44 protein-coding genes are annotated in these 46935 nt (G+C 70.8%); 11 read left to right on the top strand and 33 right to left on the bottom strand.

The annotated features are described in order from the left end of the window. The 4 genes from ACWEVN_RS13855 to ACWEVN_RS13840 form a co-directional block, all read right to left on the bottom strand. Positions 1 to 1246, bottom strand: a 1246-nt coding sequence (locus ACWEVN_RS13855; protein ID WP_452051452.1) for a hypothetical protein, incomplete at its 3' end; no start/stop codon positions are given. Positions 1247 to 1255: 9 nt separating this feature from the next. Then, entirely contained in the window at positions 1256 to 1825 is a 570-nt protein-coding gene (locus tag ACWEVN_RS13850) for a DUF3558 domain-containing protein (protein WP_452051451.1), read from the bottom strand. A 6-nt stretch (positions 1826 to 1831) separates the two neighbouring features. Next, entirely contained in the window at positions 1832 to 2278 is a 447-nt protein-coding gene (locus ACWEVN_RS13845; RefSeq protein ID WP_452051450.1) for a hypothetical protein, read from the bottom strand. 129 nt (positions 2279 to 2407) lie between these two features. Further along, on the bottom strand, positions 2408 to 3169 hold the full coding sequence (locus ACWEVN_RS13840) for an ESX secretion-associated protein EspG (protein WP_452051449.1): 762 nt from the start codon (positions 3167 to 3169) through the stop codon (positions 2408 to 2410). 105 nt (positions 3170 to 3274) lie between these two features. Between ACWEVN_RS13840 and ACWEVN_RS13835 the strand changes: the two genes are divergently transcribed. Next, complete coding sequence (locus ACWEVN_RS13835) at positions 3275 to 3520, top strand: hypothetical protein (protein ID WP_310968146.1); 246 nt, start codon at positions 3275 to 3277, stop codon at positions 3518 to 3520. A gap of 50 nt (positions 3521 to 3570) precedes the next feature. Here the strand turns inward: ACWEVN_RS13835 and ACWEVN_RS13830 are convergent, their stop codons facing one another. Together ACWEVN_RS13830 and ACWEVN_RS13825 are read right to left on the bottom strand one after the other, a co-directional pair. Then, positions 3571 to 5484 (bottom strand): glycosyltransferase, encoded by a 1914-nt coding sequence (locus ACWEVN_RS13830; protein ID WP_449685645.1) that lies wholly within the window; start codon positions 5482 to 5484, stop codon positions 3571 to 3573. A gap of 6 nt (positions 5485 to 5490) precedes the next feature. Further along, positions 5491 to 5958, bottom strand: a complete 468-nt coding sequence (locus ACWEVN_RS13825; RefSeq protein WP_452051448.1) for a GtrA family protein — start codon at positions 5956 to 5958, stop codon at positions 5491 to 5493. Positions 5959 to 6119: 161 nt separating this feature from the next. Between ACWEVN_RS13825 and ACWEVN_RS13820 the strand changes: the two genes are divergently transcribed. Together ACWEVN_RS13820 and ACWEVN_RS13815 are read left to right on the top strand one after the other, a co-directional pair. Then, positions 6120 to 7454 carry an FAD-binding protein gene (locus ACWEVN_RS13820; RefSeq protein WP_452051453.1) on the top strand — a complete coding sequence of 445 codons (1335 nt, stop codon included), beginning with the start codon at positions 6120 to 6122 and terminating at the stop codon, positions 7452 to 7454. After that, positions 7451 to 8206, top strand: a complete 756-nt coding sequence (locus tag ACWEVN_RS13815) for a decaprenylphospho-beta-D-erythro-pentofuranosid-2-ulose 2-reductase (protein WP_449685643.1) — start codon at positions 7451 to 7453, stop codon at positions 8204 to 8206. The genes ACWEVN_RS13820 and ACWEVN_RS13815 overlap by 4 nt, the downstream gene beginning before the upstream one ends. Before the next feature lie 11 nt (positions 8207 to 8217). On the opposite strand, the gene ACWEVN_RS13810 is transcribed toward ACWEVN_RS13815, so the two are convergent. The 5 genes from ACWEVN_RS13810 to glf form a co-directional block, all read right to left on the bottom strand. After that, on the bottom strand, positions 8218 to 9732 hold the full coding sequence (locus tag ACWEVN_RS13810) for a hypothetical protein (RefSeq protein WP_452051447.1): 1515 nt from the start codon (positions 9730 to 9732) through the stop codon (positions 8218 to 8220). A gap of 75 nt (positions 9733 to 9807) precedes the next feature. Further along, positions 9808 to 10551, bottom strand: a complete 744-nt coding sequence (locus tag ACWEVN_RS13805; RefSeq protein ID WP_452051446.1) for a hypothetical protein — start codon at positions 10549 to 10551, stop codon at positions 9808 to 9810. A gap of 107 nt (positions 10552 to 10658) precedes the next feature. Next, the gene (locus ACWEVN_RS13800) at positions 10659 to 11609 is read right to left on the bottom strand and encodes a decaprenyl-phosphate phosphoribosyltransferase (protein WP_310968151.1); all 951 of its coding nucleotides are present in this window, start codon (positions 11607 to 11609) and stop codon (positions 10659 to 10661) included. Next, entirely contained in the window at positions 11606 to 12124 is a 519-nt protein-coding gene (locus tag ACWEVN_RS13795) for a phosphatase PAP2 family protein (protein ID WP_449674048.1), read from the bottom strand. The genes ACWEVN_RS13800 and ACWEVN_RS13795 overlap by 4 nt, the downstream gene beginning before the upstream one ends. Further along, positions 12117 to 13340 carry a UDP-galactopyranose mutase gene (gene glf, locus ACWEVN_RS13790; RefSeq protein WP_449685640.1) on the bottom strand — a complete coding sequence of 408 codons (1224 nt, stop codon included), beginning with the start codon at positions 13338 to 13340 and terminating at the stop codon, positions 12117 to 12119. Before glf ends, ACWEVN_RS13795 begins: the two co-directional genes overlap by 8 nt. A 79-nt stretch (positions 13341 to 13419) precedes the next feature. Here glf and ACWEVN_RS13785 point away from each other — a divergent pair, with 79 nt between their 5' ends. After that, positions 13420 to 15429, top strand: coding sequence for a DUF6541 family protein (locus tag ACWEVN_RS13785; protein ID WP_452051445.1), 2010 nt, complete (start codon positions 13420 to 13422; stop codon positions 15427 to 15429). A 138-nt stretch (positions 15430 to 15567) separates the two neighbouring features. Here ACWEVN_RS13785 and ACWEVN_RS13780 read toward each other — a convergent pair whose 3' ends face one another. Next, a complete protein-coding gene (locus tag ACWEVN_RS13780; protein ID WP_452051444.1) occupies positions 15568 to 16449 on the bottom strand; it encodes an LLM class flavin-dependent oxidoreductase in 882 nt (293 codons plus the stop codon). 151 nt (positions 16450 to 16600) lie between these two features. Between ACWEVN_RS13780 and ACWEVN_RS13775 the strand changes: the two genes are divergently transcribed. After that, positions 16601 to 17398 (top strand): HAD family hydrolase, encoded by a 798-nt coding sequence (locus ACWEVN_RS13775; RefSeq protein WP_310968503.1) that lies wholly within the window; start codon positions 16601 to 16603, stop codon positions 17396 to 17398. Positions 17399 to 17465: 67 nt separating this feature from the next. Here the strand turns inward: ACWEVN_RS13775 and ACWEVN_RS13770 are convergent, their stop codons facing one another. The 3 genes from ACWEVN_RS13770 to ACWEVN_RS13760 are packed head-to-tail and all read right to left on the bottom strand — an operon-like array spanning position 17466 to position 21280. Beyond that, on the bottom strand, positions 17466 to 18194 hold the full coding sequence (locus tag ACWEVN_RS13770) for a lysophospholipid acyltransferase family protein (protein ID WP_449685637.1): 729 nt from the start codon (positions 18192 to 18194) through the stop codon (positions 17466 to 17468). Positions 18195 to 18203: 9 nt separating this feature from the next. Then, the gene (wsfD, locus tag ACWEVN_RS13765) at positions 18204 to 19640 is read right to left on the bottom strand and encodes a glycan biosynthesis hexose transferase WsfD (protein WP_452051443.1); all 1437 of its coding nucleotides are present in this window, start codon (positions 19638 to 19640) and stop codon (positions 18204 to 18206) included. Further along, the gene (locus ACWEVN_RS13760) at positions 19637 to 21280 is read right to left on the bottom strand and encodes a hypothetical protein (protein ID WP_449685635.1); all 1644 of its coding nucleotides are present in this window, start codon (positions 21278 to 21280) and stop codon (positions 19637 to 19639) included. Before ACWEVN_RS13760 ends, wsfD begins: the two co-directional genes overlap by 4 nt. 258 nt (positions 21281 to 21538) lie before the next feature. Between ACWEVN_RS13760 and ACWEVN_RS13755 the strand changes: the two genes are divergently transcribed. Next, positions 21539 to 23404 (top strand): DUF6541 family protein, encoded by a 1866-nt coding sequence (locus ACWEVN_RS13755; RefSeq protein WP_452051442.1) that lies wholly within the window; start codon positions 21539 to 21541, stop codon positions 23402 to 23404. Between the two features lie 82 nt (positions 23405 to 23486). Here the strand turns inward: ACWEVN_RS13755 and ACWEVN_RS13750 are convergent, their stop codons facing one another. Genes ACWEVN_RS13750 through ACWEVN_RS13720 form a run of 7 tightly spaced genes read right to left on the bottom strand, consistent with a single transcriptional unit; the run spans position 23487 to position 29846 of the window. After that, positions 23487 to 24455, bottom strand: coding sequence for a lysylphosphatidylglycerol synthase transmembrane domain-containing protein (locus tag ACWEVN_RS13750; protein WP_452051441.1), 969 nt, complete (start codon positions 24453 to 24455; stop codon positions 23487 to 23489). Positions 24456 to 24467: 12 nt separating this feature from the next. Continuing rightward, positions 24468 to 25712 (bottom strand): acyl-CoA reductase, encoded by a 1245-nt coding sequence (locus ACWEVN_RS13745; protein WP_452051440.1) that lies wholly within the window; start codon positions 25710 to 25712, stop codon positions 24468 to 24470. Then, positions 25709 to 26761, bottom strand: coding sequence for a LuxE/PaaK family acyltransferase (locus ACWEVN_RS13740; protein ID WP_449685631.1), 1053 nt, complete (start codon positions 26759 to 26761; stop codon positions 25709 to 25711). The genes ACWEVN_RS13745 and ACWEVN_RS13740 overlap by 4 nt, the downstream gene beginning before the upstream one ends. Further along, on the bottom strand, positions 26758 to 28152 hold the full coding sequence (locus ACWEVN_RS13735) for an AMP-binding protein (RefSeq protein WP_449685630.1): 1395 nt from the start codon (positions 28150 to 28152) through the stop codon (positions 26758 to 26760). Before ACWEVN_RS13735 ends, ACWEVN_RS13740 begins: the two co-directional genes overlap by 4 nt. Further along, positions 28149 to 28877 (bottom strand): SDR family NAD(P)-dependent oxidoreductase, encoded by a 729-nt coding sequence (locus tag ACWEVN_RS13730; RefSeq protein ID WP_310968164.1) that lies wholly within the window; start codon positions 28875 to 28877, stop codon positions 28149 to 28151. Before ACWEVN_RS13730 ends, ACWEVN_RS13735 begins: the two co-directional genes overlap by 4 nt. After that, positions 28870 to 29115, bottom strand: coding sequence for an acyl carrier protein (locus ACWEVN_RS13725; RefSeq protein ID WP_003096467.1), 246 nt, complete (start codon positions 29113 to 29115; stop codon positions 28870 to 28872). The genes ACWEVN_RS13730 and ACWEVN_RS13725 overlap by 8 nt, the downstream gene beginning before the upstream one ends. An 11-nt stretch (positions 29116 to 29126) precedes the next feature. Further along, the gene (locus tag ACWEVN_RS13720) at positions 29127 to 29846 is read right to left on the bottom strand and encodes a UDP-N-acetylglucosamine acyltransferase (RefSeq protein WP_449685629.1); all 720 of its coding nucleotides are present in this window, start codon (positions 29844 to 29846) and stop codon (positions 29127 to 29129) included. Between the two features lie 149 nt (positions 29847 to 29995). Between ACWEVN_RS13720 and ACWEVN_RS13715 the strand changes: the two genes are divergently transcribed. Both ACWEVN_RS13715 and ACWEVN_RS13710 read left to right on the top strand, forming a co-directional pair. Then, complete coding sequence (locus tag ACWEVN_RS13715; RefSeq protein ID WP_449685628.1) at positions 29996 to 31102, top strand: DegT/DnrJ/EryC1/StrS family aminotransferase; 1107 nt, start codon at positions 29996 to 29998, stop codon at positions 31100 to 31102. Beyond that, entirely contained in the window at positions 31099 to 32055 is a 957-nt protein-coding gene (locus ACWEVN_RS13710; RefSeq protein WP_449685627.1) for a Gfo/Idh/MocA family protein, read from the top strand. The genes ACWEVN_RS13715 and ACWEVN_RS13710 overlap by 4 nt, the downstream gene beginning before the upstream one ends. On the opposite strand, the gene ACWEVN_RS13705 is transcribed toward ACWEVN_RS13710, so the two are convergent. The 9 genes from ACWEVN_RS13705 to ACWEVN_RS13665 form a co-directional block, all read right to left on the bottom strand. Next, the gene (locus tag ACWEVN_RS13705) at positions 32052 to 32204 is read right to left on the bottom strand and encodes a hypothetical protein (protein WP_452051439.1); all 153 of its coding nucleotides are present in this window, start codon (positions 32202 to 32204) and stop codon (positions 32052 to 32054) included. The two genes, ACWEVN_RS13710 and ACWEVN_RS13705, sit on opposite strands and share 4 nt — an antisense overlap. Further along, complete coding sequence (locus tag ACWEVN_RS13700) at positions 32201 to 32605, bottom strand: M20/M25/M40 family metallo-hydrolase (RefSeq protein ID WP_452051438.1); 405 nt, start codon at positions 32603 to 32605, stop codon at positions 32201 to 32203. Before ACWEVN_RS13700 ends, ACWEVN_RS13705 begins: the two co-directional genes overlap by 4 nt. Positions 32606 to 32670: 65 nt before the next feature. Continuing rightward, positions 32671 to 33378 (bottom strand): hypothetical protein, encoded by a 708-nt coding sequence (locus ACWEVN_RS13695; RefSeq protein WP_449685624.1) that lies wholly within the window; start codon positions 33376 to 33378, stop codon positions 32671 to 32673. Further along, the gene (locus ACWEVN_RS13690; RefSeq protein WP_452051437.1) at positions 33375 to 33884 is read right to left on the bottom strand and encodes a SigE family RNA polymerase sigma factor; all 510 of its coding nucleotides are present in this window, start codon (positions 33882 to 33884) and stop codon (positions 33375 to 33377) included. Before ACWEVN_RS13690 ends, ACWEVN_RS13695 begins: the two co-directional genes overlap by 4 nt. A gap of 119 nt (positions 33885 to 34003) precedes the next feature. Then, positions 34004 to 34597: a Uma2 family endonuclease gene (locus ACWEVN_RS13685; protein ID WP_452051436.1), complete on the bottom strand. Its 594-nt coding sequence runs from the start codon at positions 34595 to 34597 to the stop codon at positions 34004 to 34006. A gap of 22 nt (positions 34598 to 34619) precedes the next feature. Then, positions 34620 to 35249, bottom strand: a complete 630-nt coding sequence (locus tag ACWEVN_RS13680; protein ID WP_449685621.1) for an acyltransferase — start codon at positions 35247 to 35249, stop codon at positions 34620 to 34622. Next, positions 35236 to 36432 (bottom strand): glycosyltransferase family 4 protein, encoded by a 1197-nt coding sequence (locus tag ACWEVN_RS13675; protein ID WP_452051435.1) that lies wholly within the window; start codon positions 36430 to 36432, stop codon positions 35236 to 35238. The genes ACWEVN_RS13680 and ACWEVN_RS13675 overlap by 14 nt, the downstream gene beginning before the upstream one ends. Before the next feature lie 32 nt (positions 36433 to 36464). Beyond that, positions 36465 to 37394 (bottom strand): NAD-dependent epimerase/dehydratase family protein, encoded by a 930-nt coding sequence (locus tag ACWEVN_RS13670; protein ID WP_310968172.1) that lies wholly within the window; start codon positions 37392 to 37394, stop codon positions 36465 to 36467. A gap of 23 nt (positions 37395 to 37417) precedes the next feature. Continuing rightward, on the bottom strand, positions 37418 to 38551 hold the full coding sequence (locus ACWEVN_RS13665; protein ID WP_452051434.1) for a DegT/DnrJ/EryC1/StrS family aminotransferase: 1134 nt from the start codon (positions 38549 to 38551) through the stop codon (positions 37418 to 37420). A 126-nt stretch (positions 38552 to 38677) separates the two neighbouring features. On the opposite strand from ACWEVN_RS13665, the gene ACWEVN_RS13660 reads away from it, so the two are divergent. Next, entirely contained in the window at positions 38678 to 41791 is a 3114-nt protein-coding gene (locus ACWEVN_RS13660; RefSeq protein ID WP_452051433.1) for a BTAD domain-containing putative transcriptional regulator, read from the top strand. An 11-nt stretch (positions 41792 to 41802) separates the two neighbouring features. Beyond that, entirely contained in the window at positions 41803 to 42993 is a 1191-nt protein-coding gene (gene lhgO / locus ACWEVN_RS13655) for an L-2-hydroxyglutarate oxidase (RefSeq protein ID WP_452051432.1), read from the top strand. Here lhgO and ACWEVN_RS13650 read toward each other — a convergent pair. Together ACWEVN_RS13650 and serS are read right to left on the bottom strand one after the other, a co-directional pair. Beyond that, positions 42990 to 43991, bottom strand: coding sequence for a DUF3558 family protein (locus tag ACWEVN_RS13650; RefSeq protein WP_449685616.1), 1002 nt, complete (start codon positions 43989 to 43991; stop codon positions 42990 to 42992). The two genes, lhgO and ACWEVN_RS13650, sit on opposite strands and share 4 nt — an antisense overlap. A gap of 64 nt (positions 43992 to 44055) precedes the next feature. After that, positions 44056 to 45315, bottom strand: a complete 1260-nt coding sequence (serS, locus tag ACWEVN_RS13645; RefSeq protein WP_449685615.1) for a serine--tRNA ligase — start codon at positions 45313 to 45315, stop codon at positions 44056 to 44058. Between the two features lie 118 nt (positions 45316 to 45433). Here serS and ACWEVN_RS13640 point away from each other — a divergent pair, with 118 nt between their 5' ends. Next, entirely contained in the window at positions 45434 to 46729 is a 1296-nt protein-coding gene (locus ACWEVN_RS13640; RefSeq protein ID WP_449685614.1) for an aspartate aminotransferase family protein, read from the top strand. The last annotated feature ends 206 nt before the right edge of the window (positions 46730 to 46935 follow it).

The raw sequence follows: 46935 nt of genomic DNA, 5'->3' as shown, positions 1-46935 counted from the left end.
CGGGCGCGGGTGCCGCGTCCGTCGCGTTGCCGCCGGCCGCGCCCGAGCCGCCGGGGCCGAACCCGCCGCTCCCGCGGCCGCCGCCCCCGCCGACCTTGGAGTTGTAGGCCTCGTCGCCGCCGAAGTTCATCCCGCCCATCGGCATCGGGCTCATCGGCGGCATCCCCCCGAACTGCTGGTTCGGGTTCTGCGTCGAGGCCGCCGGGGCCAAGCCGGGCGTGAAGCCGGACGGCGTGGTGGTGCCCGCGGGCAGCAGCCCCGCGCCGGTGGTCGAGCCCGGCCCGGAGATGTGCCCGGCGGGCCCGCCGGTGCCGGGAACGGGCCCGGAGGAGAAGCCCTGGGCGTGACCGCCGGGCGTGGTGCCCGAGTTGCTGCCGGGCATGTTCACGCTGGAGGGGTTGTCGATGCCGTTCTTGTCGCCGGTCCCGTTGGGATCATCGCTGCCCCCACCGGTGCTGAAGCTGGGCGGCGGCGCGAAGGCGGGCTGCTTGGAGGCGGCTTCGTAGAGGTTCTTGTCGTACGTCGCCATCACGCCGGCGGCCTCGTCGTGCGCCGCCTGGCTGTCCTTCTGCTTCTGGATCGACTTGTCGACGTTGTCGGCCAGGTTGAAGGGGTTCGAGGTGGCCCAGCCCTTGAACTCGTCCTTCCAGCTGAACGGAATGGGGGCGGGCATGGAGTTCTTCGCCGTGGCGGCGGCCTGGCCCTGGTCGTAGATGGTTTCCGAGGCCAGCTTCGCGTTTTGGGAGTTGGCATCGGACCACTTGCCGAGGCTGGTGAAGTACTGCTGCGCGTTCTCGGCGGCGCTGCCTTCCCAGGTGCCCTTGGAGGCGTTGACGGCGGTGTTCATCGACTGCGCGAACTTGTCGAAGAGCTTGTGCACGTCGTGGTACGCGGTCGAGACGCTGGAAACCTGCTCGACATCGAGATTGCTCTGAAGGAAAGCCTGCAGCTGAGCGTGGTCGTTGCCCTTGTAATCGGCATTCGGCGCGTTCAGCCCCTGGACGTACTCGACGTCGCGCCCCTGGGTGGCGTCCTTGACGTTCTTGTCGCCCATTTGCTGGGACTGGTTCTTGGCCTGCGCCTGGGCGATCCACTGCTGGACGGGCCCGAACAGCCAGCTACCGGGGTCGACGCCCTCCTCGGCCTTCTGCTGGAGGTAGGCGTCCCGATCGGCGGGCGCCATGTCCTGAACTTCCTGGGGCGTCTTGTCCGGAGTCTTCGGCGGTGGCGCCTGTCGCGTCGTCATTTGGTCCCCTTACCCCTTGGGCAGCTTCGGCTCGACGATCTTCGTGGCCACGTCTTCGGCGATCTGGCAGGCCTTCTCGACCGTGGCGACCGCGGTGACGTTCACGTCGACACGCGCTGTGTCCCCCACGCCGAGAGCGACCGTGCAGCCCAGCGGTGCGTTGCCGGACGCCTCCTTGGCCTTGCGGCCGTTGATCCCCAGGTCCTTGACGCCGTTCCCGGTGTCGTTGACCGAATCGAGCGGGGCGTCGTCGCGGATGGCGACGTTGATGCCGATGCTCTCCTCGCTGGCAGTTGCGGTCCTGTGCAGGTAGCTGCAGACCCGTGCCTTGCCGAGCTTCTGCTCCTTGGCCTCGCCGAATGTGTTGTACGTGCTCACGTCGGCAGCGGTAAGCAAGGTGCACGGTTCGAGCGACGTGGTCGTCGCGCCGCCAGGGCCGGCCGAACTCGGATTGCCGGAAGCGGGCGCGGACGACTCCGAGTTCGCCGGCGAAGCGGTCCCGGGCTGCGTGGTCGTACATCCGGCCAGCAGAACGGCGCCCGCGGCGACGGGAAGGGCAGCGCGTGCGAGGAGTTTCATCATTCCCTAGGACTTGGTCTGCAAGCTGGCGAAAGCAGCGCTCTCGGATTCCTTGTAGAGACCGGCAGCACGGGCGAGCGCCTCGTCCGCCTGCATGGCCACAGCCTTGAGCTTTTCGAGCACGACACCCGCGGAATTGTCGGCCTGCGCCGCGCCTTTCTGATCATGCGAGGCGACCGTATGGCCGTAGGGGTGGTTCCCCAGTTGAGGCGACTGACTGAGCGTGTAGGTGGCATCACCGAGAGCGGTGATGTCGTTCATCAAGTCGTTCAGCGCGTCCCGAATCGGCTTCACCCCCTCCGGGGTGATCTTGAAGCCGCCGCCCTTGGCCGCGTCCAGGAGCTTCTGGGTTTCGGCCGTGACGCTTTGCACCGCGGCGCCCATACCGGCCGAAGAGAGCGGGTTGAGGATGTCCGTGAACGAGCCTCCGCCCCCGCCGTCAGCCATCTGCATCGCTGTTCCACCCCGAATCGCTTCGCCCGTGCGTGTGCACCCGGGAGTCTACTAGCCGGGCACCCTCGGCCACGGCCGTTCACCGATCTTCACCTCGGACGCAGCCTCGCCACGAACGGTTCCCGAACGTCAGAACTGGCCTTCGAGCTGGGCGTACAGCTGCTGGGCCAAGCGTGCGTTGTCCGCCGGGGCGTAGGTGATCCAGCGCTGGCCGTCCGGTGCCGCCCTGGACGACATCAGCCAGCGGCCGCTCGGGGTGTCGAACCAGGCCAGCGGGGGGAACGCGCCCGCGCGAGTTTGGGCCGTGAACTGGCCCACGCGCTTCTTCGGCTCCTGGAACACGCGCTCGATCATGCGGACCTGCGGGCCTCCCGCCGTTTGCGACCGCGGGCCGGTGACGCCGGCGAACGGGTCGTACGCCTCGTCGCGGCGTTGGTGGCGGGGCTGCTGGGCCGGCCTCGAAATCGTCACCGACTGGCCGGGCGCCGCCGGGGTCAGCGGGAGGAGGTCGACGATCGCCGGGACGATGCCCGTCGGGCGGACCTCCTCGAAGACGATCAGGTTCTCGTCCTGGCGGGCCAGCACCGCGAACTGGCCGTCGGACGCCACCCGCGCGAACAGGTGGCGGTCGCCCAGTTCGGCGGCCGCGTTGATGGTCACGCTGCCCCGGACGAACGTCGCCAGCGCCAGCTCGGCGTCCGCGTCCAGCCGCCCCCGGCTCCACAGCCCGCGGCCGGTCAGGTCGCGGACGACGGCGTCGCGGATCATCGCGCGTTGCTCGACCGTCGTGCCGACGTGCGGAACTTCGAACGGCGTCGGCGCGCGGCCCAGCCCGAGCTGTTCGAGCAGGATGTCCACCGCCGCCAGCGACAGCGAGAACGAGTGCGGCATTCGCTTCCAACCCCCCGCGGATGAGTCCGGCCTTCGCGAAAACCGTAGCTCCGCCCTCAGCGAACCCGCTTGCCGGGGCAAGATCGCCGCTGGTCCGATGGACCCATGGCCGACACGAAACCCGCCCTCGTCCTGCACCTCGCCACCGGCGGCGAACCGCTGCTGTTCGCGCTGACCACCGAAGAATCCGGGAAACTGGCGGGCCGGCTCGCCCAGCTCGTCAAGGCCGGCGCCGTCGAATCGGTGACCACCAAGGACGACTCGGTCGTCGCGGTCAACTTCGCGCACGTCGCCGCCGCCTACATCGACGACCTCAACCGCAAGAGCAAAGTCTTCGGTTTGCACGCCTGAACGGCGAAGGCCGTCTCACGACGTACGTGAGACGGCCTTCGCGAAGCACGTCAGAGCTTGTACAGGCGCTTCCAATTCTCGCGCGAGGTGAGCTCCGGCATGGCGCGCTTGTACTGCTCCTGCACCGCCGCGCCTTCCTTGCGCAGCCGCTGGATGACGCGTGCGCCCTGCTTGGCCAGTGCGAACATCTTCACCCGGTCGTAGGACCGGACGCGGACGCCTTCCTGGCTCGCGTCGGTGACCACGGCCGTGTCGAACAGCGCGATGTGCCACCAGTTGGCCTCGTCGATCGGCACCGCGCCGAGCCCGAAGCGGCTGCGGCCGAGCACCCGGTCGAGGACGCGCTTGATCAGCACCAGGCGCTGCATGCTGGGCCGCGGCGCGCTGTTGATGATGCCGATGTCGTTGGACGCGATGCCCGGGACGTCGGTGGCCTTGTGGCGCTTGGTCTCCGGGTAGTCGTCGCGGATCCGGCGGATCTCCTTCATCGCCTCGACCCCGCCGTCACGCAGGATCTCCGGGCCCTTCAGGAAGTCCTCGACGGCCTTGATCAGCGTCGCCGACAGGCCGTACTGCATGCCGAGCAGGTAGCGCACCAGCTGCGCGATGAGCACGCGCGACAGCAGGTTCAGGTTGAACGGCGAGTGCAGTGCCGCGGTGATGATCGAGTTGCGCAGGTTGAAGTACCGGTGCCACTCGTCCCAGTCCTTCATGTGGAAGTCCGCGTGCCACACGCCCGCACCCGGCAGGGTGACGGTCGGGAAGCCGTGCGCGCGGGCCCGGTAGGAGTACTCGGCGTCGTCCCACTGGAAGAAGAACGGCAGCGGGTAGCCGGTGGCCTGGACGACCTCGTAGGGGATCAGGCACGACCACCAGCCGTTGTAGCCGGCGTCGAGGCGGCGTTCCTGGCGGTTCGGCTTCAGCGTCTCCTCGTCCACGCCGAGCAGATCGGCGGTGGACAGCGAGTGCTCGACCGGCTGGCCGGGTTCCAGGGTGTTGAGCCGGGCGTACTCGGCGCCGACGTGCAGCTGGTTCGGGTGGAACAGGTTAAGCATCTGGCCGCCGACGATGATCGGGTTGGCGGCGCGGTTGGAGAACGCCGTCATCCGGATCACCAGGTCCGGCTCGAGCAGGACGTCGTCGTCCATGAACAGGACGTTCGCGTGCTCGGTCGCGGTGTGCCCGGCGACCTCGAAGAGGCCGCGGGTGAAGCCGCCGGCGCCGCCGAGGTTCGGCTGCTTGATGTAGTGCAGCTTGTCGGCGAGGTCCTTGGCGACCTGCTCGAAGCCGTCGCGGGACTCGACGAGGTCGGTGCCCTGGTCGGCGACGTAGATCGCGTCCAGCGTGTCCAGCGAGGAGACGTCCGCGGCGAGGGCCTGGAGGTTCTTCAGGCAGTCGTCGGCGCGGTTCATCGTGCAGATGGTGACCGCGGTCGGGCGGATCTTCTCCGGGGCGTCGACGGTCCAGCGGACCTGCTCGACGCGCAGCGTCTGGCCGCCCTCGGTCTCGAGGTCGAGCCAGAGCGCGCCGCCGTCGTAGAACTTGTCCAGCTTGCCGGTCAGCGACACCTTGGCCTGCTTGGCGTCCTTGACCTGCTCGGCGGCCACCACGCGGGGCTCGCCCTCGACGTCGGAGGCGCCCATGGAGAGCAGGCCGGTGCCGGTGACGACCGCCTCGACGGAGACCTCGGTCACCGTCGTCCAGCGCTGCCAGTAGCTGGCCGGGAAGCGGCCGAAGTACGTGTTGCCCGACACCTTGGAGGCGGGCTCGAGGGTGATCGACGCACGTTCCCGCACGGCCGAGCCCCACTCGAGCTCGGCGTACAGGTCCTTGCTGACGATCGGCGCGGGGCCGGCGTAGAGCCCGCGCTGCGCCGTCAGGCGGCCCTGCGGAGTGTGCTCGGTGAACCGCGTCTCGGCGGCCGCGCCGGTGGTCGGCGCCGGGGTGGCTGTCTTACCGGGCATGGTTCCTCAGTTCTCCTTGGTCGACGGCTCGCGGAACACGACCCACTTGAGCATGACGAAATTGATCACGGTGGCGGTGGCCTGAGACACGGCCCAGCACAGCGTGTGCTGCCACGCGGACTCCGGCAGCACCTGCAGGGCCAGCTGGTTCACCCCGACCGCGACGAAGAACGTCACGGTGTAGAGCAGGACGAACGAGCCGATCTGCGCCTTCCCGTCGCGGCGCCCGCCGGCGAAGGTGAACTTCCGGTTCAGGAAGAACGCCGTGGTCGTGCCCACGATGAAAGAGATAGCGCGGGCGATGTCGACCCACGGTGAGGTGGCCATCCCGGCCACCTGCGTCAGCAGCGTGTAGGTGCCCAGGTCGACGAGGGCGCAGAAGCCCCCGATGAGGGCGAAGCGGAGGAGCTGGCCCAGCAGTCCTGGGGAGGACTGCGCAGCCGCTATGTCGGCTTGCGGATCGGTCGCCACCACTGCATTACCTCGTCACCTGTGTCACGGTCACCCGCGCGGGCGCTTGTGCCTTGATGCGCAAAGTGTAGAGATGAGCACTTCAGGGTCACGTTCCGGGCGTGGTTGGGCGTGGCTACCCTGGTCGGGTGACCCAAGTACCCAACACACAGCGTCGCACGCTCATGGGCTGGGCGCGGACGTCACCGACCATCGCCGACGTGCTGACCACCTCCGATGTCGAAGTGATCGCCCGCGCCGTGGCCCAGGCCGGTGAGCGCGGCGTGATCGCCCGTGGCCTCGGCCGGTCCTACGGCGACCCGGCGCAGAACGCCGGTGGCCTGGTCGTCGACATGACGGCCCTGAACCGGATCCACTCGATCGACCCGGACACCGCGCTGGTCGACGTCGACGCCGGTGTCAGCCTCGACCAGCTGATGCGCGAGGCCCTGCCGTACGGCCTGTGGGTCCCGGTGCTGCCGGGCACCCGCCAGGTGACCATCGGCGGCGCGATCGCCAACGACATCCACGGCAAGAACCACCACAGCGCGGGCAGCTTCGGCAACCACGTCGTGTCGATGGACCTGATCACCGCCGACGGGCAGGTCCGCACGCTGACGCCGGAGGGCCCGGACGCCGAGCTGTTCTGGGCGACCGTCGCGGGCATCGGCCTGACCGGCATCATCGTCCGGGCCAAGATCCGGATGACCAAGACCGAAACCGCGTACTTCCTCGCGGACAACGAGCGCACGAACAACCTCGACGAGACCTTGGAACTGGTCACCGACGGTTCCGACGACAACTACACGTACTCGTCGGCGTGGTTCGACACGATCTCCACCGGCGCGAAGCTCGGCCGCGCCGCCTTCGGCCGCGGCTCGCTGGCCAAGCTGGACGAACTGCCGCCGAAGCTGCGCGCCAACCCGCTGAAGTTCGACGCCCCGCAGCTCGCGACGCTGCCGGACGTCTTCCCCAACGGCCTGGCCAACAAGCTGACCTTCGGCGCCATCGGCGAGCTGTACTACCGCAAGACGCCGAAGGCCGCCCGCGGCGTGATCCAGAACCTGACCGCCTTCTACCACCCGCTCGACATGTTCGGCGAGTGGAACCGGGCCTACGGCTCGAAGGGCTTCCTGCAGTACCAGTTCTCGACGCCGCTCAACGCGCACGAGCCGTTGCGGAAGATCGTCAAGAAGATCGCCGAGTCGGGGCACGTGTCCTTCCTCAACGTCTTCAAGCGGATGGGCGAGGGCAACGCGGCGCCGCTGTCGTTCCCGCACCCGGGCTGGATGGTCTGCGTCGACTTCCCGATCAAGGACGGCCTCAGCCGGTTCTGCCAGGAGCTCGACGAAGACGTCCTGGAGCTGGGCGGGCGGCTGTACACCGCGAAGGACTCGCGCACCTCGCCCGAGACGTTCGCGAAGATGTACCCGCGCCTCGAAGAGTGGCGCAAGGTGCGCGCTTCCATCGACCCCGAAGGCGTTTTCGCCTCTGACATGAGCCGGAGGCTCGAACTGTGATCGACGCGGTGGGCAACCCCCAGTCCCTGCTCCTGCTCGGCGGCACGTCCGACATCGCGCTGGCGATCGCCGAGAAGTACCTGGCCGAGAAGCCGCTGCGCGTGGTGCTCGCGGCCCGGCCGTCGCCCCGCCTGGAGGCGGCCGCGCAGCGCCTGAAGGACAAGGGCGCCGAGGTGTCCACTGTGGACTTCGACGCGAAGGACACTGCCTCCCACCCGGGTGTGCTGGCCAAGGCGTTCGAGGGCGGCGACATCGACGTGGCCGTCGTGGCGTTCGGCCTGCTCGGCGACCCGGAAGAGGTCTGGCAGGACCACGCGAAGGCGGTCGAGCTGGCCACGGTGAACTACACGGCGGCGGTGTCGGTCGGCGTCGCGCTGTCGGAGAAGCTCAAGGCCCAGGGCCACGGCACGGTGATCGCGCTGTCGTCGGTGGCGGGCGAGCGCGTCCGCCGGTCCAACTTCGTGTACGGCTCGACGAAGGCCGGTTTCGACGGGTTCTACCTGGGTCTCGGCGAGGCGCTCGCGCCGTTCGGGGCGAAGGTGACGGTCGTCCGCCCGGGCCACGTGAAGACGAAGATGACCGAGGGGCTCAAGGACGCCCCGCTGGCGCAGACGGCCGAGCAGGTGGCGGAGATCGCGGTCGGCGCGGCGCGCGCCGGCAAGGACCTGGTCTGGGCGCCGGCGCCGTTCCGGCTGGTGATGTCGGCCCTGCGGCACGTCCCGCGGCCGATCTTCCGCAAGCTGCCGATCTGACGCGCTCGGCGTCACCTCACGGCGTGGGCGGGCACCAGGTAGAGGTTCTGGCTGCCCACCCAGGGTGAGTCGATGCGCCAGCTCGCCAGCGCGGCCGGCGGCGGGGCGCGGCGGGTGGTCGCCAGGACCAGGTCCGGGCTCGCCGGCGCGATGCTGTGGTCGAAGTTGTGGAAGTTCGCCTCCAGCAGCGCCCGGCCCAGGTCGCCGCTGCGGCGCTTGGTCTCGGTGATGGCCGGGTCGACGGCTCCGCGGTCGGAGAACTCGTCGACCAGCTCGCAGTCGCACGCGTACGCCAGTGCGCCGACCTCGCCGGCCGTCTCGACCTTGCGGCCGTGGGCGATCGCCGCCAGCTCGTGGCCGATTTCGCGGTACTCCGTCGTCGAGGCGTGGTTGCTCGTGATCGGCGCGAACTGGCGGGGCAGGCCCGGCAGCGCGTATACCGCGGCACCCGCCACGAGCGCCGCGCCGGCCAGCGTCCACGTCGCGCGCCGGACGCGCTCCGGGACGGCCGATGCGCAGGCGGCGAGGAAGATCGTCGCGCCGATGATGCTCGGCGCGTAGTACCAGTGGTAGGGCGGCACGCCCAGCTGGCTATAGGCCAGGTAGTGCAGCGCGCCGGCGACGGCGAGCGCCGCGAACGGCGTCAGGCGGCGGGCCGTCTCGGAGCCGCGTCGGTACTGGATGAGCCACGCCACCCCGGTCACGGCCGCGAGCAGCAGCGGCAGGAACGACAGCGCGGCCGCGGCCGGGAAGTTGCGCCAGTACAGCAGCGGACCGTTGGTGAAGCTGAACGGTCCCCACGACTGCTGGCTGATCTTGATGACGAGCGTGTCCGGCACGGCCGAGCCGAGCACCACCCAGCTGAACCCGAACCACGGCAGCGTGACGGCGAGCGCCGAGAAGGCCGTCCGCCAGATGCCGGTCCAGAACTCGCGGCGGGCCGCGAACAGCACGGCGGCGATCAGCAGCAGGTCGATCCGGACGAGCGCGAGCAGGCCGATCACCACGCCCAGGCGGCCGGCCCGGCGCTCCCCCGCGTAGACCAGCGTCCACACGACGCCGGTGGCGCCGAGGGCGACTTCGAGGCCGATCGAGGACAGCAGCAGCGGGTTGACCAGCAGCAACGCGAACGTCAGCGGCGCGAACGCCGGCGGCAGGCCGGTGCGCTCGCCGAGGCGGCGCAGGCCCAGCACGAGCAGCACCTGCGCGACGACGAAGACGACCCCGGCGGCCAGCACGGCGTCGCGCACGACGAACGTGACCGCGCCGAGAGCCAGGACGTTCAGCGGGGACGTCGCGGTGTTGGCCGTCCCCTGCTCGATCAGGCCCCAGTGGCCGTGGAAGGCGAGGTTCTTCGCGTAGGACAGCGTGATGTAGGTGTCATCGATGAGATGGCTGCTGACCAGGGCGAACACGAGGGCGGAGGCGGCCGCGGCGCCCGCCGGCAGGGCCCAAGCGCGGGTGACGGGGATGGCCGCCGGCAGCACGCGGACGGCTTTGGGGAGTTCTGCGGAGGCGCTTCGCATCCGGAATACCGTACCCCGCTCGTGATGCTTCTGTGATCTGAGCGGGGTACGGGTGGCCGAGGCCACACTCGGGGATCAGATGCCGTCCCCGGTACCGGAGCCGGCGTTGCCGCGCCCGCCGAAGCCGGGCCCGCGGCCATCGAAGCCCTGGTCGGGGCCGTTGTACTGGCGGTGCACGCCGGGGCGGCCATCCCGCGGACCGTGGTGGCTCGCGGCGGCGATCCCGCCGACGATCCCCGCGCCGACGAGCATGCCGAGCACCCCGACGGCGACGAGCTGGGTGGCCCGGTGACCGACGAACCGCCGGAACCCGCCTGCCTGCCGCGCGGCGGCCTGGGGTGGGCCCCAGGCCGCGTAGGGGTGACCTGGGGCGGGTTGGCCGGGCTGACCGGGCTGGCCGGGCGGCGGGGTGGGTGGTGGCTGCTGGCCGTGGACGGCGGTCTGGTCGGCCGGGGTGCCGGGCGCGGGTTGGCCGGACGCCGCCGGGTCGGCCGGGGCCTCGCCGGGCGCCCCTGAGCTGGCGGCACCTTGCGCGCCGACGGAGGTCGGCGAGGCTACGGGCTGGCCCGGGGCCGCGGACTCGGCCGCGCTCTGCGCGGCAGCCGGGCTAGGCGAGGCGGGAGGCTCGGCTGCACCTTGCGCGGCGGCCGAGGTGGGCGAGGCGGCAGGCGCCGGGCTGGTCGGGGCCGCCGGCTCGGCTGCGGGGGCGCTCGGCTCCGGAGTCGCCGCGGTGGGGGCGTCGGGCGTCGGGGTCGAATGCTCGACTGTCGGCTGGTCGGCTCCGTCCGGGGCCTTCGGCTCGCGCGGCTGGTCGTTCATCATCGCTCCTGTGGTCACGGGGACGGGCGCAGTGCCCGCCCCCACCACCTCAGGGTGCGCCCGTCAGCTGTGCGTGACCTGTACCGAAGCTGTCGATTCGCGAAGAGTCACAGGTAGAACGACAGGAACAGGGTGATCACCCAGGTCGCGCCCAGCACCTGCAGGATGCGGTCCTTGAGCGCGATCTCCTCCGGCTCGCCCGCGATGCCGCCGTCGACGTCCACCGCGTACCTCAGCACCGCCACCAGGAACGGGACCATCGAGATCAGCGCCCACACCGAGTTGTGCTCGGTCTGGCGGATCTCGAACGCCCACAGGCAGTACGACATGATCAGGATCGCCGCCGAGGTCGCCCAGACGAACCGCAGGTAGCTCGCCGAATACTTCTTCAGCGACGAGCGGATCTTCGCTCCGGTCCGCTCGAACAGCATGATCTCCGCGTAGCGCTTGCCCGCCACCATGAACAGCGAGCCGAACGCCGTGACCAGCAGGAACCACTGGGACAACGCGATGCCGCCCGCCACACCGCCGGCGATCGAGCGCATCAGGAAGCCCGAGCCGACGATGGCCAGGTCGACCACCGGCTGGTGCTTGAGGCCGAAGCAGTAACCGAGCTGGACGGCCTCGTAGACGCCCAGCACGACCGCCAGCTGCCAGCTGGCGAGGAACGACACGCCGAGGCCGGCCAGGAAGAACACGACCGCGGCCCCGTACGCGACGGGGACCGGCACGATGCCGGCCGCGATGGGCCGGTTGCGCTTGGTCGGGTGGGCGCGGTCGGCCTCGACGTCGATGGCGTCGTTGATGAGGTAGACCGAGCTCGCCACCAGCGAAAAGGCCACGAAGGCGATGACCGCGTCGATCAGGAGACCGGTGCGGTCGGTCGACTTCGAGAACGCGAAGAACGGGGCCGCGAAGACCAGGACGTTCTTCACCCACTGCCGCGGCCGCGCCGTCTTGATGACGCCACCGACCAGGCCGAACGGCCCGCGTGACACACCAACCTCAGGAGTCACGGCAGTTTCGTCGCTGTCGCGCTGCTCGGTCGTCTCGCTCATGGGTTCTTCTTCAGCTTCCGTCGTATCAGACCACCGACGAGCCCCCCGAGAGCTGCACCGGCCAGAACGTCTGTCGGATAGTGAACGCCGAGCACGAGCCTCGAGGCCAGCATCGGCGGTACCAGGGCGGGCACCAGGTTACGCCCGGTCAATCCGGAGTAGAGCACCGCCGCCGCCGTAGTGGACGTCGCGTGCGACGACGGGAAGCTCAGCTTGCTCGGCGTGCCGACCAGGACCTCGACGCTCGAGTGGTCCGGTCGCGGCCGCCTGACCACGCGTTTCACTGCGATCGACGCCGCGTGCGCTCCGACGACACCCGCCGAAGCGACCAGCCAGTCCTTGCGCCGCTCCTTGTCGACCACGGCCCCGATCAGGCCGAGGCCGAACCAGCCCAGCGCGTGCTCGCCGAAGTGCGACATGCCGCGCGCAGCCTTCACCGAAGCTTCACTCTTCAGAAAGCCCTGCGCCTTCGCGAGGACCGCCACCTCGCCGGCGGGCTGCCCCTTCTCAAGCATCGAGGGACCCGTCGAGCGGCGCACCGTCGGTCAGGTGCGGGGCGATCTTGTTGTCGAACGCCGACAGCGCCGAGCCGATCGCCATGTGCATGTCGAGGTACTTGTACGTGCCCAGCCGGCCGCCGAACAGCACGTTCTTCTCGCGGGCCTCGGCCTTGGCCAGCTCGCGGTAGGCCTCGAGCTTCTCGCGGTTCTCCGGCGTGTTGATCGGGTAGTACGGCTCGTCGTCCTCGCCCGCGAAGCGGGAGTACTCGCGGAAGATGACCGTCTTGTCCTTGGGGTAGTCCCGCTCCGGGTGGAAGTGCCGGAACTCGATGATCCGGGTGTAGGGGACTTCCTGGTCGTTGTAGTTGACGACCGAGGTGCCCTGGAAGTCACCGGTCTCGGCGACCTCGGACTCGAAGTCGACGGTGCGCCAGGTGAACTTGCCCGCCGAGTAGCCGAAGTAGCGGTCCAGCGGCCCGGTGTAGACGGTCGGGGTGCCCGCCGGGATGTGCGCGCGGACGTCGAAGTAGTCGACGTTCAGCCGGATCTCGATGTTCTCGTGCTCGGCCATCTTCTCGAGCCACGCGGTGTACCCGTTGACGGGCAGGCCCTCGTAGGTGTCGTTGAAGTACCGGTTGTCGAAGTTGTAGCGGACCGGCAGGCGCGTGATGATGTTCTCGCCCAGGTTCTTGGGGTCGTTCTCCCACTGCTTCGCGGTGTACCCGCGGATGAACGCCTCGTAGAGGGGGCGGCCGACCAGCGAGATCGCCTTCTCCTCGAGGTTCTGCGCGGCGGAGGTCTCGAACTCGGACGCCTGCTTCGCGATCAGCTCGCGCGCTTCGTCCGGGGTGTGCGACTTGCCGAAGAACTGGTTGATCAGGCCCAGGTTCATCGGGAACGAGTAGACCTGGTCCTTGACCCGCGCGAAGACGCGGTGCTGGTAGTTCGTGAACTCGGTGAACCGGTTGACGTACTCCCACACGCGCTTGTTCGAGGTGTGGAACAGGTGCGCCCCGTACTTGTGCACCTCGATGCCCGTCTCCGGGTCGGGCTCCGAGTACGCGTTGCCGCCGAGGTGGCTGCGTCGCTCGAGGACGAGGACCTTCTTGCCGAGCTCGGCCGCGGCCCGTTCGGCGACCGTCAGGCCGAAGAAGCCGGACCCGACGACGACGAGGTCGTAACCTGCGAAATCGTCTTCAGTAATCTTGGCGGGGTTCGTGTGCGCGCTCACGGGCGTCGAGGGTACGCAGGTCGGTCGCACGGCCCGCACCCACCTATCACATTTCGGCCTACGACACACCTGGAAAGCAGTGCCTGCACCCGAGGACTTCTGGAGCTACTTCGGCGCGGTGGCCACCTACCTGGCCGTGCTGGCGGTCCCCGGCGGGGTCGCCGGGTGGGCCGCCGGCCTGCGCGGCTGGGCCCTGGCCGGCCTCGCGCCGCTGCTCAGCTACGCCATCACCGGCCTGGCCGGCCCGTGGCTGGCGATCACGCACATCCCCTACGGCTCGCTCAGCGTGGCCGCGGTCACCCTGCTGCTCGCCGCCGTGCTGTACGGCCTGCGCCGCCTGGCCACCGCGCGCGGCTGGCTCACCCCGGGCGCCGAGGAGCCCGCCGTGCCCTGGACGCGCCGGGCCCACCTGGCCGTCGGGGCCTGCGTCGCGATCGCCGTCGCCGTGTCGATCGCCGTGGTCGTCTCCGGCCGCGGCGGGACGACCGCGGTGTTCCAGCGCTGGGACACCGTCTTCCACGCGAACGGCATCCGCTACATCGCCGAGACCGGCGACGGCTCGCTGACCGGCATGGGCACCATCAACTGGTACCCGGCCGGCTCCTTCTACCCGAACGCCTACCACCTGGTCGGTGCCCTGGTCTACGAGTTGTCCGGGACGTCGATCCCGGTCACGCTCAACGCGATCACGATGCCGATCGCCGGCCTGTTCGCGCTGGCGATGGCCGCGCTGGTGCGCCAGCTCGGCGGCCGCGCGGTGTTCGCCGGCAGCGCCGCGCTGGTCGCCGGCGGCGCGACGACCGGGGCGTACGAGTCGGTGTCGAGCGGGCTGCTGCCGTTCGCGCTCGGCATCGTGCTGACGCCGCTGGCGGTGATCGCGCTGCAGCGGTTCGTCGCGCGGCCGGGCGTGGACACCGGGGCGGTGCTGGCCCTGACCGCGACCGGCCTGCTCGCCGCGCACTCCAGCGCGCTGTTCGGGGCGATCCTGTTCGCGTTCCCGCTGGTGGTGCAGCGCTGGTACCGGGCGCTGCGCGGCCGCCGCGTCGACGGCGTGGCCGAGGGCAAGCCCGCCTGGCGCGTGGTGGGCGGCGACGTGCTGCGGATGGTGCCGGTGATGGTCGTCGCCGGGCTGCTGGCCGCCCCCATGATCCTCGGCGCGATCGGTTTCACGTCCGGCTCGTACCCGTACTACGCCTGGGGCTCGCACATGCCGGTGTGGAAGGCGCTGGCCATGCTGGCGACCTTCAAGCAGGTGCTGCCGGTGCCGCAGATCTGGCTGACGGTGTTCCTCGCCGTCGGCGTGCTGACGCTGGTGGCCCTGCGGCGGATGCGCTGGCTGGTGCTTTCGGCGCTCGGGCTGTCGGCGTTGTTCGTGGTCGTCGCCTGCTTCGGCGGCGAGCACTGGGTCATCTCGCTGTCGCGCCCCTGGTGGAACGACCGGTTCCGGCTGATGGCGCTGGCGTCGATCCCGCTGTGCCTGCTCGCCGCGCACGGCATGAGCGAGACCCAGCGGTGGCTGGCGAAGCTCGCGAGCGGACGCGCCTGGGTGCGCGCGCGGCCGTGGCTGACCGGCCGGGTGGGGCTGGCGACGGCGGTGCTCCTGGTCGTCGCGATGGGCGTGCTGACCGGCGGGTTCTACCGCGCGGCCAACGCCAAGACGGTGTCGCTGCTCTACTACAACGGCCTGCCCGGCGAGGTGGTCCCGCCGGTCAGCCAGGACGAGATCGACGCGATGGACCACCTCGGCACGCTCGGCATCCCCGCCGACCAGAAGGTGCTCAACGACCGGCTCGACGGCACGGCCTGGATGTACGCCCTGACCGGCGTGCACCCGGTGGCCGGCCATTACGACGCCGGCGTGGCCCCGCCGGACGCGCTCTACCTGGCCAAGCACTTCGTCGACTACGACAGCGACCCGCAGGTGCGCGCGGCCGTTCAGCGGCTGAACATCCACTACGTGCTGGTGGGCAGCGGCACCATCCGCCGGGACACCCCCATCGCGTGGGGCCTGCAGCACCTGGACGGGCACGACTTCCTGCAGGTCGTCTACCGGAACCCGGGCGCGGTCATCTACCGGATCGTGAAGTAGAACGCCCTCGTGGCCGCGGCGCCCCTCCGCGGCCACGAGGGCCCCCGCACCCCCGGGGTGATCTCGGTCGTCTGCAAGGTATCGACGCCCGCGGACCGGCAATCGGTTTCCCGATCACCCCGATGTCACTCGTTCGGACTAGCGCAGCTCCGGCAGGACGTCGCTGGCGACCTGCTCCAGCACGGCTTCCCGGCCTTCGTAGGGCGACGACGACCGCGGCCAGTGCGAGATGACGTCGGTGAAGCCGAGCTCCTTCGCCCGGCCCACGGCGTCGCGGAACGCCTCCACGCTGCTCAGCGAGAACACCGGTGACGCGTCCAGGCTGAGGAACCGCTGGATGCTCGCGCGGTCGCGGCCCGCCGCGTCCAGCCGCCCGTCGAAGACCTCGGTGAGCTGCTCGATGCCGGCCCACCACTCGTCGGCGGTCTCGCCGCCCTTGCCGGTCGTCACCCAGCCCGCGCCGAAGCGCGCGGCGAGGGTCATCGTGCGCGGGCCGTTCGCCGCGACGACGAACGGCAGCCGCGGCCGCTGGACCGGGCCGGGCAGGTTGCGGGCCTCGCGGGCCCGGTAGTACTCGCCGTCGAAGCCGAACTTGTCGGTCATCAGCAGCCCGTCGAGCGCCTCGACGAACTCGGTGAAGCGGTCGACGCGCTGCTTCGTCGTCAGCTCGGGGGCGCCGAGCACCGCGCCGTCGTAGCGCGTGTGGTCGACGCCCGCGCCGACGCCGAGGACGAGCCGGCCGTCCGAGATGTCGTCGAGGGTGTTGAGCTCCCGCATGAACGGCACGGGGTGCCGGGCGACCGGCGAGGCCACGAACGTGCCGAGCCGGATGCGGGACGTCACCGTCGCCGCCGCGGTCAGGGTCGGGATCGCGGAGAACCACGGGCCGTCGACCAGGTTGCGCCAGCCGAGGTGGTCGTAGGTCCAGGCGTGGTCGAAGCCGTACTCCTCGGCGGCGCGCCACTTCGGCTCGGCGGCCCACCAACGATCTTCCGGAAGAATCACGATGCCAACTCGCACAATGCGAAAAGTAACAGTGAAGCGAAGCTTCTCCGTTGAGGGTGGTGGTGGGGAGGAGGGAGGAGACTAGCGGTCACCACCGGCTGTCGCACGGACGGGAACGTCTTCGCCCGAACGAGTCAGGGACAATGACGGGGTGGAGAGACCTCAGTTGATCGCGTCCGACGTCGACGGCACCCTGCTCGGCCCCTCCGAATCCCTGACCGGCCGCACCATCGCCACCGTGCGCCGGGCGATCGACGCGGGCGTGCCGTTCGTGCTGGCCACCGGGCGGCCGCCGCGCTGGATCGCGCCCGTGGCCGGGCCCCTCGAGCTGACCGGGTACGCGGTGTGCGCGAACGGCGCCGTCCTGTACGACTGCGGCCGCGAAGAGGTCGTCGCGGTGCACGGCCTGCTGCGGCCCGAGCTGCTCCACGACATCGCGCACGCGCTGGACAAGGCCCTGCCCGGCTGCCGGCTGGCCACCGAGCGGGTCAGCACCGGCGCCGACCACGACATGCGCAACTTCGTGATCGAGCCGGACTACCACAACCCGTGGGGCGACGGCGAAGGCCGCACCGCGCCGCGGGCCGAGGTGCTCGGGCACCCGGCGATCAAGCTGCTGGTCAGCCACCGCGGGATGTCGTCGGAGGAGATGGCGGACGCGGTGAACGCGCTGTTCGACCGGGACGTCGACGTGACGTACTCCTCGTCGGGTGGGCTGGTCGAGCTGTCCGCGCACGGCATCACCAAGGCGACCGGGCTCGCCGACGTCGCCGGGCGGCTCGGGGTCGAGCCCGAGCGGGTGATCGCCTTCGGCGACATGCCCAACGACGTCGAGATGCTCCGCTGGGCCGGCCACGGCGTCGCGATGCAGAACGGGCACCCGCAGGCGCGGTCGGTGGCCGACGAGATCACCGGCCCGGCCGGCGAGGACGGCGTCGCGCAGGTGCTTGAGCGCTGGTTCTAGCTGGTTCTAGACCGTCTTGCGGGGGTCCGGGTGGCGGAGCCCCCGGCGCGGGGCGAAGCCCCGGATGTCACCGCCGGTCGAGCTCGGCCGCTTCGGCCGGGGTCGGCGCCGTGCCGCCCAGGTGGGCGGGCAGCCACCAGCGTTCCTCGTCGGATGCCGGCTGGTCCGGGTACTCGGCCTGGGCGCGGTCGAGCAGCGCGCTCATCCGGGTGCGCAGCTCCTTCGTGACGACGTCCCAGTCGTCCCCCTTCGCCGGGTGCATCGGCTCGCCGATGAGGATCGAGATCGGCACGTGCCGGCGGGTCAGGTCCTTCGGGCGGCCCTTCGTCCACAGCCGCTGGGTCCCCCACAGCGCCATCGGCACGACCGGGACGCCGGCCGCCGCGGCCATCCGGACCGCGCCGGACTTGATCTCCTTGACGGTGAACGACTGGCTGATGGTGGCCTCGGGGAAGACGCCGACGACCTCGCCGGCCTGCAGCTTCGCGAGCGCCTCGCGGTAGGAGGCCAGCCCGGCGGAGCGGTCGACGGAGATGTGGTGCATCCCGCGCATCAGCGGCCCGGCGATCTTATTGTCGAAGATCTCCTTCTTCGCCATGAAGCGCGTCAGCCGCTTGGCCGGGCGCGCGCCGAGCCCGCAGAAGATGAAGTCCAGGTAGCTCACGTGGTTGCACGCGATGACCGCGCCGCCGCGGCGCGGGATGTGCTCCGCGCCCTCGATCCGGATGCGGTTGTCGAGTACCCGGAACATCGTCCGGGCCGCCGCGATCACGGGCGGGTAAACCAGGTCGGCCATCCGGCCAGGTTACGGGACCGTAGGTTCGGCGCGGCGGTTCAGCGGGGAAGAACACAATACGAGCGCGAGCAAGAGCGAAAACAGCGCGACGGACTGGTGCTTAATGCCTTCGATGCCGTCGCCGAGGGCCGCGGTGCCGAACTGCGTCACCGAGACCGCGAACAGGAACGCCAGCACGACGCCGAGCGCGTCCCGTCGCCGCGACCAGGCCCTGAGCAGCACGAACAGCCAGATGGGGACGAGCGCGAACAGCCCGAGCGGGGCGAGCAGGCCGGTCAGCCACGACACGACCGGCACCCGGTACTCCTGCGCGTGCGGCGGGAAGCCGGCGTCCCGGTCGAAGCTGCCGAGGTAGTCCGGCCGGGCGGTGAGCTGGTCGGTGGCGGCGCGGTCGAGCACGGCCAGGGTCCGGCCGGGGTGGGTCGCGAAGTACGTCACGACGTTCCGGCGGCTGATCCGGTCGCGATAGCGCGGGTACAGCGGGTCCATCGTCGCCGGGTGCGGGTGCCACCAGCCGTTGCCCGCGTACTGCGCGAACGACGGCGGTAGTCCGAGGGCGGCCAGGTCGGCCTGGGTGTCGTGCCTGCCGTCGACGATGTTGAGGAAGATCGAGTTGAAGACGTTGATCTCGCGGGAGTCGTCGCCCGGGAAGGCGCTGTAGGTGCCGTCGGGCGCTCGCGCGGGCTCGACGCTCTGCTGCGCGGAGAGCGTGACGGCGCCGATCGCGGCGATGACCAGCACGGCCGACACCCACCGCTTGGCGCCGCGCAGCGTGCCCGGCCGGACCAGCAGGATCGCCAGCGCGAGGATCGGCAGGATGATCAGCGTCTGGACCTTGGCGTTGACTGCCAGGACGCCGCCCGCGAACGTCACCGCCATCCCCGCGTAGCTCCATCGGCCTTCGCGGGCGGTCAGGAGCAGGCCGCCGACGGCCAGCAGCAAGCCGAGGAAGGCCGCGCCTTCGCCGAGGATCGCCGCGAAGTAGCCGAAGAACGCCGAGTCCGCGACGACCAGCAGGAGCCCGGCCGCCACGAAGACCCGGGTCCGGCGTGGGTGGGGCAGGCCGAGCACGATCGCCGTGATCGCCGCCGCGGCGATGACGCTGCTCAGCAGGCCCAGGATGACCAGGCTCAGCGTGCCGTGGAGGCCGATCAGGCGTCCGATGCGGACGGCCAGGTCCGCGAGCCAGCTCTGCGTCAGCAGGTACGTCGGCCGGCACGGCGGTCCCGGCGCGGGCGGGTAGGTGAGGTGGACGAACGGCTCGGGCAGGCCCTTCCAGGTGATCCCGGCGCCGCACAGCACGCGGCCGCCGTCGCCGTTGTTCGACATCGCGATCGGGCGCGGCACCAGGAACCGCACCACGAACAGGGCGAGCGACGCGCCGAACACCCCGATTCCCAGCCGCGCTTCCGCGCCCAGTTGCCGGTCCGGGGCCTCGAGCTTCACGAAGGACAGGGTACGTAGCGGAAGTCCGGGCCCTTGTCGAGGTCGGCGACCAGTGACTTGGCCTGTTCCGCCCGCGGGTACACCGAGACCCAGTAGGGCGTGCCGACGCGGCGGAAGGTCGCGACCTCGTACTTGCCCGCGTACACCGGGTCGATCACGCAGTGCTGGCGGTCGGCGTAGCCGCCTTCGGCGGGCACGGCGACGGTCGGGCGGCGGCTGTTCACCACGTAGTCGTAGTCGGTCGAGACGCCGCCGTCGTGCTGCCCTTCGCGGGCGATGTGGTCGTCGGTGCGGCCGAGGACGTCGATGATGAGCAGCTGCCCGCCGTGGGCGGCGAGGGCGCCGGGCGCGGCGGCGCTGACGACGGAGCCGGGCGGCAGGTAGTCGCCGAGCCAGTCGCCGATCTCGGCGAGTTCGGTGCCGTGCGAGTGCCAGACGCGGACCCGGTCGAGCATTTCGGGGCTGAACACCGAAACGAGGACCGCGATGCCGGCGAGCCCGCAGGCGGTCACCGGGACGAGCCGCGGTGTGACGGGCTTCGGCCACGGCGACGGCTTCACGACGACGTCCGCGGTCAGCACGCCGTACGTCCCGGCGGCCGCGACGGCCAGCAGCGGCGGGATCGGGGCCAGCAGCCGCCACGACGGACCGGGGTCGCCGCCGATGAGCACGGCCGCCGCGGCCAGCCCCGCGGCCATCGCGAACAGCAGCCAGAGCAGCGCCCGAGCCTCGACAGCTTCGGTGCGACGCAGCAGGAGCGCGACCGCGGCGACCAGGCCCAGCAGGAGGAACCCCTGGTGGGCCAGGGCGAAACCGGCGAGGTACGGCCAGCCCGTGGCGAGGTGCTCGCCGAACGGCCCGCCGAGCTTCGCGGCCAGCGGGGCGGGGAGGAAGTGCTCGTAGAACGTCGCACGCCAGGCCAGCCGCGGGATCAGGAAGACCAGCGCGCCCAGCACGTACCCCACCGGCGCCCACCAGCTGTGCTTCTCCTTGAGCGCGGCCCCGGCCAGCCACAGGCCGGCCAGCACGGCGACGACCAGGCCTTCCGGGCTGGTCATCACGGCGAAGGCGACCAGCACCCCGGCGACCACCGGGCGGCGCGCCGCGAGCGCGTACCCGACGGCGAGGACGAGCAGGACGAACAGCGGGACTTCGGAGCCCGAGGCGCCGTAGACGGCGAGGCCGCCGGCGCTCGCGGTGAGCACCGCGGCGGCCACGCCGATCGCGGGCCGCGGCGCGGCGCCGGCCGCGGTGACGATCCGGTTGGCCGCGAAGTACGCCAGGAGCACGCACCCGAGCGCGGCGAGGACCCCCAGGACGACCGCCGTGGTGCGGACGTCGGCGCCGAACGCGGCGCGCGGCAGGGCGACCAGGACCAGCCAGAGGAAGTTCGTGTACCCCTCGACGCGTTCGCCGGGGTTGAACACCGGGCCGTTGCCGTCGGCGATGTTCTGCGCGTAGCGGAAGGTGACCAGCGCGTCTTCGGTGACGGTCGCGAACAGCAGCTGGTGCAGCAGCGAGAGGCCGAGTGTGAGGGTGAGGACGAAGGCACGCAGGCCGCGTTCGGCGTCGAGGCGGGTCCAGGTCAGCACCACGATCGCGGCGACGACCAGCCACGCCACCACGACCGCGTAGACCACCCGGCCCCCTCCGCCTCGCACCCGCCCGGCTCCCCGGCCAGGTTATCGATCATCGGCGGCGAAGTGTTTCGCGTGGATCGATCACGGGACCGAATGGGGGTGGATCACTTCGCCGGCGACAGTCAAGCAGGGAAATTCGCCGGTCAGAATAACCCGATCGGGTGTCGCCCCGGAGGGTCGAAGTGACGTCCTGAAAAAGTGCCGATCGGGGTATCCCGCCGACGCGACGAGCCGGCCATTCCCGGCTTAGTCTCCACCGTGCTCTCCGCAGGCATCGCCATTGTCGTCATCGCCGGGCCCGGTCTCCTGACCGGTCTCGCGGCGGGTTTGCGCGGCTGGGTCCTGGCCGGGATGGCGCCGTTGCTGAGCTACGCCGTCGGCGGGCTGACCGGTCCGTGGGCCGCCGCGGCCGGGCTCCCCTTCACGCCGCTGACGTACGCGGTGTCGACGGTCGTGTTCGCCGGGATCGCTTTCGGCGTCCGGAAGTGCACAGTGCGCGGACGGTCGCCGGAGCCGCCATTGTGGACGAGAAGTGGACACCTGGCGGTGCTGGCCTGCCTGCTGTTCGCGGCCGCCGCCGGGGTCTGGGCGGCGCTGCTCGGCCTGGGCCGGATCGGGGCGCTGCCCCAGGGGTTCGACGCGGTCTACCACGGCAACGCCGTCCGCTACCTCGCCGACACCGGCGACGGCAGCCTGTTCGGCACCGGTCACGTGAACTGGTACGGCGACGCGCCACCGGTGTTCTACCCCAACGCCTACCACCTGCTGGCGTCGGTGACGTACCGGCTCGGCGGCGGGTCGGTCCCGGAGACGCTGGACGCGAACACCGTGCTGCTGCCGGGCCTGCTGGCGCTGTCGCTGGTGACGCTGGTGCGGGAGTTCCGCGGCCGGGCCGTGCTCGCGGGCGCCGTGGCGCTGACGGCGGTGGCGCCGGTGATGGGCGTCTACGAGTCGATGAACCGCGGGCCGCTGCTGCCGTTCGCGCTGGGTGTGACGCTGACGCCGCTGGCCGCGGTGGCGCTGCGGCGGTACCTGGAGCGGGCCGCGCGGGACACCGGGCTGGTGCTGGTGCTGGCCGCGGTGGGGCTGCTGTGCATCCACCCGTCGACGTTGTTCGGCGGAATCCTGTTCGCGGGCCCGATGCTGGGGCAGCGCTGGCTGGCGGGGTGGCGCCGGCTCGGCCGCGACCTGCTGGTGTTGCTGCCGATCGCGGTGGTGTCACTGCTGGTGGCGTGGCTGCAGCTGTTCGGAGCGCTGGGGCTGGCGTTGCCGTACTACGGCTGGCCGAGCGAGTACCGCGCGTCCACGGCGTTGGGCGCGCTGCTGGGGTTCCAGCACTTCGAGCCGCACCCGCAGGTGTGGCTGTCGATGGCGGTGTTCTTGGGGGTCGTGTTCTTCGCGCGGGCAGGCGAGCTGCGCTGGATCGGCCTGACGGCGTTGGTGACAGGGTTGGCGTACGTGGCGGTGGCGTCGTCCAACGCACCGATCGTGATGGCGCTGTCCCGGCCGTGGTGGGACGACCCGTTCCGGTTCTTCTCGATGGCGGCGGTCCCGCTGTCGGTCTTGGCGGCCCACGGCTTGGCGTCGGCGCAGGCGTGGCTGCGTGACCGGCTGCTGTCGCGGGTCAAGGCGGTCGCCTTGTTGGTCCTGCCGGGGTTCGTGCTGCTTTCGAACGGGCTGTACGTCCGGTCGAACGGCGACCAGGTGTACCCGGGCTACCAGGCGGCGGACCCGTCGACGCTGCGCGTGACACCCGGCGAGCAGGCCGCGATGCGGGCGCTCGGCACCCTGGCCGCGCCCGGCGAGTGGGCGATGAACGACCGGTTCGACGGAACCGCGTGGACTTACGCTTTGACGGGAATTCGAACCGTCGCCGGGCATTTCGACGAAACTTCCCCACCATCGGACGCGGTGTTGCTGGCGAATCGGTTTCGAAACTATTCGACGGATCCGGCGGTGCGGGCAGCGGTACGCCGGTGGAACATCCATTGGGTCATTTCGGGAAAGCCGTCCGGCGACCCGGGCCAGCCTTATCAGCCGGGGCTGACCGGTCTGGCGGGCGAACCGTTCTTGACGGTGGTCTACCGCAACCCGGACGCGGTGATCTACCGCCTGACGCCGTGAGTTGTCCACATGTGCGCAACGCCTGTGGACAACCTGGGGACAACGTCAGGCAGGCGTACCCAGGCGGACGACACGGCGGGAGTCAGGCGGGGGTGGCGGCCGAGCGGGCGGTGCGGGCGGCGACCGCGGCGAAGCCGGCCGTGAGCAGGTCGGCGACCGTGAACATCACGCGGGAGGCGACCGCGAACGCGGTGGCCTGGCCGACCGTCAGGCCGCTCGCCGTCAGGACCGCCACCTGGGCCACCTCGCGGACGCCGACGCCGCTGGGGAGGATGAACGCGAAGGTGCCCACCGTCATCGCCACCGCCATCGCGCCCACGCACAGCACGAAGCCGCTCACGCCCGGGGTGCCCACCGAGTTGGCCAGGAGCCAGAGGTGGACGCCCTGCAGGCACCAGGCCGCCGTCGAGGCGCCGAAGACCTTGCCGATCACCGCCCAGCCGAGCGGGTGGGCCAGCGGGGGGCGGCGGAGGATCCGCAGGACCAGGGACGTGCCCCAGGTCAGGATCTTCGGGTGCAGCATCGCCAGGCCGAGCGGGATGAGCACGAACAGCCACAGCGCGCGCGGGCTGTTGCTGAACACCGCCGGGGCCGCCAGGAGCGACACCACCAGCGCCGACACCACGCCCACGCCGAGCTGGATCAGGGAGCCCGTGAAGATCCGGGCGCGGGCCAGGCCCGCCTTGCGGCCCAGCTCCATCTGCAGCAGGTACGCCCAGACCGAGCCCGGCACGTACTTGCCGAGCGAGCCGACCAGGCAGATCTGGGCGCCGCGGGCGTAGCCGATCGGGGCGCCCAGGTCGTCGACCATCACCTGCCAGCCCCAGGTCGAGACCAGGATGGCCGCGACCAGGGCGACCAGGCTCAGCAGGGACGACTCCCAGGCGACGTCCCGCAGGGTGTGCCAGAACTCGCCCCAGTTGGCCGCCAGCTGTTTCGCCGCGAAGCCGAGGACCAGCAGGATCGCCACCCACCGGACGACGTCGAGAATCTTCGCCCGGGTGGACTTCGGCGGCTTTCCCGCCGCCGGCAGGTCCTCGACTGTCGTCATCGACGGCTCTCCTCAGGCCTGCACCGTGACCAGGCGGCTGAACTCGGAGAGCAGATCGTAACCGTCCCACACCGCCGAGAAGGTCAGGGCGGAGCCGAACGGCACGATCCGGTCGACGCCGCGGCCCGCGAGCTCGTGCGCGAACGCCGTCAGCTCCTCGGCCGTGAAGCCGAACTGGCTGACCGTCTGGTCCTTCCGGAGGACGATCGGCACCAGGTCGGCCAGCGACGACACCCGCGCGTTGGCGAACGTGCCCGCGCCGAGCCACTCGCGCGGCAGCACCGCCGGGTCGGTCAGCTCGAGCGTCGCCAGGCCGTTGCCCTGGAACTCGATCTCCTTGACCAGCCCGTCGACCGCCGCACCGTACGCCGAGACGCGCTTCTGGACCGCCATCGCCGGCTCGGTGACGTGCTGCTTCGTCTCCAGCACCGACGCCAGAAGCGTGCGGAACTCATGACCGGCCGCCGTCGCACCCGCTTCGTCGCCGACCCAGAACACCGCGCGCGGTGACGAGCAGGCGGCCTGGTCGAACCAGTACGAGTCGTTGTAGAAGCCTTCGGCCGCCGCGCGGCGCTCGGCCTCGGACGCCCGCTGCCAGCCCGCCACCGACGCGACGGCGAAGGACGAGCGGTCCGGGAACGTCAGGTCGCGCGCGTGCGGGGCCAGGGGGTACTTCCGCAGGGCCGCGACCGAGCCGTCGCCGCCCCAGATGACCCGCAGGTCGGCGGCCAGCGACAGGCCGCCGCTCACCTCGTCGCTGCGGTCGTAGGTCACCATCCGCTGGGTCGCGCGCACGGCGTCGGCCACCGACGAGTCCACTTCGGACAGTGCCGCGTTCAGCGCCTCCAGCACCGCCTCGGCGGCCCCGGCCGAACGCGACGAGACCCGCACGACGTTGTGGTTGCCTGCCAGCGCGGACAGCGCCCACGAGTAGACGAAGATCGTGTCGACGTTCGCCGGCGGCACGTGGAACACCAGCCCGCGCGGGAACCGCAGGGCGTTCCCCGAGGTGTCCAGAGTGGACAGTGCTTTGGCGATTTCACCCTTGCGCAGGAAGAAGCCGAGCGACGCGAGCTCCGGGAACCGGCGCGCGGTGGCCGGGGCGAGCAGCTTGCGGGCGAACTTCGTGACGAACTCGACGATCCGCGGGTCGCCGACACGCAGCCGACCTCCCGGCGGCGAGGCGCGCAGCTCGTCGACCAGGGAACCGACCTCAATCGGGGCCGAAGCGGGGAACCGCTGGGTCAGAGAAGTCACGCCGCCGCTCCCGAGAACGTGTCGGAGCACCCGCGGGCCTCCGCCTTCGGCAGCCGCCCGAGCACCGAGAAGTGCTTGCCCGGCCAGTCGCCGTCGTCGATGCCGTTGTAGACGCCGAGGTCTTCGGTCAGCAGCACGTGCCCCGGGTACGACCGCGGCAGCGTCGAGACGACCTCGATCACGCCCGGCTCCCCGACCGGCTGCTCTTCCCACGTCTCCGGGTTCCGGATCACGACGTCGGCGAAGTCCGGGCAGTACAGCGAGTTCCCGGACGGGCCTTCGAGGAACACCGTGCCGATCTGTTCGATCATCCCGTAGTAGTTGTGGATCCGGGTGAGCCCGGTGTCCTCTTTGAACCGCCGCCGGAACTCGGTGTTGTCCACCGCGCGGTCGATCAGCTTCTTCCAGCCGCCGCTGTGGATCAGGATGCCGTTCGACAGGTCGAGCCCGTGGTCGCGCGCGACCTCGTAGAGGTACAGCCACACCATGAACGTGAAGCCGAAGATCAGGAACGGCTTGTCGCCGTACTCGGCCAGGAACTTCTTGACCGCCTCGACGTCCGGCTGGTCGTTCTCGTCGAGCACGTACGTGTGCTTGCGGCCGAAGTTGGCCATGCCCAGCACCCCCGCGCCGCGCGCGGAGAACGAGCGGCGGTTCTTGATGATGCCGATCGTGTCGACCATCAGCATCGGCAGCCGCTCGCCGCCGAGGACCTCCTGCAGCGTCGCGCCCAGCTGCTTGGTCTGCGCGCCCGCCGCCTCCTTGTCCAGGTAGATCCGGGACGCGCCGGCGCCGGTGGTGCCCGACGACGTCAGCGTCTTGAAGACCTCGCTGTCCGGGACGGACTTCAGGTCGTGCGTCTTGAACATCCGCACCGGCAGCCACGGCAGGTCCGCGATCGAGCCGAACCGCGCGTCCGAAGAGATCCCCAGCGAGGCCAGGATCCGGTCGTAGCCTTCGGAATTCGCCCGGTGGTGGGCCGTCAGCGAGGCCAGCTCGGGCAGCAGCAAAGCTTCCCGGTCGGCCTGCGACCGCGTGAACACACTCATACCCGCCCCTCCAAGGTCCGGTAGTCGATCTTGCCGCTGGCCAGCAGCGGCACGGTTTCGATCGGGCGGACGTCGAACCCGCTGGCGTGCAGGTGCAGCCGCTCGGCCAGCGCCCGCGACGCGTCCTTGCAGATGCCGGTGTCGGCGCCCTCGGCGAACAGCACGACCTTGTCGCCCGCCGCCACCGCGGCCACCACGTCGATCCCGACCGCTGCCGTGCGCACGGCCTGCTCGAGATCGTCGAGGCTGACGCGGTTGCCGAACACCTTGCCGATGCGCTTGAGCCGGCCGGTGATGAACAGGTACCCCTCTTCGTCGAGGTACCCGAGGTCACCGGTGGCCAGCACGCCACCGTATTCGTCGCCCTTGGCCAGTCCGGACTCGTCGTCCGCATAGCCCATCATCACGTTGGGCCCACGGTAGACGACCTCACCGACAATTTTCGGGTGCGTGGTCTCCGAGCCGTCGTCGCGACGGACCGCGAACCGGCCGCCGGGCAGCGCCGGTCCGGCGGAACCGAGCTTTTCGGCCAGCTTTTCGGCGGGCACCGTCGTCATCCGCGGCGCCGCCTCGGTCTGGCCGTACATCACGTACATCCGGCCGCCGACGGCGAGCATCTTCTCGTTGAACTCGGTGATCAGCTCGTCGCGCAGCTTCCCGCCCGCCTGCGTCAGCGTGCGCAGCGTCGGGTATTTCGCGGGGTCGAACTTGAGCCGCCGCAGCATTTCGTAGTGGTACGGGACCCCCGAGAGGGACGTGACGCCGTAGGTGTTCACCGCGTCCCAGAAGCCGCGGCCGAGCACGCCGGACGGCTCGATCACGACGGTCGCGTCCCGCACCAGGTGCGAGTTCAGCACCGACAGGCCGTAGCTGTAGTGCAGCGGCAGGCAGGTGGGCGCGACCTCGTCGGCGTCGATGTGCAGCACCTGCGCGATGGCGTCGGCGTTCGAAAGGATCGCCTGACGCGAGAGCCGGACGAGCTTCGGGTTGCCGGTCGAGCCGCTGGTCGGCAGCAGGACGGCGAGGTCGGGGTGCGGCACGACCCCGTCGGCCGACGAGCGGACCCAGTCGGCACCGCGGGCGGCATACCCGTCGGGCGCGTCACCCGAAGCCGACAGCACGGCCGCCGGCCGGAACCGTGAGACCAGCCCGGCCAGCACGTCCGCGTCCAGCGCCGGGTCGATCAGCGCGATCGCCCGCCCGGATTCGAACGCGCCCAGGTAGGTCAGCACGCTGTCCAGGTCGACCGACATCCGCGCGAACACGACGCCGGTGGGCAGCGCCGCCAGCTTCTCCATCGCCCGGCCGACCTCGGCCGACAGTTCCGCGCCCGCCAGCGTGCGGCCCCCGGCCACATCGACCAGCCGGGCTCCCGCACCCAACAGCGTCACAGCACCAAGCCTCCGTCGATCCCCAGCACCTGGCCGGTGATGAACGACGCTTCGTCGCTCACCAGGAACCGGATCGCGTTCGCCACTTCTTCGGGCCGGCCCAGGCGCCCGAGCGGCGTCTTGCCGGCGTTCTCCGCCTTCGCGTCCTCGCTCAGGCCCGACGTGAGATCGGTCTCGATGACGCCCGGCGCGACCGCGTTGACGCGGATGCCGGACCGGCCGAGCTCCTTCGCCGCCGACCGCGCGATGTTCGCCACCGCCGCCTTCGACGCCGCATACACCGTCTGACCGGCACTTCCGTACTCGCCGACGATGGAGGCGAGCACGACGATCGCCCCCGACTTCTTCCGCATCATCGCCCGGGCCGCGGCCTGGACGGTGTGCAGCGTGCCGGCGACGTTCGTGCTCAGCGTCGTGTCGACCAGGTCTTCCTTGATCATGCCGAGGAGCGCGTCCTCCATGATCCCGGCGTTCGCGACGACGACGTCGAGCTTCCCGTGCTCCTTCGCGACGCCCCTGACCAGCGAAGACACCGCTTTGGCGTCGGTGACGTCCAGCGCGAGCCCGGAGGCGCCCACGGAGGCCGCCGCTTCCTTGGCGCGAGCTTCGTCACGTCCGGTCAGCACCACCGTCGCGCCCGCTTCCACCAGGGCGCGGGCGGTGGCCAGGCCGATCCCCCGCGTCCCGCCCGTGACGAGCGCGACGCGACCGGACAAATCAGTCATTCTTCGACTGGAGCTCGGTGACCATGTCGACGGCGACCTTGAAGCTCGACATGTCGATGACCTGGTCGGTGTCGAACTCGACGTCGAACTCGTCCTCGATGGCCGCGACCAGCGCCATGTGGCCGACCGAGTCCCACGCCTCGATGTCGCGGTACTTCAGGTTCTCGACGTCGACACCGCCGTCGAGGTCCAGCGCCTCGACGAAGACCTCGCGCAGCTTGGGGGCGACTTCCGACATGGTGATAGCTCCTAGTGCTCGTCGCGCGGGCGAGCGTCCCACGCCTTTACCAAGGTAGAGAGGTCGCCGGGCAGCGTGACGTCCGGGAGACCTTCCTTGCCCTTCAGCCACGGCCCGAGGGCCTCGATCGTCTCCTCGTCGAGACCGCGGCGGGACAGGCCCACCACGTTGACGCCGGTGACGCGGGCCGGGTTGCCGACGGCGATGGTGAACGCGCCGATCTCGCGCCGCACCGCCGAGCCCATCCCGATCATCGCGCCGGGCCCGATCACGACCTTCTGGTGCAGGATCGCGCCCATGCCGAGGTTCGCGCCGTCCCAGATGTGGCAGTGGCCACCCGTGACCGCGTTCGAGGCGATCGTCACGCCGTCGCCGACCAGGCAGTCGTGCGCGATGTGGGAGTTGCGGAGGTAGTAGCCGTCGCTGCCGACCGTCGTCGTCCGCCAGGTCCCTTGGTGGACACTCACGTACTCGCGGATCCGGTTGCCGCTGCCGATGACGACACCGTGGCCGTCGTGATCCGGGTCACCGGCCGGCGCGTCTTCCCAAGCGGCGGGGTGCGGGCGGCTGCGGTCCTCGCCCGGCGTACCGATGGTCACGTGCGGGCCGATCCAGTTGCCGTCCCCGATCCGCGTCGGGCCCGCGATCACCGCGAACGGCCCGATGACGTTGTCCTCGCCGAGCTCGACGCCTTCGCCGATGACGGCGGTCGGGTGGATGCGGTTGGCCACGGGCGGGTATCCGTTCGTCGGCGGCTGGGTACTGGGCGCGCTGCCGCGCCCGGTAACGTGTGGCCCGCGTTGCTGCAGGGCGGCCGGGCGCAGAACCGGCGGCTCACTGTACCGGACGCACCGAAATCGCCTGCCGAGAGAGACTGCCCATGATCCCCATCACTGTGGTCGACGTCCGCGACGCGGAGGACCTCGTCGTCGAGGTGCTGCGCTCCGGCGCCATCGCACAGGGACCGATGGTCAAGCGCTTCGAAGACGCCTTCGCGGCGGTCTCCGGGACGAAGCACGCGATCGCGGTCAACAACGGGACCACCGCGCTGGTCGCCGCCCTCCAGGTGCTGGACCTGCAGCCGGGTGACGAGGTCATCACCTCGCCGTTCACCTTCGTGGCGACGCTGAACGCGATCCTCGAGGCCGGCGCGACCGTCCGCTTCGCCGACATCCGGCGCGACGACTTCGCGATCGACCCGGACGCCGTCGCGCGCGCCGTCACCGACCGCACCAAGGTGCTCATGCCGGTGCACCTCTACGGCCAGACGGCGGACATGGGCAAGCTCGCGCCGCTGGCCGCCGAGCGCGGCCTGCAGGTGATCGAGGACTCGGCGCAGGCCGTCGGCGCGTCGTTCGAGGGCAAGCCGGCCGGTTCGTTCGGCATCGGCTGCTTCTCGCTGTACGCGACGAAGAACATCACCACCGCCGAGGGCGGTGTGATCACCACGGACGACGACGCGCTGGCCGACAAGCTGCGCGTGCTGCGCAACCAGGGCATGCGCGCCCGGTACCAGTACGAGGTCGCGGGCCACAACTACCGGATGACCGACCTGCACGCGGCCGTGGGCATCCCGCAGCTGGCGAAGCTCGACCAGCTGACCGCCGCCCGCCAGGCGAACGCGAAGCGGCTGTCCGAGGGCCTCGCCGGCACGCCGGGCCTCGACGTCCCGCAGGTGCTGCCGGGCCGCGAGCACGTGTGGCACCAGTACACCGTGCTGGTCGGGCCGCACGCGTTCCTCTCACGCGACGAGCTGGCCGCGGCGCTCACCGAGCGCGGCATCGGCAACGGCATCTACTACCCCAAGATCGTCTTCGACTACGACTGCTACGCGGGTCACGACCTGATCCCGGGCGCGCGCGTCGAGGACTTCCCGGTCGCGAAGTCGGTCGCCGAGCAGGCGCTTTCGCTGCCGGTGCACCCGCACCTGACCGAGTCAGACCTGGACACCATCATCGAAACCGTTCGCGAGGTACTGGGCGCATGACGCATCGGATCGCTCTTGTCGGTACCGGGAACATGGGTTCCCTCCACGCCCGCGTGCTCGCCCAGAACGAGCGCGTCGACCTGGTCCGCGTGATCGATCCGCGCGAGGAAGCGGGCAAGGCCGTCGCCGACCGGTACGAAACGCAGTGGACGCCGGAGATCGGCGAACTGTCCGATGTGGACGCCGTGGTGCTGGCGTCGGCCACCGAGGTGCACTACGACCTGGCGCAGGAGATCTTCCGCCAGGGCAAGCCGATGCTCGTCGAGAAGCCGGTCTGCAACAGCTTCGAGAAGTCCCAGGAAATCGTTTCGCTGTCGGCGAAGAACGACATCCCGCTGATGTGCGGGCTGCTGGAACGCTACAACCCGGCGGTGATGACCGCGCGGGCGCTGGTGAACGAGCCGGTGCACCTGATGGCCCGCCGCCACGGCCCGTACGCGCCCCGCATCAAGACCGGCGTGGCGTGGGACCTGCTGGTGCACGACGTCGACCTGGCGATCCAGTTCTTCGGCGGCGCGACCCCGGCCCGCGTGACGTCCGGCGCGGGGTACTTCCACCCGTCGTCGGTCGAGGGCGCCGAGGACACCATCGAGACGGTGCTGTCGTTCCCGACCGGCCTGGCCACGGTGTCGGCCTCGCGGCTGGGCCAGAAGAAGGTCCGCTCGCTGGTCGTCTCCGAGCTCGACCGGCTGATCGAGATCGACCTGCTGCGCCGGGACGTCACGATCTACCGGCACGTCTCGCACGACTCCGTCACCCCGGACGGCCTCGGCTACCGGCAGCAGACGGTGATCGAGATCCCGGAGCTGGTCACCGCCCGCGAGCCGCTGGCCACCCAGCTGGACCGCTTCTGCGACCTGCTCGAAGGCAAGATCGACGCCGACACCGAGCGCGACCTGATCCTGCCGTCGCACCACGTCGTCGAGCAGGTCCTGACGCAGGCCGCGGCCTAGCTCACCGGCACCGGGAACGCGGCCGGGCTCCGGCGGCCGGCGGGGCCCACCGCGCGGACGCCGAAGAAGACGTTGTCCTTGGACAGGTCGATCTTCGCCGTCAGCGCCGGGCCGACGTTCGCGAGCGACCACGGCACGGCACCGTTCACCCGCGATGAACCCGGAAGTCGAAGGACTCCGGTAGATCGCCGTACTGGACGCCGTTGTCGACGCGGCTCGAGCCGACGATTTCGTCGGTGAACATCGCCTGGACGTCGGTGTCGGCCGCCTTGAACCGCTGCGCCATGAACCGCGAGCAGTACAGGCCCTGTTCCTCGCCCGCGACGGCGGCGAAGACGATCGTCGCGGCCGGTTGCCGGGTCGAGAGCACCCGGGCCAGCTCCAGGGCGACCGCGACGCCCGAAGCGTCGTCGTCGGCGCCCGGCGCGTCCCCGGTGAAGTCCATGACGTCAGTCCGGCGCGAGTCGTAGTGCCCCGAAACGACGTACACGCGGCCGGGATCGGTGGCCCCGCGCAGCGTCGCGACGACGTTGGTGATCTGCGTCGGCACCGGGGAACGCTCGTCGAGAGGTCACGATGGACGTCTTACGCTCGCATCGCGTGGCCGGGTACCGCCTACTTGGTGAGCCGCTTTCCGTCGGCGTCGAAGGCGATCAGGGGCGTCAGGACGGCGGAGTTCGGGACCTCGACGGGGTCGAACCAGAAGAAGACCACGGCCGAGTCCGCGGTCCAGGTCGCCAGCCGGGCCTCGATCGTCTTGCCGTGCACCGTGGTCGTGATCCGCGCCGCCGGGCCGGCGAAATAGCCGAAGACCGGGATGAGCTGGTTGCCGACCGTTTCGCCGCCGTCGGTGGCGTGGAAGCCGAACGAGCGGTCGGAGCCGCGGAACTCGTTCGTCACCTGCAGGGCCCGCAGCGAGGCCCCGGACCGGAGACCGGCCACCAGGCCGAACCGGGTGCCCGGCAGTTCCGGCAGGTCGATGGCCCGCGCGTAGAAGACGAGCTCCCCGGCGGCGGTCCGGATGCCGGTGCTGACGACGTCCCCGATCGGCTGCTCCGCGGGCGGTCCGGCGGTCGTCGACCCGGCCGGAGCCGGGGACGGCGGCTGCGCGACCGGCGCGGGCGCGGGCTGCCGCAGCTGGATGGCGAACACCACGACGAGCACCACGGCGGCCGCGGCGGCGACCCCGGCCGTCCCGGTCAGCAGCCGCCGGCGACGCCGGATACGCCTCCCACCGGCCATGATCCCGGCGAGATCGGGTTCGGCGAAGGGCTCCTCGGGCGGCTGCCGGAGGGCGGCGCGGAAGTCGTCGAGCTCGTTCACCGCCCGCTCCTTCCGATCAGCGTGTCCTCCGGGTCCGCCTCGACCCGCAGCTTGGCCAGCGCCCGCGAGTTGGTGCTCTTCACGGTACCCAGCGAGACGCCGAGCTCACGGGCCACGTCGGCTTCCGGCAGGTCGAAGAAGTGCCGCAGCACGACGACGGCGCGTTCGCGGTCGGTGAGCGTCTTGAGCACCGCGGTGAGCCACGCGCGCTGGGTGACGGCCTGGTCGACGTCGAGGCGGTCCTGCTGCTCGGGCATGACCTCGGTGGCGTACTCGCGGATGGGGCGCCGCCAGCCGTCGATGACGTGGTTCACCAGGACGGTCCGGGCGTAGCCGTAGGCGTCCTTGTGCCGCACCCGCGACCAGGCCGCGTAGGTGCGCGTGAAGGCGGTCTGAGCGGCGTCTTCGGCCTGGTGGCGATCACCGGTGAGCAGGAACGCGGCGTGCGTGAGCCGAGCCGACGACACGCGGACGAACTCCGCGAACTCGTCGTCGCCGCGCGCCATGGATCACCTCGTTCCGTCCTTCCCAGCGACGGCCGGGGCGGGGAAAGGTTGCTTCGCCGATCACGCCGGCGTGTGCCGAAGCTCATCGAAACGTTGCGTAACCGATATCTCGCGCTGGGTCACCGAGGACTAGAGTCCTGCGTGCGGTTCCGTGCGAAGAGACTTCGCCGCCGGGAGGATCGGGCGGTTTCACGACGGCGGCGCCGGCGTCCGGCGCCGGTGCCGCCGTCATCCACGTCAAGGCCGCTGGGCGCGGCGGGTGGTGAGGGCGTCCAGGTCGATGGTGAGCGGGCTACCGGCGAATTCGATCTCGGCGACGCCGGAGAACTCGCCGAAGTTCTCGTAGTCCCCTCGATCAGCCGGTCGGTCCGCCGGGTGCCCTCGGACAGCACTTCGACCACCAACCGGACGTCACCGGCATCGAGCCGGGCCGGATTGGTTTCCACCAGAGAGCTCGGCGCAACCAGGACATCGGGCACGCGCACGGTGAGAGGCGCCGCGGAAACGACCATCTCGACGCCGCTCAGCGCAGTGAAGCCGTGCGGCAGCCACTCGTCCACTCGGTAAGCCAGCCGGGCGGTGGCGCCCTGGTGGAGCAGTCTCGGACGCGGCGCCACCAGGAGCACCCCTTCGACCACTTCGACGTGGTACTCGGAGATCTCCGGAAGGCCGCACCAATCGTCGAGAGTCAGCAGGTCACGCGGCCATTCCATGGCACGCCAGTCTGCCTGGTCGCTACTCTGCCGAGTAGTCGCCCGATGGGGCTCCCCAGCCCGAAGTGTTCTGCCCTTGTGACTCCGCGATCTCCCGCCGCCGGGCGTTCTCCGCGCGCACACGGTCCACTTCGGACTGGATGTACTCCTCGTCGTACCGCTGGAACACCCGGGCCGGATTCCCCGCCACCAGGGTCCGCGGCGGGACGTCCTTGGCCACCACCGAATTCGGCTGGACCGTCGCGAAGTCGCCGATCGTCACGCCGGCCATGATCACCACCAGGCCGCCGATGAAGCAGCCCTTGCCGATCTTGACCGGCTTGCGCTCGATCAGGTCGCTGCCCGAGTGGTTCTGCAGCGTCATGTTCGCCAGCCAGCTCGAGTGCGTGAAGATCAGCGTGTTGAGCCCGATGCTGGTGTGCTCGCCGATCTCCAGGCCGCCGCTGGCGTCCAGCGCCGCTCCTTCACCCACCCAGCAGTGGTCGCCCATCTTCAGGTTCTCGGGGCTGATGATCTTCACGCGTTCGCGCACGCGGCACGTCGAGGGCAGCCCGTAGAACTGCGCGCGCTCGGCGTCGTTCATGTACTGCGAGACGAGCTCGGTCAGGATCTGCGGGCGCAGCCGGTGGCTGCGCTCGTCATCGAAGAACATCGGCTTCCGACACCAGCTTCTCGAAGGTCCTGAGGTGCTCTTCCGCGACGACGTCGAGGCCGAAGTTCGACCGCACCAGTTCGCTCTCCCGCTGCGCGATCAGGGCCCGCTTCTCCGGGTCGTCGAGCAGCTCGATCACCGTGCGTGCCACGGCTTCCGCATCGTCCGGGCGGACCAGCAGCACGTTCTCGCCGTTGCGCAGCTCGATGCCCGGGTAGTTGTCCTCGGTCACCGACGCGATCGTCGCCGTGCCCGACAGCATCGCCTCCAGCGACGCCGTGCCGCAGCCGCCGTTGAGGTCGTGGGTGACGATGTCCGCCGCCGCGAAGTACGCCGGGACGTCCTCCTTCGGCACCGCGCCCGTCACCACCAGCGCGTCCGACACGCCCAGCTCGCCGGCCCGCTTCAGGAAGGCGTCGTGGTACACGCGGCCGACGACCACCACCCGGACCCCGGGGTGCTTGTCCAAAATGGACGGCAGGGCCTCGATCAGCGGCAGCCGGTTGCGCAGCGGGATGACGTGGCCCAGCGACACGATCAGCGGGGCGTCGCCGATCCCGTGCTCCGCGCGGACGTCCTTCGTCACCGGCTTCGCGAAGTGTCCCGTGTCGACGGCGATCGGGAAGTACTCCGAGTTCGCGTCGCTCGTGCCGTACCGCGCGACGCAGTAGTCGACGCCCAGCTTGTCCAGGATGACGTACTTCGGCCGCAGGTACGCCAGGATCGGCCGCACGAGAACCGCGTCGAGCAGCCGGAACACACCGCCGTACAGCTTGTTGTCGCTGATCAGCAGCGTGTGGATGGTCAGCAGGGCCGGGACGCCGTGGCGCCGCGCCCAGATCCCGGCCAGCCACGACAGGTCGAAGAACTGGCCGTGCAGGTGGATCGCGTCCGGCTTGAACTCGTCCAGCAGCTTCCACAGCCGCCGCCAATTGCCCGGCCGCAGGGACGCGAAGCTCATGTCGAAGTCGATCGACAGGCCGATCTGCGGCATCTTCACCGCGGGGAGGCGCACGACGCGGTAGCCGTCCCGCTCCTCCTCGGCCGGGGCGTCGGCGTACGCGGCCGTGATCGCGAGGACCTCGTGCCCGGCCGCGGCGAACTGGCCGGCCAGCGACGCCGCCATGTGCGCGCTGCCGCCCACCCGCGGCGGGAAGAAGTTGTTCACCACCGCGATGCGCATGGCACGCCCTTGCGCAGGCCCCGCAGTGGTGCTCACTCGGTTTCCTTGACCAAGTCCCGCATGCCGTCCTCGACGGTGATCCGCGGCTCCCAGCCGAGCACGTCCCGCGCCCGGCTGATGTCGGCCGCGCGCCGCGAGACCAGCACGTCCCGGTCGTTGAACAGCGGCTCGACGTCGACGCCGACCGCCTCGATGAGGATCTTGGCCAGCGCCGCGATCGACGTGTCGATGCCGGTGCCGATGTTGATCGGCACATTCGCCTTCTCCGACTCCAGCGCCGCGACGACGGCGTGCGCCAGGTCCGTCACGTGCACGAAGTCCATCGACTGGTCGCCGCGGCCGTCGATGATCGGCGGCTGGCCGTTGCGCAGGCGCTGGATGAAGTGGTTGATCACCGACGTGTAGTAGGCCTCGATCTTCTGGCCGGGGCCGTACACGTTGAAGAACCGCAGCGCGTTCCAGGACAGGCCCTTCTGGCGCTCGTAGAAGCCGAGCAGGTCCTCGCCGGCGCGCTTGGAGATGCAGTACGGCGTGAGCGGGCGCAGCTCGTCGTCCTCGTGCATCGGCAGCCGCTTCGGGTCGCCGTAGACCGACGCGGTCGAGGCGAACACCAGCCGCTCGACGCCCTCGTCGGCGGCCGCCGCGAAGACGTTGTGGTTGCCGATCATGTTGATGTCGATCGACTCGTGCGGGTCGGCGATCGACTTGTTGATCGACACCGTCGCGAAGTGGATGACGTGCGTGCAGCCGCGCATCGCCTCGCGCACCGCGCCGCCGTACCGGACGTCCTTCTCGACCAGCTCGACCTTGCCGGTGGCGACGAACTCGTTGACGCGCGCGCGGTCGCCGCGGGTCATGTTGTCGAAGATCCGGACCGTGTAGCCGCCCTCGATCAGCAGCGGGATCACGTGCGCGGCGATGAAGCCGCCGCCCCCGGTGAAGAGCACCTTCTTGTCGGACACCAATTTCTCCTCGGTCGGCGGCTTCAGGACAGGGACTGCACGGCTTCGCGCACGACCTCGGCGACCCGGGTGACCTCGGCGTCGGTGAGGTTGGCGTGCATCGGGACGGCGAGCTGGCGCGCGAACGCGTCGGCCGAGACGGGCAGCGGGGCCTGAGGCCCGTAGATCGGCTGCAGGTGCGAGGCGTAGGTGCCGAAGTTGCACTGGACGCCCTGGGAGCGGATCCGCAGGGCCAGGGCGTCGCGGCTGACTTCGGGCGCGACCGTGAGCAGGTAGGCCTGCCACGGGTGCTCGCGGTCGGGCAGCTCCACCGGCACGGTCAGCGCGTCGACGTCGGCGAAGGCCTCGTGGTAGCGCTTCGCGACCGAGCGGCGGGCGGCGAGGAGGTCGGGGAGGCGGTCGAGCTGGACGTTCATGATCGCGGCCTGGACGTCCGACAGGCGGAAGTTGTAGCCGAGCTCGTGGAACTCCGGGATGGGCAGCGTGTCCGAGCCTTCGCGGCTGATGGCCGGCTCGATGCCGTAGGTGTGCAGCTTGCGGGCGCGGGCGATGAGGTCTTCGCGGTCGGAGACCAGCGCGCCGCCCTCGCCGGCGGTGATGCCCTTGCGGCCGTGGAAGGAGAACGCGGCCAGGTCGGCGAGGCTGCCGGCCGGGCGGGTCTTGTACGTCGCGCCCGCGGCGCAGGCGGCGTCTTCGAAGAGCCAGAGGCCGTGCTTGTCGGCGATCGCGCGGTACTCGTCGAAGTCACCGGGCTGGCCGGCGACGTCGACCGCGAGGATCCCGACCGTCTTCGGCGTGATCAGGGCTTCGACGTGCGCCGGGTCCGCGCTGAAGACGTCCGGGCGGATGTCGGCGAACACCGGCTTCGCGCCGGCCTGCACGACGGCGTGGCCGGTCGCCGGGAACGTGTAGTCGCCGACGATCACCTCGTCGCCCGGCCGGACGCCGAGGACCTGGAGCCCGAGGAAGAGCGCCGAGCCGCAGTTCGCGGTCGTCAGCGCGTGCGCCGTGCCGGTGACCTGGGCGAACCGCTCTTCGAAGCGGCGGCAGGCCGGGCCGGCACCGGCGAGCCAGCCGGAGCGGAACACCTCGGCTACGGCAGCGAGCTCCTCTTCGCCCACGGTGGGTTGACCTAGGGCAATGCTCTCGGACGACATACCTCTCCCATTGCGTGGGGACCCGGCGAAGTGTATAGACGCACGCTCAGGTGATTCACAGGACCACGCCGAACTCCCGTTTGGAGTGACGCCCACCGCAGGTCGGGGACGTCTTAGGCTGGGTCCATGCGATTCGGGGTGCTGGGGGCCGTCGCCGCGTGGCGCCCCGACGGCGCGGCGGTGGCGGTGGGCGGCCCGCGGTCGCGGACGCTGCTGGCGTTGCTCGCTCTCGACGCCGGGCGGTTCGTCCCGGCCGACCGGCTGATCGACGGCATGTACGGCGAGCACCCGCCGGACGGCGCCGCGAACGCCCTCCAGTCGCAGGTGTCGCGGCTGCGGACGGCGCTGAAGGACCTTGCGCCGGTCGAGTTCACCGCGGCCGGGTACCGGCTCGTCGTCGCACCGGACGAAGTGGACGTCCACCGCTTCGAACGGCTGGCCCGCGACGGCCGCGCGCTGCTGAAGAACGGCGAACCCGCGCGGGCCGCGGAGGTGCTGGGCGACGCGCTGGCGTTGTGGCGCGGGCCCGCGTTCACCGACCTCGCGGACGCGCCCTTCGCCGCCCCGCAGGCCACCCGGCTCGAGGAGCTGCGGGCGGACGCCGTGGACGACCACGCCGAGGCCCGGCTGGCGCTCGGGCAGGCCGAAGACGTCCTCCCCGGCCTGCGGGAGACCGTCGCCGCGCAGCCCCTGCGGGAACGGCCACGGGCGCAGCTGGTCCGGGCCCTCGCCGCCGCGGAACGGCCGGCCGACGCGCTCGCCGCGTTCGAAGACGCCCGCCGCACGCTGGCCGACGAGCTGGGCGCCGATCCCGGCCCGGAGCTCGCCGAAGCGCACCTTGCGGTGCTTCGCGGCGAGACCGAGAAGCCGGTCCTGCCGGCGATGCCCGCGCAGCTGACCAGCTTCGTCGGCCGCGACGCCGAGCTGCGGCAGGTGGCGGACCTGCTCGGACGCGCCCGGCTCGTGACGCTGACCGGCCCGGGTGGCACCGGCAAGACGCGGCTGGCGGTCGAGGTCGCCACGGCCCAGACCGGCCCGGTCGCGTTCGTCGAGCTCGCCCCGCACGGCGGCGGTGCCGTCGCCGGCGCGGTGCTGGCCGCGCTCGGCCTGCGCGAGAGCTCGCGCGGCGGCCCGCAGGACCCGGTCGAGCGGCTGGTCTCGACGTTGCGGACCCGCGAGGTGCTGCTGGTGCTGGACAACTGCGAGCACGTCGTCGAGGAGGCGGCCCGGCTGGTCGCGCGCCTGCTCGCCGCCTGCCCCGGGCTGCGGGTACTGGCCACCAGTCGCGAGCCGCTCGGCATCACCGGCGAGCAGCTGGCGCCGGTGCCGCGGCTGGCCGTCCCGCCGCCGGGGACGTCCGCGGCGCAAGCCCGGGACTTCGCGGCCGTCCGGCTGTTCGCCGAACGCGCGGCCGCGAGCGATCCCGCGTTCACGCTCGACGAGTCGACGATCGGCGACGTCCAGCACGTCTGCGCGGCCCTCGACGGCCTGCCGCTGGCCCTGGAGCTGGCCGCGGCCCGCGTCCGGTCCCTCGAGCTCGGCGAAATCGCGGCCCGGCTCGACGACCGGTTCCGGCTCCTGGCCCGCGGCAGCCGGACGGCCGAGGCGCGGCACCGCTCGCTGCGCGGGGTCGTCGAGTGGAGCTGGGATCTGCTGACCGCCGAGGAACGGGAGCTGGCCAGGAGACTCGCGGTGTTCTCCGGCGGCGCGACCGCCGCGGCCGCCGCCGAGGTGTGCGGCGCGGACGTCGACCTGCTGCCGGAACTGGCCGACAAGTCCCTGGTGGAGGCCGTCGGCGGGCGGTTCCGGATGCTGGAGACGATCCGCGCGTTCGGCGCCGGGAAACTCGCCGAAGCGGGTGAAGCGGAGACGTTCCACCGCGCGCACGCCGAGTACTTCCTGCGGTTCGCCGCCGAAGCGGACCCGAAGCTGCGGACCGCGGAGCAGCTGGACTGGCTGGCCCGGCTGGACGCCGACTACGACAACCTCCTGGCCGCGCTGCGCTGGTCGACCGAGCACGACGTCGTGCTCGCGCTGCGGCTGGTGACGCTGCTGGCGATGTACTGGTGGATGCGCGGGCGGCGGTTCGAGGGCGCCGGGCTGTCGCTGGCCGTCGTCTCGCGGACCCCGCCGGAGCTGCGCGAGGAGTACGTCGAGGAGTTCCTGGTGTGCGTGCTCGGCGCGCTGTCCGGGCATCCGGACGAGTCGCTGGAGCAGTACCTGCCGCTGGTCCGGCGGTACGCGGCGGACGGCGGCTGGTCGCCCCGGAACCCGATGCTGGTGATGCTGATGGGCGTCGTCGTGGGGCCGCCCGGCGACGACGACGAGCTGATCGGCCGCGGCGAAGGCCTGCTGGCGACCGGCGACGCCTGGGCGTGGGCGCTGCTGCCGATGGGCATGGGCCTGCGGTCGATGATGTCCGGCGACCTGGCGGCCGCCGAAGAGGGCCTGCGCGAGGGCCTGGCGCAGTTCCGCGCGCTGGGCGAGCGGTGGGGCTTGTCGATGGCGCTGGACCACCTGTCCCAGCTGCTGACCTGGCGGGGCGAGCACGCGGCCGCGTTGCCGCTGATGGACGAGGCGCTCGGCCTGATGCACGAGATCGGCGCGACGGACGACGTCGCGGACCTGATCTGCCGCCGCGCGTGGAACCACCTGCTGTCGGGCGAGCACGCCCGGGCCCGTGCGGACTACGAGCTGGCCGCGGCCACGGCCCGCCGGTCGGGCATGCCGGAGACGCGCGCGGCGGCCTGCGTCGGGTTGGCGAACCTGGCCCGGCTCTCGGGTGACCTGGCGGCGGCCCGGTCGTGGTGCGAGCAAGCGCTGGCGGAGTGCCCGGGCGGCTCGTTCGCGGCGGAGACGGTCCGCGCGATGACGATGATCGCGCTCGGGTGGCTGGCCGTGGCCGAAGGACGTCCCGCGGAAGCAGCTCAGCTGCACCGGTCGGCGTTGCTGACCGGACGCCGGTGGCACGCGGGCGACGTGGTGGCGTTCGCCTTGGAGGGCTTGGCCGGGGTGGTTCCCCCGGACCAGGCGGCCACGCTCCTGGGCGCGGCGGCGGGCGTGCGCGGGACGTCGATCGCGGGGGACCCGGACGTGTCGGCGCTGCGGGGGCGAGTCGTGGCGGCGCTGGGCGCGGACGGTTTCGAACGCGCGTACGCGACGGGGTCGGGGATGAGCGCCCAGAAGGCCTTGAGCGCGGCCGGACTGACCGGCTCACCAGGCCCTTCCCCGCTCGCGTAGCCTGATCGACCGTGCGCAACGTCGTAGTCGTCGGGGGCGGGATCGTCGGTCTGGCCGTGGCCTGGGAGCTGACCAGGCGCGGGCTGGACGTCACCGTCCTGGAGAAGGAAGCCCGCTGGGCGGCACACCAGACCGGGCACAACTCGAACGTCGTGCACGCCGGGCTCTACTACAAGCCGGGTTCCTTCAAGGCGCGGATGTCGGTCGCCGGCAATCGGTCCATCGTGGACTTCGCGCGCCAGTACGGCGTGCCCGTCGAAGTGTGCGGGAAGCTCGTCGTCGCGACCGACGAACGGGAAATCCCCGCGCTCGACACCCTGGCCGAGCGAGCCGAGGCCAACGGCGTCCCGGCGAAACGGATCTCGCCCGCCGAAGCGCGCGAGTACGAGCCCGAGGTCGCCTGCGTCGCCGCGCTGCGCGTCGAATCCACCGGGATCATCGACTTCCCGGCCGTCTGCCACGCGCTCGTCCGGCTGCTCGACGAAGCCGGCGTCGACCTGCGGCTGAACGCACCGGCCGTGGCCATCCGGGCCGGGAGCACCGGCGGCGTCGAGGTCGCGACCGGCGACGACGTCGTCCAGGCCGACGCGCTGGTGAACTGCGCCGGCCTGCACTCCGACCGCGTCGCGCGGCTGGCCGGGCTGACGCCGTCGGCGAAGATCGTGCCGTTCCGCGGCGAGTACTACGAGCTCAAGCCGGACCGCCGGCACCTGGTCAAGGGCCTGATCTACCCGGTGCCGGACCCGACGCTGCCGTTCCTCGGCGTGCACCTCACGCGCATGCTCGACGGCAGCGTCCACGCCGGCCCGAACGCCGTGCTCGCGCTGCGCCGCGAGGGCTACCGCTGGCGCGACTTCTCCGCGAAGGACGTCGCCGAGGTCGCCGCCTTCCCCGGCGCCTGGCGGCTCGCGAAGAAGTACGCGTTCCCGACCGGCCTCGACGAGGTCCGCCGTTCGTTGTCGAAGAAGCGGTTCGCCGCGAGCCTCGCCCGGCTCGTCCCGGCCGTCACCGAGGCCGACATCGTCCGCCATGGCTCCGGTGTGCGCGCCCAGGCGATGCGCCGCGACGGCTCGCTCGTCGACGACTTCCTCATCGAGACCACGCGCGACCAGGTGCACGTCCTGAACGCGCCGTCGCCGGCCGCGACGAGCGCGCTGGAGATCGCGCGCCACATCGCGGACCAGGTGTCCTCGGAGAACTAACCCGGCAGGTTCGCGGTCACCAGCGGCAGGCCCTGCTTCACGAGGTCGCAGGTTTTCGTGTCGTCGCCGACGAACCCGCTGACCACCTGCACCGACGACGTGTCGGTGATGGCGAGGGTCGCGCCGCAGGTGACCCGCAGGCCGCCCATGTTCGGGAACAGGCCCCACTTCTTGCCGCCGACGTCGACGGTTTCGGTCGGGGTGACGCCCTTCGCTCCCGGCCAGTCGCCGACCGGCGTGCTCGGGCCGAACCAGACCTCGAACGCCTTCTGGCCGCCGTCGCCGTCGGTGTCGTCCCAGAGGCAGAAGGACGCGTTCGGCACCGTGGACGAGGTGTCCTTCTCGCCGGTGGGCGAGATGTCCTTCAGCTGGGCCACCTGGTCGGGCTTCAGCATCGCGCACGGGTCCGCCGACAGCAGCGGGCCGCCCGGCTCCGGTTTCGCCGACGTCGTCGGTGTCACCGGCGGCGCGTCCTGGCCGCCCGGCAGGTGGGCCGCAACCTGCGGGATGACGACCTTCGCCAGCTCACACGACTTGTCGAGCTTGCCGGCCGAGACGCTCACGTAGGCGAACGACTTGGCGCCGAGCAGGGCGTAGTACGCGCAGTCGTCCGGCAGGATCGAGGCGTACTGCGTCCAGTTCAGCCCGCCGATCTGCTCCGGCCCGGACTTCTTGACGGCGCCGGAGATGTACTCGTTGAAGTCCATGTCCGAGGCGACGCCGACGTTGAGGACGGCCGACGGCTCGACGTCGTCCTTCGAGCTCCACAGGCACATCGGCGGCTGCAGCCGGTCCTTGTTCTCCTTCACGGAACGGCCCGGCGACTGGTAGCCGAGGGCGTCGACCTGCGCCTGGTCGAGCAGCGCGCAGGCGTCGACGGCCGTGACGACCGGGCCCTGGCCGGGCACCGGCGACGCCGAGCCGCCGACCGTCACCGTGCAGCCGGTCACCACGGTCGCGGCCGCCAGTGCGACCGCGACCTGCCACTTCATCCGCATGAGTCCTCCCGTTCGGCCCGGACACTACTGGGACGAACGGAGCAGCACCGCGGATCCGCCCGATTCAGCGAGGTGTGAGGACGTCCTTGCCGCCGACGAACGGGCGCAGCGCCTCCGGCACGCGGACCGAGCCGTCCTCCTGCTGGTGGTTCTCGACGATCGCGACGATCCACCGGGTGGTGGCCAGGGTGCCGTTGAGCGTGGCGGCGATCTGCGGCTTGCCGTTCTCGTCGCGGTAGCGGACGGACAGGCGGCGGGCCTGGAACGTCGTGCAGTTCGACGTCGAGGTCAGCTCGCGGTAGGTCTCCTGGGTCGGGATCCACGCCTCGCAGTCGAACTTGCGGTGCGCGGACGTGCCGAGGTCGCCGGTCGCGGTGTCGATCACCCGGTAGGGCACCTCGATCTTGGCGAGCATCTGCTCTTCCCAGCCGAGCAGCCGCTCGTGCTCGGCCTCGGCGTCCTCCGGCTTCGCGTAGACGAACATTTCCACCTTGTCGAACTGGTGGACGCGGATGATGCCGCGGGTGTCCTTGCCGTACGAACCGGCTTCGCGGCGGTAGCAGGACGACCAGCCCGCGTAGCGCTTCGCGTCGGTGAGGTCGAGGATCTCGTCGGAGTGGAAGCCGGCCAGCGGCACCTCCGACGTCCCGACGAGGTAGAGGTCGTCGTCCTCGAGGTGGTAGATCTCGCTCGAGTGCTGCCCGAGGAAGCCGGTGCCGGCCATGATCTCCGGGCGGACCAGCGACGGCGTGATCATCGGCGTGAAGCCGTTCTCAAGGGCCTGCGCGATGGCCATGTTGAGCAGGCCGAGCTGCAGCTGCGCGCCGACACCGGTGAGGAAGTAGAACCGCGAGCCCGACACCTTCGCGCCGCGTTCCATGTCGACGCCGCCGAGTCCTTCGAGCAGCTCGAGGTGGTCCTTCGGGGCGAAGCCGAGCTTCGTCGGCTCGCCGACGTGCTTGAGGACGGTGAAGTCGTCCTCGCCGCCGACCGGCGCGCTCGGGTGGACGAGGTTCGGCACTGTCCGGAACAGCGTGTCGAACTCCTCCGACGCGGTGTTCTGCTCCACCTCGGCCGCCTTGACCTGCGCGGCGAGCTCCTTGGCGGTGGCCAGCAGCCGCTGCTTCTCCTCCGGCGGCGCCTTCGGGATCTGCTTGCCCAGGAGCTTCTGCTCGTTGCGCAGCTTGTCGGCGGCCGCGATCGAAGACCGGCGCCGGGTGTCGAGGGAGAGCAGCTTGTCGACCACTCCCTCGTCTTCACCACGGGCGCGCTGCGACGCGCGCACGGCTTCCGGGTCTTCGCGCAGAGTCCTGGGGTCAATCACGGGTCAGAGGGTAGTCCGTACAGACTGTGCGTCCCTACTGGGTTATCCCGACAGTCTGATCGTTGAAGCCCTGTTCACGGCCTCCTCATACTCGCTTGAGACCCCGAGGAGGCGTTCGATGACCGATGAGCTGCTCGCCCGGCACCGCGCAGTCATGCCGTCCTGGATGTCGCTGCTCTACGAGGAACCGATCGAGATCGTGCACGCGCACGACCGCCGGATGACGGACTCCCAGGGCCGCACGTACCTGGACTTCTTCGCGGGGGTGCTGACCAACTCGATGGGCTACGACGTCGCCGAGATCGGCGACGCGGTCCGCAAGCAGCTCGACACGGGCATCCTCCACACCTCGACGCTGTACCTGATCAGGTCCCAGGTCGAGCTGGCCGAGCGGATCGCCGCGTTGTCCGGGATCCCGGACGCCAAGGTGTTCTTCACGAACTCGGGCAGCGAGGCCAACGACACGGCGTTGATGCTGGCCACGCAGTACCGCCGCAGCAACCAGGTGCTGGCGATGCGGAACAGCTACCACGGCCGCTCGTTCGGAACGGTGGCGATCACCGGCAACCGCGGCTGGTCGGCGTCGGCCCTGAGCCCGGTGAAGGTCAACTACGTCCACGGCGGCTACCGCTATCGAAGCCCGTTCCGGTCGCTCTCGGACGTCGAGTACATCGACGCGTGCGTCGCGGACCTGGTCGACGTCCTGGACACGGCCACCGCGGGCGACGTGGCGTGCTTGATCGCCGAGCCGATCCAGGGGGTGGGCGGCTTCAGCCTCCCGCCGGACGGCCTGTTCCGGGCGATGAAGGAGGTCCTGGACGAGTACGGGGTGCTGTTCATCTCGGACGAGGTCCAGACGGGCTGGGGCCGGACGGGCGAGCACTTCTGGGGCATCGAGGCCCACGGCGTCACGCCGGACATGATGACGTTCGCGAAGGGGCTGGGCAACGGCCTCGCGGTGGGCGGAGTCGTGGCGCGCGGGGACGTGTTGGACTGCTTCCAGGCCCAGTCGTTCTCGACGTTCGGCGGCAACCCGGTGTCGATGGCGGGCGCGACGGCCGTCTTGGACTACATCAAGGACCACGACCTCCAGGCGAACTGCGCGGCCCGCGGCGAACAGCTGCTGTCGGGGTTGCGCGCGTGCGACTCGCCGATCGTCGCCGAGGTCCGCGGCAAGGGCCTGATGATCGGCGTGGAACTGATCAAGCCGGGCACGACTTCGCCGAATGTCGCGGCAGCGGCGCGGATGCTGGAGGAGACGAAGAAGCGAGGGTTGCTGATCGGCAAGGGCGGCCTGCACGGCAACGTCCTGCGGTTGGGCCCCCCGATGACGCTGACGGCGGACGAAGCCCAGGAGGGTTTGGCCATCCTGGTGGATTCCCTGGCGGCCACGCACGCGGCGCTGGCGGAGTGACGGCGGACGGGCTCACGCCGGCCGGAGCCCGTCCATCAGTCGGCGCTGACGTCGGTGCGGAGATCACCGGCGTCGATCATCCCGAACGGAAAGCTCGTCATAGACATGCGAAGCTGGGTGGTCATCCCGTCGCCTGAGGCCGTGAAGATCGCTTTGAGCCGGGCCCGCAACCCACAGCGCGGGGCTGGGTGACGGCGCGGGCTTGC

It is taken from the genome of Amycolatopsis sp. NPDC003861 (genome assembly GCF_053605405.1).
This window is presented reverse-complemented; position numbering and strand designations above follow the sequence as displayed.

Bases quoted from the DNA above. Each gene is read 5' to 3' on its own strand.
- ACWEVN_RS13850 (WP_452051451.1), bottom strand. From the start codon at position 1,825: ATGAAACTCCTCGCACGCGCTGCCCTTCCCGTCGCCGCGGGCGCCGTT.
- ACWEVN_RS13845 (WP_452051450.1), bottom strand. From the start codon at position 2,278: ATGCAGATGGCTGACGGCGGGGGCGGAGGCTCGTTCACGGACATCCTC.
- ACWEVN_RS13840 (WP_452051449.1), bottom strand. From the start codon at position 3,169: ATGCCGCACTCGTTCTCGCTGTCGCTGGCGGCGGTGGACATCCTGCTC.
- ACWEVN_RS13835 (WP_310968146.1), top strand. From the start codon at position 3,275: ATGGCCGACACGAAACCCGCCCTCGTCCTGCACCTCGCCACCGGCGGC.
- ACWEVN_RS13830 (WP_449685645.1), bottom strand. From the start codon at position 5,484: ATGCCCGGTAAGACAGCCACCCCGGCGCCGACCACCGGCGCGGCCGCC.
- ACWEVN_RS13820 (WP_452051453.1), top strand. From the start codon at position 6,120: ATGGGCTGGGCGCGGACGTCACCGACCATCGCCGACGTGCTGACCACC.
- ACWEVN_RS13810 (WP_452051447.1), bottom strand. From the start codon at position 9,732: ATGCGAAGCGCCTCCGCAGAACTCCCCAAAGCCGTCCGCGTGCTGCCG.
- ACWEVN_RS13805 (WP_452051446.1), bottom strand. From the start codon at position 10,551: ATGAACGACCAGCCGCGCGAGCCGAAGGCCCCGGACGGAGCCGACCAG.
- ACWEVN_RS13800 (WP_310968151.1), bottom strand. From the start codon at position 11,609: ATGAGCGAGACGACCGAGCAGCGCGACAGCGACGAAACTGCCGTGACT.
- ACWEVN_RS13795 (WP_449674048.1), bottom strand. From the start codon at position 12,124: ATGCTTGAGAAGGGGCAGCCCGCCGGCGAGGTGGCGGTCCTCGCGAAG.
- ACWEVN_RS13770 (WP_449685637.1), bottom strand. From the start codon at position 18,194: ATGGCCGACCTGGTTTACCCGCCCGTGATCGCGGCGGCCCGGACGATG.
- ACWEVN_RS13750 (WP_452051441.1), bottom strand. From the start codon at position 24,455: ATGACGACAGTCGAGGACCTGCCGGCGGCGGGAAAGCCGCCGAAGTCC.
- ACWEVN_RS13740 (WP_449685631.1), bottom strand. From the start codon at position 26,761: ATGAGTGTGTTCACGCGGTCGCAGGCCGACCGGGAAGCTTTGCTGCTG.
- ACWEVN_RS13730 (WP_310968164.1), bottom strand. From the start codon at position 28,877: ATGACTGATTTGTCCGGTCGCGTCGCGCTCGTCACGGGCGGGACGCGG.
- ACWEVN_RS13725 (WP_003096467.1), bottom strand. From the start codon at position 29,115: ATGTCGGAAGTCGCCCCCAAGCTGCGCGAGGTCTTCGTCGAGGCGCTG.
- ACWEVN_RS13715 (WP_449685628.1), top strand. From the start codon at position 29,996: ATGATCCCCATCACTGTGGTCGACGTCCGCGACGCGGAGGACCTCGTC.
- ACWEVN_RS13710 (WP_449685627.1), top strand. From the start codon at position 31,099: ATGACGCATCGGATCGCTCTTGTCGGTACCGGGAACATGGGTTCCCTC.
- ACWEVN_RS13690 (WP_452051437.1), bottom strand. From the start codon at position 33,884: ATGGCGCGCGGCGACGACGAGTTCGCGGAGTTCGTCCGCGTGTCGTCG.
- ACWEVN_RS13685 (WP_452051436.1), bottom strand. From the start codon at position 34,597: ATGGAATGGCCGCGTGACCTGCTGACTCTCGACGATTGGTGCGGCCTT.
- ACWEVN_RS13680 (WP_449685621.1), bottom strand. From the start codon at position 35,249: ATGTTCTTCGATGACGAGCGCAGCCACCGGCTGCGCCCGCAGATCCTG.
- ACWEVN_RS13675 (WP_452051435.1), bottom strand. From the start codon at position 36,432: ATGCGCATCGCGGTGGTGAACAACTTCTTCCCGCCGCGGGTGGGCGGC.
- ACWEVN_RS13665 (WP_452051434.1), bottom strand. From the start codon at position 38,551: ATGTCGTCCGAGAGCATTGCCCTAGGTCAACCCACCGTGGGCGAAGAG.
- ACWEVN_RS13660 (WP_452051433.1), top strand. From the start codon at position 38,678: ATGCGATTCGGGGTGCTGGGGGCCGTCGCCGCGTGGCGCCCCGACGGC.
- ACWEVN_RS13650 (WP_449685616.1), bottom strand. From the start codon at position 43,991: ATGCGGATGAAGTGGCAGGTCGCGGTCGCACTGGCGGCCGCGACCGTG.
- ACWEVN_RS13640 (WP_449685614.1), top strand. From the start codon at position 45,434: ATGACCGATGAGCTGCTCGCCCGGCACCGCGCAGTCATGCCGTCCTGG.